Consider the following 45505-nt stretch of genomic DNA (forward strand, 5'->3'; position numbering starts at 1 on the left):
CACCCCGACGACTGGCGTGTACACGGGCGGCACCGGAACGGTCGCAACCCTGGCCAACGCGGGCACTGGCTCGGCGGCGGCGTCGGCCGCCTCGTTCCTGTCCCTCAGCGCAATCGGCATCAAGGGCTCGCAGACCAGCACCTACAGCCGCATGATCGCCTTCCGGTACCAGGGCGGCAACCCCGCCAGCCAGGCCATGATCTGGACGGCGCAGGACGGCAATCACGGCACCGGCTCCCAGCTGTCCCTGTACATCGACAGCAGCGGCAAGCTCAACGCCTACACCAACGGCGTGTCATCCAGCATCCTGCTGACCTCAACCGCCGCGGTGACGGACGGCAACTGGCACCTGGCGATCATCGCCTACCAGATCGGCGCGACCGGCACGTTCACTCTGTCCCTGGACGGCGTCACGATCGGCAGCCCCTCCGACAACACCGTCCGCCCGAGTGGCCTCGTCTCCGACAGCATCGGCACCTACGCCGACAGCGTCCTCGGCAACCCCACCCGGTGGAACTTCTCCGGGGACATCTCCTATGTCGTGGAGTGGCCCGTCGCGCTCACCGCCACCGACTGCACCAACATGTACGCGGCCTGGAAGTCCGCGTGCGCGGGCGAGTCCACCGACGCGAGGTACGCGCGGATCCTGCGCTACGCCGGCTACACCGGCACCACCAGCATCCAGGCGGGCCAGACCACGTCCATGGGCCCCGCGACCTTCGGCCAAGACGCCGTCACCGCACTCCAGGACGTCGTCACCACGGAAAACGGCGAGCACTACATCGACCGGGCCGGCATCCCGACCTTCAAGTCCCGAGCGGCCCGATACTCCGCCCGCACCCCGCTCTACACCCTCGGGGAGCGCGCCGACCTGGGCGAGTGGCCGTACGAGGACATCAAGCCGGTGCGGGACAGCTCCCACCTCGGCAACAAAGTCACCGTCACCGGCCCGGGCAGCCAAGTCTTCTACGCCCAGGACAACGCCTCGATCACGGCCTACGTGCCCAGGCCGATGGGCCGCCCGGTCAACACTTCCAGCGCGGCCGAAGCGCAGGACGCCGCAAACTACCTGCTGTCCCGCTACAAGACACCGCTGACCCGGGTTGCGAATCTGGTGCTGCACCCGGGCGGCAACCCAGCCTTGTGGCCGGTGTGCCTGAGCTTGGAACTCGGCACACGGGTGCGGGTGATGCGCCGGCCCCCGGCACCCTACCCGCCTGTGCAGCTCGAGGCGTTCGTCGAGAACATCTCGTGGAACCTGACCACGACAGCCGACGCCACCGTCACTCTGCAGTGCTCGCCGGCGGACCCGCTGACCTACGGCGTGTGGGCGGCCTGGCACACGACGCTCGCCGTCAGCTACAGCAGTGGCATTACCACGATCAGCCTCAACGCCGGGCAGGACAACACCAACCCCCTGGTGGCGCAGCTCGCGGCCGGGCAGCAGCTCGTCATCGGGCAGGGCACCCCGGCGGCGGAGACGGTCACGGTGCAGGCCGTGGGCGCCACCAGCCCGGGCTGGACCACCGGCGCCATCACCCTGGCCTCGGCCCTCACTCAGCCGCATGTGGCCGGTGAAGTCGTGTGTGAGCCGCTGCCCGCCGGCGTCACCGATCCCACGGCGTTCGACTACTCGGCCTGGGATCAGGTCGTCTACGCGTACTAGGAGGCGGCGTGTCCCGCATCGTTCCGGTCTCGGTCATCGAGAACCCGGGCCAGTACATCACCGGCGCCTGGCAGACCGCCCAGGTCAAGGCGCTGACCGACTTCATCACTGCCGTGCCGGTGTTCTACGGCTACCAGACCAGCACGCAGGTGGCGACGAGCGGCAGCTACATCTCCATCACCCTCGACACCGAGGTCTTCGACAGCGACAACGGGCACTCCACGACGGTCAACCCGTCCCGTTACACGCCGCAGGTGCCGGGCATCTACATGGCGATCGGCACGTCGGCGTGGCAGTCCGGCGGCGTTGGGTATCGGCGTACCCGCGTGACCCTCAACGGGGTCACCATCAAGGGTGGCGGTACCGGCTTCGATACGAGCCAGTCCGTCATTCAGGGCGGCATGGCCATCGGCATCGCCGCCTGCAACGGCACCACGGACTATTTCGAGGTGCAGGCCGCCCAGTCCACCGGCGGCAACCTCAACACGGCGAGCAGCGGCGAATTCACGCCCAGCCTTGTCGTGCTCTGGCTTCGGTCTTGACTCCCTTCGTATTCACCGAGAGAGGCATCGTGAGCGACACCACCGAGATGGTGCAGTACCAGATCAGCGGATCAGCCGGGAACGCGTCGAACTCCGACGGCATCAGCATCACCCTGACCAGTCAGGCCGGCGCCACCGACGCTGTCGCTCTGGCTGTCGCCGAGGCCATCAGGGGCATCGTGTGGGCGCCCGGGGTGACCTGCTCAGTGGCCATCTTCAAGTCCGTCATGTCCACGACCTCGTGGAGCGGCGATCTGACCTCGAACCCGCCCACCTTCGTCTGACCTCCTTTCCCTTTTCCGCCCCGCGCCGTCCCGGCCGGGGCTTTCGTATGCCCCGGAGGGCCTTGTGCACGTCCAGCTCCTCAACGAAACCAGCCCGCTCAGCGGCCGTCGCCTCGGTCGCCACATCGAGCACGACCCGCGGTCGCTGGCGTACGCGCATGGCGTGCTGCCGAAGTCTGCGATCAAGTCGGTGTCGTGGACGCGCCGGATACCGATCCTCAACCAGGGCAACATCGGCTCCTGCACGGGCAACGCCGAGACCGGCGCCCTCGGCACCGACTCCGTCGGCCGCACCGCTGCGGCCACGGTGACCGTGAAGGCCGACAGCAAGGGCGTCTTCACGGCCGGGATCCGCACGCTGGACGAGACGTTCGCCCTGGACGTGTACACCCTGAACACCCTGCTGGACAGCATCAAGGGCAACATGCCCGGCGACGACACCGGCTCGACGTCCCTGGCGTGCGGGAAGTCCGGGCAGGCGCTGGGCCTGTTCTCCGGGTACACGCACGCCTACTCGTACGACGCGCTGCTGTCCGCGCTCCAGTCGGGCCCGGTCCTGATCGGGATCCCCTGGTACAACTCGATGTTCGAGCCGCAGGCGGACGGTCGGATCGTGGTGGACGTCTCGTCGGGGCTGGCCGGCGGCCACGAGATGGTGGTCCGCGAGTACGACCTGGCGAACGACGAGGTGTGGCCGGACAACTCGTGGGACACCACGTGGGGGTTGCAGGGGCGCGGCTATTTCGCGGGCGCGGACCTGCGGACGCTGTTGGCGAACGGCGGGGATGTGCTGGTGCCCGCGTTCACGGCGAGCCCCGCGCCCGCGCCGACTCCGACGCCGGTGCCGGCCGGGGTGACGGGCGCGCAGGTGGCCGCGGCGGTGCGGGGCGCCCTGACGGGGCTGGGGGTGTAATGAGCGTCAAGGACGCTGCCACGCCACCGAGCCAGTGGTGCGACTGGTGGGTAGAGGTTCACGACCTCGCGCCGACGATCGCCTACGGCTGGCCTGGGCCGGACCTGACGGCGGAGCCTGACGACCCCAACCCGTGGTTCTGGCACTGGTGCTCGCAGCAGGGACGGTGGATGGCGCAGGCCGCGCCCGAGCACACGCTCGTCTCCCGTGAGCCGTTGCACATGGAGCCGTCCTTGCTGTGGCCGTGCTGCGGCACGCATGGATTCGTCCGAGGCGGAAGGTGGATCTCGGTATGACCGGCTCTCAGGGCCAGGACTGGGCGTCGTACCAGGACTGGTCACCGTCCACCGCCGGGCTGGCCTTCGTGCTGATCAAGGCGACGGAGGGCGGCGGGTACGTGAACCCGCGGTACACCTCGCAGCTCGCCGCGGCCCGGGCCGGCAACGTCGTGCCGGGGCATTACCACTTCGCGCGGCCCGGCGGGATGCAGGCGCAGGCGGACTTCTTCCTGCGGAAGATCAGCCTGAAGCCGGGTGACGTGTTGGCCCTGGACTGGGAGGACACCGGGGTCAGCAGCGCGGACAAGGACGCGTGGATCAAGTACGTGCAGGCCAAGGCCCCGGCCCATCAGGTGCTTCTGTACTGCAACCGGGACTTCTGGCTGAACCGCGACCACTCCTCGTTCGCCGGGGATGGCCTGTGGATCGCCGACCCGGACGCCCCGGCCGGCCACCCGCGGATCCAGCACGCGTGGGTGCTGCACCAGTACAGCGAGGCCGGCGGCATCGACCGCGACTACAGCCCTCTCTCCGCCGCGGACTTCGCGGCGTGGACGCACGCCAAGGAGAACGACATGGCCATCACCGACGCCGACGTGCAGAAACTCACCGCCGCGCTCGTCCCCGCAGTGCGTGACGCGATCCTGAACTACCTGGAGGACGACCCGACCACCAGTGACAACAGCACGAAGCGCCTCGCGGCGATCCTCTGGGACATGGGAAAGAACGCGGCGCAGGCCAACTCGTGGGCGCAGAAGGTCTCGGGCCAGGTCGCCCAGGCCGCGGCCCCGGTACTGGCGGATGCGCAGGTCGGGCAGATCGCCGCCGCGCTCGCCTCGAACACCGCGTTCATCAACGGCATCGCCGACCGCGTGACCACCGACCTGGCCGCGCGCCTCCAGAACTGATCCCACCCTCCACCTCGGGGCCGCGTGTGCTCCGATCGGCAGAAACGGTACTGCTATGACCCTGTACGACACCCTGGCCAGCCTGTGGCGCACGGTGGTGCCGCTGATCGTCGGCACCGTCGTCGCGCTGTTGTCGCACGCCGGGATCGGCGTGGACTCGTCCGCCCTGACTCTCTGGCTCGGCACGGCTTTCTCCGCCGGGTACTACACCCTGTTCCGCATCCTCGAGGCCCACGTCTCCCCGGCGTGGGGGTGGCTGCTCGGCCTGGCCCGTCCGCCGGCCTACCCGTCGACCGCGACCGCCCCGCGCGCCGTCCGGTCCGAGCCGAGGGCCTGACGTGCGGGCCGCGGTGCGCCGCGCTGCCCAGCGGGTCGGCCACCGCGGCGCGCTCCTCGTCCTCCTCGGCACTATCGCCCTGCTGTACGGCGCCAGCCTCATCACCACTCCACCGGTGCCGCACCCCATCGGGCTTCGCCTGCTGCTCGGCTTGATGCCGCTGAAGGGCTGGGGCTACACGCTGGCCGCGGCCGGCGGGATCGCCGTGCTGTGCGCCCCGCTGCGGCAGGGCCGGGACTGGCCCGGCTTCACCGTGCTGGTGCTGGTCTGGCTCCCGTGGTCGCTCAGCTTCCTCACGAGCTGGTGGCCGCAGGGCGAGAACCCGCGCGGCTGGGTCTCGGCGCTGATCTTCGCCGCGCTCGCTGGTGTCCCGGCGGCGTGCGCTGGCTGGGAGGAGCCGGGCGAACCACCCCGAAGGGGATCTCCATGAGTCAGTGGACGACGGTTGTTGTCGCTGTCATCACCTCGGCTGGCACGCTGGGCGTCGCCCGCACGGCCCGCCGTACACCCCGCCAGGAACGGCGGGACGACTTCGCCGCCGTCACCAAGCGCATGGACCGCGAGTTCGAGCGCCTCGATGGCCGGGTGACCCGGCAGGAGGCCACGATCCGCGGCCAGGCCGCAGCAATCGTTCATTTGCAGGGCTGGGTCCGGGCGCTGGTGCTGTTCGTCCGGGACTCCGGTATGGAGCCACCGGCGCAGCCGCCGGTTCCGGAGGAGGCTCTGCCGTATCTGCAGGACATCGGCCTGTGAGTGCCGGGTGCGTGAGTGCCCCCGTCTGGCCCCTCTGGGGGTTGGGCGGGGGCACTTCGTGTGTCCGGTGTCGTTCGGCGTGCCCGGTGGGGGTGTCCTACCGAAAGCGGCGGAAAATAACAGGTGCAGGCGGCCCGTGATCAGCCCGGGCCCACTCCGCTGAACCTGCAGGCCAGAACAGTCACCTGCCGAACCTGACCGGGCGTCTGTTCAGGTGGCCGCGCTCTGGCGGTTGACGAGTGCGGGGTTCATGCCGCCGTCGTCGTACCAGCGGGCGAGTTCAGCGGACCGCTCGGCTCGCCGGGCCCGCCGGGCCGCCGCCTTGCGGGCCCGCACGTCGCCCTTGCTGGTGAGGTGCCACCGGCCCCAGGGCTTGCATGCCCGGGACGGGCAGCGGTAGGGCCACAGCGTTACGCCGAGCCGTTGCTCACGGAAGGGCTTGTACCAGGTGGCCGTCTCGACGTCGGGGTAACTGATCTTGCGGCAGGGCGTTAAGCCGCCAGGTATGCCGCTGCCGTCGCTCATCGTCCTCGCCTCTCGATGGTTCTGCTGGTGCCCAGTCTGCTGGTGCCCAGCATGCCGTCCGCGCGGTCGCGGGCAGCGGCCGTGGTGGGTCGTCAGGCGTGACCGGCTCACTCATCGCTGAGGATCTGCATGGGCAGGTTGAGGGAGCGGGTGGGCGGCGGGTAGTCGGCGTCCGCGCCGCCGGTGAGGAGTGCGAGGGTCCAGGTGGTGACGGTGTGCTCGAAGTCCTGCCGGGTGCGGTGGTAGTCGTCAGCGGCCGCAGTGATGTACCGGATCATGGCGGTGCTGTAGCGGGTGGCCTGGGTGGTGCAGGTGAGTCCGTCGCCGAGGAGGGTGTCGAGCGCCAAGTACCAGGTGTTCAGGTAGCGGGCGTACTCGCGGAGCATGATGCGGGTGGCGTCCTGGCCGAACTCCGTCTCGTGGTCTCGGACCGAGGCCACGTCGAAGCAGTCGAAGCAGTCGCGGATGCCGCTGCCGGCGACCGCGGCTTCGTAGGCGTGGATGGCGGCCAGTTCGCCGGTCGTGAGCGGGGCCGTCTCGAACTCGCAGGTGTCGATGTCCAGCACGGCCGTCCTCATTCCATTCCGGGGTAGCACAGGCCGTGGTCTTGGCCGGGCTGGATTTCCTGGCCGCACCAGCAGATGCGCTTGCCGTCCAGTTCTCGCTGCTCTGCTTTCATCTGGTCGTAGAAGGCGAGGATGCGCGTCTGGGCCTCTGGGCTGAGGGGGCCGGGAGGCTCCCGCCGGTTCTGGTCGTTCACGTCGGTGTCCTCACTTTTCGATGGTGTGGTCGGCCTGGGAGATGGTGTCACCGACATACAGGAGGGCCTGCGTGAGGGCAATGGTGGCCGTGGCCTGGACGAGAGCGGCGTGCGCGGTGATGACGTCGGGCCGGACGTCTCCGGTGGGCATTTCCCGCATCTGTTGACCGGCGCGTTCAAGGGCCTTCTGAGCGAGGTCGCGGTAGGTGCGGCTCACGGTCGGAGTCCTCACTTCTCACCGTGGTAGCGGTTGACGTGGTTGTTGATGCTCTCGCGGGCGCCGCGGTAGCCGCAGCCGCGCGGGCACTCCTGCCACAGTCCCTTGTCGACGGCGGTCTTGGTCACCGAGCCTTCGGCGTCGCGGTCGGCAACGGGCCGGTAGCCGTGGGCGTGGAGCATCTGGGCGACGGAGGCGTCGTGGTGGATGGCGAGGAAGGCGGCTTCGGCGGTCTTGTCGTGGCCGGCGGCGAAGTACCGGCCGTAGCCGATGGTCTGGCCGCACCCGCAGTAGCAGCGGCCGGTGGGCTGGGCGGTGGTGTCTGGCATGCCATCACTCTAGCTATCCAAGGTGAGTCAAGCAATCCAAAGATTTCTAGGGTTTGAGTCCGACGGGCAGCACGAAGCCCCCGGCCGTCGCCGGGGGCTTCTGGGGAACGCGACGGGATTTGAACCCGCGGCCTCTCCTTCAGTGGGCGCGCCCACGGGCGGCCCGGGCGCCGAGCGCTCTGCCAAGCTGAGCTACGCCGTTCCCTGGGGGCAGGGTACTCGGGCCGGCCCAACGCCGCCGGATGGTGTGGGTCAGTGGCCTGTCCTATGTTCCGCCGTGAGGTCGGTGCGGCGGCCGCGTCCGGGGCGGGTTTCGGCGGCCGCGCGCACTTCGGCGGCGTCGTAGCGGGCCTCTACCCGGCCGGAGGTGCCGGGCTCGTGCCGGACGGCCTTGACTCCCCAACGGGACAGGGTGCCGCGGGCGCTGCCCGGTTGGATGCCGAGGTATGCGGCGACTTCGACGGCCGACCACAACTCGTGGTCAGTCACGGAACAGCGCCCGTTCCAGTGCCTCATTGTGGGCGGCGCGGCGTTCTGCGGCCTGCTGTTCGAGGATTTCCGGGTGCGCCTGGTCGAATGCCGCCAGGGCTGTCTCGGCGGCTTCCTCTCGCGCTTCGTCCCGCTCGGCTTGTCCGCTCAGGTAGTAGCTGTCCAGTCCGTCTTCGCTGTCCGCGGCGGCGTTCTGGGCGGCCGTCATCGTGTCGCGGATGTTCTCCAGGTTGCTGGCGAGGGCCGCGCGCTGCCCGGCGAGTCCGAGGGGTTCGACGGTGGTCTGTGCGATGGCGGCGTTGATCTGCGCGACGTGCTCGGGGGTCAGGAGTGCGGTCCCGATGTGGTGCGTGCAGTCTGCTCCCTTGTCGCCGAGGCTCTTGCGGAGGAAGTCGTTGATGGGCTGGATGGCGTCGGTGGCCATCCCGAGCTGGTAGTTGCCGCGCATGGCGAAGATGGAGACGTGGCTGTCGGAGCGGTGGATGCGGATCTCCACGGGGCCGCTTTCCAGGTCGAGGGTGATGTTCATCTGGGGTTCCTCCGTAGCTGTTGCCAACACCCCAACTATGCATCACGTGATGCATAGTTGTCAATCGAGGCGGACCCGCCCGCATCGGCCCGGCCAGCCCGGGATCACCGGCCACCGGAGGATCGCTCTGAGGGAAGCGCATAACTCAGACCTATGCGTGGACACGCTCAGCGGGCGGCCGACGGTGCGGGCTTGGCGGTTCGTCAGGTGTGACCGACGGTAGCCTTCTGTAATTTCCCCCATAGCAGCCTGATTCCGACATTGCAGTCACGTGCTGCACGCGGAGCGGCTTCGGGTGGCCCCGGCGCCCCGCTGCTTAGGATCGTTCCTGGGGAAGATTCGAACGAGTCGAACGCCGGCTGCGTGTCGGGGTGTCACCCGGGATAACTTTCTCATATCCTGGGTGATACACCGGGCGTGAGAAAGGGTCAGGACCATGGGCCGGGAGATCGCCGTCCGTACACCGGAGCGGGCCGAACTCGAAGCGCGGTGGGCACAGCGCCACGGCATCGAGATGGCCGGGCGCCTGGCCGACGCGGAGGACTTCGCCGACGCCGTCGCCGAGGCGATCGTCCCGGAGAACACCGACGACACCTACAGCAAGGGCTGGCGGGTGTGGGAACGGTTCTGCGCCGCGCAGGACTTCCCCGTCACCGAGGGCTCCCGCGGCGCCCTGGTCGCGTTCGTCGCGTGGATGCTCCGCGAGGGACGGCAGACGCCCGGGCCCGGCGGCGTGCTCGGGTACGCCCCGTCCTCGGCCGGCTCCCATCTGACCGCCGCGGTGGTCGGCCTGCGCGAGCGCGGTCACGAGGTGTCCAAGGATGCGGCCGCCGAGGCCCGCAAGGCCCTCGACGGTCTGACGGTCAAGCTCCTCAAGGCCAAGGAGCGCCGCGGCCGCGGCAAGGCCCCGGCCGGCACCATCGAGGGCCTGCGGACCATCGCCGCCGCGTGCGACGACACCCTGACCGGGCGGCGTGACCTCGCGCTGGTGCTGCTGTCCTTCCACGTCGCCGGCCGTGCCTCCGAACCGGCCGGGCTGCTCGCCGGCGACATCACCGTCCATCCGCAGGGCCTGCGGGTGGACATCCTGACCGGGAAGACCAAGCAGTCGGTGCGCAATCCGGCCGTCCCGTACGCCAAGGATCCGGCGCTGTGCCCGGTGCTGGCCTGGCAGCAGTGGCGGGCAGCGCTGCACGCCGCCCGGCCTGACCTGAACTCGCCCTCGGATCCGGCGTTCCACGCCATCGACCGGTGGGGGCGCGTCGGCGGAGTGATGTCCCCGGACGCGGTCACCGCGGCGGTCGCCCGGATCTCGGTGCGCTCCGGGGTACCGCTGCGCTGGACCGGACACTCCCTGCGCTCTGGCCTGGCCACTGAGAGCCGCAAGGCCGGCCGGGACGCGGTCGCCATCGCCCGACAGGGCGGATGGGCCCCCAACAGCCGCCCGATGCTGGGGTACATGCGGACCGTGGACGACTGGGAGGACAACGCCTCCGCCGGCCTGGCGTGACACGCGATACCGTGGCAACGTGCCCACGGACTACCGAGACCCCCTCGTCACGTGCGACAGCTGCGGAGCGACCGCGCAGCGGCCCGACCGGAACAGCGGGGTGTACGAGCAGGGGCTGCACGCGCTGTTCGAGCTGGGCTGGCGCAGCCGGGCCGATCCGGACGAGCGCCCGTTGCGGGGCGCTCCGCACGGTCACCTGTGGTCGTGCCCCGACTGCCCGTCCGTGGCCGTGGCCTAGGACGCCTCGATCGGCGGCGCCGCGGCGGCGGCGGTGATGGCCGCGGCCGCGATGCACAGTCCGGTTGCCATGGCGTGGAGACTACCGACTCGGCAGAGGTGCTCACGCCTGGGGCCCGGGCCCCGGTGTCTCCTTCTGATCTTCTGCTGGCCCCGCCGCGGGTTCGGCGCCCTTTTGCCGGCGGGCCTGCCGAGTGCCTCCGGTTCCCCGGGTCTGGGCTACCTCGAGCGCGGCCCAGTCGGGTTCGTCGCCGGTGCCGGCGTCGTCCCGCAGTTTGGTCACGAGCAGCCCTGCGGTGCGGGCCCGGGTGGCCTGTCCGGTGTCGTAGGTCAGGATCCGTACGCGGCGCCCGGCGAGGGCTTGGATGGCCAGGGCGCGGTCGATGATCTCGTCGTCGGCTATGGGCAGGCGGGTGTGGCCGGGTGGGTCGAAGACGATTTCGGTAGTGATGGCTCCCCTGATGTTCCCGGCACGGGTGCTGCGGTCCGGTGGTTGGAGGGTTCCGGCCCCTGTGTCGTTGAGGAGGTTGTCCAGGACGCCGAGGGTGTAGCCGGAGCGCCAGCGGGCGCGCTGCTTGCCCTCCTTGAGGCGGTCCAGTTCATCGACCACGACGATGGGCAGGAGCAGGTGCACGCCGTCGAACGGGACGGTCCTGAGCAGTTCGGGGTAGTCGACCTGGTCGAACTTGACGGGGTGCTGGACGTAGAAGCTGGTGTCGGCGATGACGAAGGCCTGCTGGCCGTCCCAGCGATCGATCTGGTTCTGCAGGTCCATGAAGGCGGCGGCGAAGGCGAGTTCTCGTTCGGCGAGTTCCTGATCCACGAGGCCGTTGACGAGGCGCTGCTGATCGGCGCCGGCGAGGTGGCCGACGCCGTCGAGGAGGGCGGCGTGGCGGCGGGTGAAGATGAGGTGGTCCAGGTCGGCGTCGCTGATCTGGTCGCGCAGGCGGCGGGCGGAGTCGGTGGCCCATTCCAGGTAGTGCAGCAGGCGCTGGTAGGAGTTGAAGGGGCCGGCGCCGCGGGCGTTCATGGCTGTGGTGTGCACGTCGCGGAGGGCGTCGAGGATGTTGTTGCGGTGTGCGCCGGGTCTGGGGGTGATGAGCATGGGCTGATCCTGCCAGGGGTGGGCGTGGGACGCTGTGCGCATGGCGGAGATGGTGGAGCGGTCGCGGCGGGTGGCGTCGGTGCGGGTGCTCGAGCGGCGTGTGGATGCGCTGGCGGCGGCCGGGGAGGTGTCGGCGTCGCGGGCCCGGCAGCTCCGAATGGTCGTGGGCATGTGGGATCTGGCGTTGGGCGCCTGGCCGAAGGGTGCGCCGCGGCCGGGGCGGGCGGTGGCGTCGCTGTTCGAGGAGTCGGCGCTGCGGGCGTTCTGGGGGCTGGCGGTGGCCGGGCGCCTGCGGTCGCGCGGGGACGGGACGGTGCGGCCGTTGGCGGCGCCGACGCGGCGGGTGGTGCGGGACTGCCTGGGGATCCTCGCGGATGTGGTGGTGCCGGGCCGGGACGTGTGGTTGCCGGAGGTCCAGCAGCCGCGGCCGAAGGCGACCGTGCCGCCGGGGCAGTTGGCGGTGTTGTACCGGCGGCTGGTGGATATGGCGTCGGATGCGCCGGTGGAAGGCGGTGGGATGTCGCTGTCGCCGGAGGATCGGGTGCGGCTGCTGGCGATGATGGCGGTGGTGCTGGACACGGGCGCCCGGTCGGGGGAGCTGGAGTCGATGCGGCTGCCGGACCTGGCGGCCGGCGAGAGCCGGTTGCTGGTGCGGCGGGTACCGCAGAACGGCGACCATCTGGCGTACGAGGAGGTGTGCGAGCTGCGGGAGGGGACGGGGGTGGCGGTGCGGCGGTGGCTGCGGGTGCGCCGTCGGCTGGTGGCGCCGCTGGAGGGGGCGGCGCCGGATGCGTTGTGGGTGTCGCTGCGCCCGAATCAGTGGCAGCCGGAGCCGGGGTTCCCCCTCAAGGCGCAGGGGATTCAGAAGGCGTACGGGCGGGGGGCGGTGGCGTTGAACGGCCTGATGGCGGGCCGGAGCGGGTGGGTGCCGTTGCCGACGACGTTGGAGCAGGTGCGGCGGGCGGTCGCGCTGCCGGACGGCCCGGGTGCGGCCGCGCCGGCACCGCCGGTGGGCGCGTAGGGACCGGGGCCGGCCGGGGGCTGGGTTTTGCCGTGGGGATGATCTACAATCACCTCCATGTGAGGGGCGTGCCCGGGTCGGGGTCGCCTCTTTTTTGATGCCCGGCGCCTGGGGTGGCGTGGGTCCGGGCGGCCGGGTGCGGTCGGCGTAGATATTTGCACCGTTCGGGGGATTCCCGTGGGGGGCGGGCGGGTCTAGCGTGGCTGTCCTCCCCATCCCCCTTGGGGAGTTGGCACCAGACCCCCACCGGGTGCCGTCGCGGCCCGCTGCGCTGTCGCCCCCCGTTCGCGCGCGGGCCGCAGGCGCGCCCGGGCGCGAACGGCGGCCGGCCGTACGGAGCGGTCCGGCGATGCGGTGGTTCAGGTGCCGGGGATGTGGTCCTGATCGATGTGGTGGCCGTCAGTGCGGCGCAGGATGCGGTCGCCGTGCTTGGCGCGGCAGCCCGGGCCGCGACCCCACGACCGGGAGGTGTGGTCGATGAGGGGCCTATGGCAGTCGGCGCACTCGACCCGTAGCCGCGCGGCCGCCGGGCTGGTGGCCGGGTGGTCCAGTGGCGGTTCGGGCAGGGGGAGTTGGGGCTGGTCCTGCATGAATCTGGTGTACCACCACCTCGCGGTGGGCGCCTTTCGCCGGCGGGAATTCGGGTGCTGGTGGGTTCGGGAGGTTGTTGGGTACGCTGGCCGCGTCGTATGCGGCGTGTGTTCGTGGGTGCAGGCTCTGTCCGGGGTTGGTCCGGGTGGGGCCTTTCGTGTTTTCGGGGGCCCACCCACACCGTAAATGCTTGTGCGTGTATTCATTTACCGGGTATGGTGGTGGCACACCGGGACCGCCCCGGGCGCGCGAACCCTGAGAGCGCGTGTATGCACCGAAGGAGGACACTGGGCGTGCCCACCCTCTCCACCCACGGGCGTCCGCCCGGCCGCCGGGACGGACCCCGGCCGCCGAAAGGACGCACCCGAGTGCCCCTGCCCACCAAGCACGCCGCCCTGCTCGCGCTCCTTCCCGATGTCGCCGAGGTTCCGGACGTCCTCACGCAGGCGGGCCGGCCGGACCTGGCCGGGCCGATCGGCAAGGTCATCGCGTACGCCGAGGAGCAGGCCAAGCGCAACGCCCGCCAGAACGAGGTGCGCCACGGCCGCACACCGGCCCAGGCCCTGCGGGTCAGCCTGGCCTTCGCCGAGCACGTCCGCGCCCACGCCCTCGAGGACGTCGAGGGCGACGAGGACAAGGCGGGCAAGAGGATCAGCGCGATCGTCCGGGACAGCCTCGCCGACTTCGTGGCCGGCGACTGGACCCCACCCGCGCCGCAGCGGGTCCGGCGCGGAACGGGCACCACGAAGACCACCATCGCGGTGCGCGTCCCGGCGGACCTGTGGCAGCAGGCCGGTGACCTTGGGAAGGACGAGGGCCAGATCGCCGCCCGCGGCTTCCGGATCACCGCCGAGCGGGTCGCCATCCTCGCCCTGGAGCAGACCTACGGCCTGCCCGCCGAGGAGCAGAGCAGCACCACCGCGTAACCCGTGTGCCGGCGCGGGGACTGGACGGCGCCACCAGCCCCCGCACTACCGGCCGCGCACCACAACACCCATACGCAGGAGATCACTGTGGCGTCACCCGCCCAGGCCCCCGCAGACGCGGGCGGCCCCCTTCAGCACACCCATTTTCAGGACAACCCCGGCGGCTACACCCGCGATGAGCAGCGCGCCATCCTCGCCGCCGTGTGCGCGCCGTTCCCGGACGAGGAGATCTCCACCCGCCCGGGGATCGACTGCCGGGCCTGCGAGGAGTCCCCGGCCGGGGTATGCCCGAACCACCACAAGGTGGCCTGCACCGGATGCGGGCAGACCGTCACCGTCGCCCACACCGACCTGGACTTCGTCGGCCACGCCGAGGCCACCGCCCGCATCCTGGCCCACGACCCGTTCTGGGGCTGGGAGCCGGTCGCTCTCAACCGCGACGGCCTGCCCCGAATCGATGACTACGGGGGCATGTGGATCCGCCTGACCATCGCCGGGGTGACCCGGCTCGGGTACGGCGACGCCGGCGGCAAGGAGCGCGGCGCCCAGGCGACCAAGGTGGTCATCGGCGACGCCATCCGGAATGCCGGGATGCGGTTCGGGATGGCCCTGGACTTGTGGAAGTCCTCGGCGCGGCGCGGCCGCCCTGACGCGGTCCGGACTGCGGTGGGCGTGCCCGAGCGGGTCGTGAACTGGTCCAAGACCCAGTGGGACGACGCCGCTCGGCTCGCCGGCCTCCTGGGCCGCGCCGCGCGGGAGGGTTTCGCCGACGTGGTGCTGCCCGGCCCGAACGGTGCCGAGCCTTTCGGCCGGCTGCTGGAGACCCGGATCGCCGCCCTGCGCGAGCGCACCGGCAACGACACCGGCGAACGCGGCACCACGCCGCCCGGCCAGCTGCACCCTGGGGCCGCGGGCGAGGAGAACCAGGACACGGGGGCTCCCGCGCCTGGGGAGGCCCCGGATGAGAAGCCGTACCAGGACGAGCCGCGCCAGGAGGACTTCGGCGACGGCACCCCCGACGCCCCCGACGAGACGGACAGCAGCGGCGACGCGGACGGCCCGTACGACAGCGACGACGTCCCGGACGGGGAGAGCGAGGCCCTGGACCGGATGGTGCGGCGCGTCTTCCTCCACTGGACGAAGCCGCACCTGCTGGAACAGGACCTCACCCAGGTCCGCCGCCTCGGACTGCTGGACCACAACGTCGAGGGCCCGCAGGAGTGGGGCGGCCAGTGGATGCGCTTCGAGTTCCTCTTCGACCGCCGCTTCCGCGAGCTGGACTTCGTCCCCTCCACCGACACGGACGACACCGGAAGGAGCGCCGCCTGATGACAGGCCGCAACGCACGCCGACCGCAGGCCGACATGCTCGACGGAATGCCCGACGTCACCGCCGCTCAGCCCCCGAAGGCCAGCGAAGAGGCATGGAAGGCCCGCACCCTCGACGAGGCCATCGACTGGACCTACGACCTGCTCGACCGAGCCATCGTCCAGTTCTCCACCGGCAACGCCACCACCACCATCACCAAGGGCAAGCGCGCCGGACAGGTCATCGACTACGGGCCCCGCGAGCTGGCCGGGATCTTCGGCCTGTACTCCGGCGGCAACGACTCCGTCGTCACCATCCACATCCTGCGCAAGTACATGCAGGAACGGGCCCTGTTCCGCCCCCACTTCGGCGGGATCGTCCACGTCAACACCGGCACGGCGGTGGAAGAGACCACTCAGCACGTGCGGGAAGCGGTACCCGCATGGGGCATGCCCCTTCACGAGTTGACCCCGCGCGTCACCTACCTCGACCTGGTCCTCGGCAACGTCCGGTCCACCCGCGGCCCGAACATCGGGCGGTCGGTGTGGGTCGGCTTCCCCGGGCCGGCATCGGCCACGCAAAGCGCAGACGGGCGCAAGCAGTCCACCCCGCACAACGTGATGTACATGCGACTGAAGGACCAGCCGCTGCAGGAGTTCCGGCGGCAGCGTGTCGGCCGGGACGGGGTACGCCGCAAGGTCATGTACATCGGCGGGATGCGCTGGGACGAGTCCGACAAGCGGTTCCGCACCGCCGAGGAGATCGACGTCGACGGCGGCATCGTGTGGGTGTCCCCGCTCGTGCACTGGACCAACGCGCACATGCGCGAGTACCGGTCCCGGTACCGCTGCACCAAGAACCACAAGCATCAGCCGCACCGCATGTGCGGCGACGAGGCCCTGCCGTGGAACGAGGTCACCGAACACCTGCACATGTCCGGAGACTGCGCCTGCGGCGCCTACGCCAAGCCCAACGAGAAGGACGAACGCAGCTTCTTCTACCCCAGCAACGGCAAGATGATCGACCACTGGGAGGGCGCCGTCCGCGCCGCCGGCATCGCCGCCAACCGCTGGGGCCAGGCACCCCCCAAGGACTTCGTACAGACCCCCGCCGGAAATCCGGCCAAGCCTGTCATGGAGCGGCTGTGCGTCGGCTGCGCCCCCATGGAAGGCCAGCTCGACGTCACCGACGGCTGGCTCAGCAACGGACTGATCACCGCAGCCCAGCACGCCATCCTCACCGGCACCGCCGACCAGGACGGTGACGCGGCATGACGGTCCGCGCCATCGACCCGCCCGGCTGCGGCTGCACCGACTGCCTCCTGGAAGAAACCGGCGACTCCGTACCCCTCGACCGGGCAACTGCCGAACAGGTCGCCGCTCTTCTCGAAGGGCGCCTGCTGGATCACACCGGCTCCGACACCACCATCACGGTCACGATCGCCGCCCGCAGTGACGACCTGCACTGGGACCTGACGGGACTCCTCACCCAGATCCCGCCGGCGCCGCGAGGGCACAGCGGGAGCCCGTGACCATCGTCGCCGAGACTCCGGGCCCGGCCCTGGTCCTCGGCTTCGGGAGTCGCGCCTTCACGGACACCGCCCTGATCGGCGCGGTGCTGCTGGAGACGTGGCACGACGCCCTCCAGGCCGGCTACTGCGGGATCACGGTCATGGAGGGCGGGGTCGACGGTGCGGACGCGGCGTGCGCAGCGTGGGCGTTCCGGCACCGCCACCACGGCGTCGGGCACCTTCTGGTCGAGGCGGACTGGGAGGGGCCGTGCGCGCCGTCCTGCCCGGCCGGACACCGGCGGCGGCGAGCGGGCGGCACCGAGTTCTGCCCGGCCGCCGGCGGGCGCCGCAACCAGCAGATGGTCGACCGTCGCCCGCTGCTCGCCCTCGCGTTCATCGTGCCGTGCACCCAGCCCGGCTGTCGCCGCCCGCGGCCGCACGACTCCCACGGCACCGCCGACTGCCTACGCCGCCTGACCGCGGCCCACATCCCCGTACGGAGGTTCCCCTGATGTTCTCAACGCTGCCCTGGTGGGCGTGGCTGGCGATCGGTTGGCCGGCCGCCGGCCTGCTGTTCGGCCTGTGGCTCGGCCCCCGCATCCGCCGCCACACCACCTGACCCCGCCCACCCCGAGAACCTGAGAGGCGGTGAACCGCCGTGCTCTACCTCTATCCGATCGTCTGCGCGGCGCTGGCCGCCGCGTGGGCTGCCGCCTCCTGGCGGTGCATCACCTACCGGCGCACTCTCCTGCGGGAGCGCGCCGAGGCGCGTCTGGCCGAAGCCTGCTGGGCCCGGGACGTGACCGCGCTGGAGGACCAGGCCCGGGCCGTACGGGTGCGCGCCGGCCGGGAGGCGGCGGTGCTCGCCCAGGCGGCCGCCGTGGTCGTGGATGCCGCCCTGGCCACCGCGGGGCACGGAGGGCACCGATCCGATCCGCCTCTGGGAGGCACCGATGGCTGACCCCCGCTCAACCACCCTCCCGGACGCGGCGCCCCCGATGGTGGCGGACCAGGCAGCGGACCGGATCCTCGCTGCGCGGGCCCGGGCCTCCGCCGACCACCTCGCCGCCCTCATCGCCGCCGGCATGCTCGCCCACGTCGCCCGGCCGGACCGCCTCCCGGAGCTGCTGTGGCCCCACATCCCGGCCGAGCACGTGCGGGCGGTGTGGGATGCGGCGTTGGCTGTCGGGTATCACGCCGGGCGCCTCGCGGGCCGACCCGCCTGGGAGCGGCGCGACCTGGACGAGGCCCACGCCGCGCTGGCCGCCGCGGCGTACGACACCATGGCCGCCCTCCTCCCCACGGCCGGTGCCCACTCCGCCGCCGCGCGGGGCGCCGGGCATCCGGCGGACCACGACACCGACCGGGCCCGCCCGTGACCGCCCCGCAGCCGGCACGCCGCCGGTACCGGAGTGACGGACGCGGCCGGGTCGCCCTCTTCGACACCGCTGCCCGCGAGCTCTACCTGAAGACCCGCGCCGACGGCGCCACTCAGGCCGAGGCAGCCGCTGCGGCGGGGGTGGCCGTACGGACCGTCCGCGACGCCTACACCCGCGTCCCTGGATTCCGCGACGCCGAGAAGCAGGCCGCGGTCGCCGGTCGGTACGCCCGCCTCCCGCACGGCGAGTCCCGCTACACCCACCTCGGCTGCCGCTGCCCCATCTGCACGGTGGCCGCCGACACCGCCCGCGTCGAACGCCGGCGCCGCGCGAAAACCCCCACCGCAACCGCCCGCAAGGAGGCACCCGTTGTACCCCTCCCGCCACCACCCGACCCCGACCAGCCCCCACCCCATCGGGCACCTGACCAGGCAACTCCCGGAAGTCCGGAAGTCTTTCCGCTCGCCAGAGCCTCGTAGTCGACCCCGCAGGGGTGCCACCGCCTGCACCTGTTATTTTCCGCCGCTTTCGGTAGGACACCCTCAGTGGACGCGGACTTGTGTGATGAGCTGCGTATTTGGCGACCGGTCAGACGATCGACACGGCCGTGCAGAGAACGGGCGCTTCGGGAGGTCACGCGCTAGGCTGTCGCCCAAGGCAGGAGCCGCGCTCCCCACAGAGGGGAACTGGTGGCCCGCCGCACAAGTCCAGAAAATGGTTCGGCCCCGCTCCCTGGTGCTCGCAACACCAGGTACAGCCGCGGGGCCGGTGCCGACACACACTCAAGCCCGAGGTGTCGACGTGTTGAAGAGTACCCGGTCCCCCTGGGGGCCACCCGCCAAGACCGGCCATTCCAGCGTGAAGATCACACCGCTGACGGGGTCGGCCGAAACCCTGGCTGAGCCGAGCGACCAGTGACCGCGGCGCGCGAGGGCTACCTCGCGCCCGGTGACCCGGACCACGGCTGGGAGTTCCGCGCCGAAGACTTCGTGTACGCCCGCCTCGCCGAAGAACTCGCCGCCGCCAAGGCGATGCCCGCTGGTTCGGCCCGCGAGGCCGCCGTGATCAGCGTGGAGTCCCTGCGCCTGGCCGTCACGCTGCACGCCTGCTACGTCGACCACCAAGGTCGTTCCTGGGCGCGTTGCTACACCTGCCACCCGGAGCACGGCTTCCCCTGCACCACCAGCGGTACTTCACCCGCATGTGGCGCAGCCACCCTGACTACGAGGCGGCCTGGAACGAGGAGCTCGACCAGGCCACCGGACCGAGTTGGTGGCAGCAGGGGCATGCTGCGGGTCGCCGAACGGGGCGGCTTCCGCAACGACTTCCTCGCCGGAGAAGCCGGCCAGGACAAGGCTCCACCACGTGAAGGAGACCGTTTGACGTAGGGCCCGTAGGGCGGGAGGTCCGTAGCCCCCTTGGCGGGGGGCTTCCTCTACCGCCTGGCCGCTGGTGTTGGCGCACCGTGCGCGGCCTTCATGCCACTGCCCAGATCGCATCTCTGGGCTAAGGCGCTCCGTACGGATCCGGTTTGGCGACCGGCCCCGCGAGGAGCGCGACTTCGGTTCTCCCCGAACCACGAGCACCCAGCACGGGGGCTCTTTGTGTCTCCAGCAAGTCGAACGAGACGAGGTACATGGTGCAGTACGGCACCCTCTTTTGTCAGCCCGACGCTTTCGCGTCGGACGATTTGCCCCCTTTCTCCCCCTCGTTGGGAGGCCCCTTCACCCCTGGTATCGAACGCTCGTGCGAGTACAGTGGGGGGCCGGTCCCGCTCGTGACGGGGGCGGCCCAGGAGGTCGAGCACACCTCGTCGCGGCGCAGCGGGCCGCGCCGGTGGCTCCGCGCGGTGGTGTGGCTCATCGCAGCGGGACTGCACCCCCGTGCCGGGGCCACCACCCTGCGGGTAGCCGAGGACCTGGCCGGCCGCATGGACTACGACTCCGGACAGGTGCGGTACTGCCTCGATGAGACCGCCGCTCGGCTCGGGGTGGATCGGGCCACCGTCAAGCGGCACGTGAAGATCCTGCGCGAACTCGGGGCGCTGGCGTGGGCGCAGCACGGGACCCGCACGAACATCCGCCGCGTGCTGGGCCTTCCCGGGTACGCCGGCACCGCGACGGTGTACGCCGCGGTGATCCCGCCCGTGTACGACCGGGCGATGGGTCACCGGGTCATCGGGTCCGGGTACGGAGCGCGGATCGTGGTGGACCTGCGGAAGCCCGGACCTGTGGATAACTCCAGCGCAGGGCCTGCTGGCGCACCCTGTGCGCCCCCTTCCCTCAACGTGGTTAAGGGAGGAGAGCAGAAGGTTGAGGTAGTGGGTGGTTGTAAAGACACCTCGTGCGAGCGCGCGAGCCGCACAACCGAATCCACTCCCCCCACCACCTCGAAGCGTGCGGCCGGTGGCCGGGGAGAAAAGCGCAGCGAGAGGGGTGGGGGTGCCCGCCGCTCCCCGGCGCAGGTGGCGCGGGACTGCCGAATCGCCGCGCAGGTGCGGCCGCTGGTGAACTGGACGCAGGCCGAGGGCATCCGGCGCCTGGCGTATGCGCTGCGGCCGCTGATCGACCAGGGCCTCGATGCCCAGGGCATCGCCGCCGAACTCGGGGCCTGGTGGCTGACCTGGCGCCCACAGCAGCCCGCCGCGTACATCCGGGTCCGGCTCGCCGAGCAGGCCGCCAGGGACGCGGAGACGGCCGCCGCTGTGGAGCCCAGCGCGAACGCGGAGTGGCGGGCCTGGACCCAGCGGCAGGCGGCCCTTGCGGCACTCACGGGCGCCGACGTACGCACCGACGTCACCCGCCGTACCGCACGGCAGGACGCCTGGCACGACCCGCAGATCGTCGTCGACCACATCGAGGACTACGGCGAGGACGACGCCCTGGACCTGTACGGGCCCCGCCTGGTGTCCATGGCCACCCGCCTGAATGCCTCCGGCGCCCGGTTCACCGCCCGCTGGTAACCCCCGGCCCGACCCGCGTCCCGCCACCTACGCCCAGCCGCCGCCCGGCGCCTGCGGCGCCGCCCCGACCCACTGCTCAGTCGTCTCCCGGAAGGAACACCCCCGGCATGCCCCCGACCGAATCCGAACCCACGGGCGTCGACCTCGCCCGGCAGATGCTCGCCGCCGCCCGCGCCCGGGCCCGCCAGACCGGCGCCGGCCCCGCACACAAGCCGCGGCGCCGCGTCTCCCGCACCCGTGCGATCGACACCGCCCGCGACCCGCAGTCCCTCGGGAACGTCCTGGACCGGCTCGCCGAAACCTACGGCTGGAACAAGCCCTCCGACGGCGCCCGCGTCATCGTCCGCTGGTTCGAGCTCGCCCCCGAAGCAGCCGGCCTCGCCGCCCCGGAGCGGTACGACGCCGAGACCCGCACCCTGTTCTTGCGGCCCGTCTCCCCCGCGGCCGCCACCCAACTCCGCCTCACCGCCCCCCGGCTGGCTGCCACGCTCAACGAGCGCACCGGCACCGACACCGTCGCCACCGTGCGGGTCCTGCCGCCCGGCCGGCCACGCACCACCGAACCCGACCACCCCGGCGGCGAGCCGGTCCCGGAGCGGCCCACCGCGGCGCCGGGCCAGCCCGGCGGCCCGCCCATCCGCACCCGCGATGACGCCTCCCCCGGCCTACAAGCCGCCCAGCACTTGCTCGCGGAACTCCGCGAGGCCAACTCCCACCCCGAAAGGAAGCGGCCCGAACTGCCGCCGCCCGTGCTACGCGAGCCCGAATCCGCCTTCACCGAGGCCCTGGCGTTCACCCAGGAACTTGCCGAGCAGGCCGACCGCCTCGAGGACCCGCACGCCCGGGCACTCGCCCGCGCCCGGGCCGAGAAGGCCGGCCGCGCCCCCGCCGTGCCGCGCGCCTTCGACCGCACCGCCTGACCCGGCGCCCAGCACAACCGGGCGCACGGCAGCGCCCCGAACACCCAGCCAGCCGACCCACCGACCACCACACGAACGGACCCGCACATGCCCCAGCCCGACCCCACCGCCTGCTGCCCGGACGCCTACTACTGCCCCACCGCAGGGAAGACCGAGTGCCCCCGCCATCCAGGCTTCACCCTGTACTGCCCACACCCCAACGGGCACATCCCCATGGACCGGGCCGCCTGGCACAAGGCGCAGGAACGCTTGGAGCAACGCTGGCTGTGGGACCTGCACCGGCAGGTACTCACCAGTTGGCTGTGGGACCTGCATCAGCAGTCTCGTGCTCCCGTGGCCTGATGCAGTTGCGGGGTCGGCTCGGGCGCCGGACGATTCGCCACGCCAGGGCCAGTGCCATACGCCACGCTAGCCACAGTGCTATACGAGCCACTAGCCACCCCACTAGGGGCCGTGACCTATAGCACGCTAGGTGCCGTGCACGCCGCCACCACCACCGACGACGGCCCCGGCACCGCGCTGGGCGGGTGAATCGACACCCCGTCAACCGGCCACCGGCAGGTCCCCGCCGCGCCGCGCCGGGCGCTGTGTAGCCTCGGTGCCCAGCACCAGCACCAGCCCGCACAGGGAGGCCCCCCGATGCCCACACAGACCGTCCCGCTCGAACTCGTGGACCTGGCTGAGGTGAGACGCGCCGCCACCCGCCGCCGTGATGCGGTCGAGGGCGACGCCCTCGACCGCAAGGTCATCGTGATCGTCAACGGCAAGGGCGGCGTCGGCAAGAGCAGTCTGTCCGCAGCCATCGCCGTCGCCATCGCCAAGATCGGCAAGCGGGTGCTGCTGGTGGAGATGGATGAGCAGGGCAACAACGGCGAAGACCTGGGCTTCACCGGGAAACCGCTCGACGACGGGGGACAGGCCCAGGCCGCCGCGGTCCTCGAAGGCAAGCCCCTGGCGCCCACCGGCCATGCCCGCCCCAACTTGTTCGTCGTCCCCGGCGGCGACCACCTGGAGGACGTGGTGGAGGAGCTGTACGTCCAGCGCCGCCACGCCAAGGAAACCGGCGACACCACATGGATGAGCATGTACGCCGCCGCCCTCGACACCGTCCGGGACGACTACGACCTGATCATCCTCGATGTCGCCCCCGGCTCCGAAGTCCTCCAACTCCAGGCGCTCGTGGCCGGCGACACCGTGCTCATCCCGAGCAAGTCCGACCCCTCCAGCCGCAAGGGCCTGCGCACCGTCGCCCGCCGCTTCGTCACGGCGTCCGACCACAACGAACTGCTGGAACTCCTCGGCGTGGTCCTCTTCGCCACCAACAGCAGCGCCACCAAGGTCCAGCGCAACATCAAGGACAGCCTGGAGGCCGACCTCAAGGGCGCCGCCCCCGTCTTCGAGCAGACCATCCGGCACGTCGAGGCCGCCGCCGTCCACGCGCGCAAGGTCGGCAAGGTCCCCCAGGAACTCCGCTCCGACACCAGCCTGGACCCGGGCCTGCGCGAATCGATGAAGAAGCTCGCCGGCGACTACCAGTCCATGACCATAGAGCTTCTGCAGGCCCTCACCGCCCTCAACGAGCCCGCGGACGACGAAGCAGAAGAGGAGGGTGAAGAGGCGTGAGCGACACCGCGGAGACCACGTACACCGACGGCTTGCCCGACGACGACGCCCTGGTGGCGAACGCCTTCTCCCGCACCCAGCGCCGCGGCAGAGGACGGAAGGAGAAGCAGGAGCAGGCACCGGAGCCGCCGCCCGCGGCCGCGCCCGAGCCGGACGCCGGTGAAACGCCCGCACCCGAGGACGTTCGGGGCACCGCTGCTGAGCCCCTGGTTCAGGCGGCAGAACCCGACCAGGCCGGTCCGGAGGCCGAAGCGGCCGGGGTCGCCGTGCCTGAGCAGCGCGAGCAGGAGACCACCACGCCCGAGGCACCCAAGGCCGTACGGGCCGAGGTGGCCGTACGACCGGCCGCCCCACAGCCGGAGCCCACGTCGGCCCCGGGACTGGTCCACGCTGTGGCCCGGCCGCTCCCCGCGCCCCCTGCCGCCGCGGTGGGGGAAGGCCGGACCACCCAGGTCACCATCAACGTGTCCTCGTCCGTACGCGACCGGTTCGCCGCCTACCAGCTCGCGCAGAAGATCGAACGCGGCGTCGAGCCCACCAACGCCGTCGTCGTCAAACGCGCCGTCCTCCACGCCCACCGCAACGACCTGTGGGGGCAGATGAGGGAGCACGTCCGGCACCGGCAGGCCCCGGCGTTCGAGGAGGACGACGACCCCGACGGCCTGTTCGGGGACGTGCCGACGGCCGGGCAGGCCGTCCGGGGCCGGGCCCGGGACACGGTGCAGCAGTCGTTCCGGCCGTCCCTGGCCGAACTCGCGCGCTACGACCAGCTCGCGGCCGAGTACGGCTTCGACAACCGCAGCGAGTTCCTGGATGTCGCCCTGGAGTTCTACCTGCCGCAGGCCGAGGCCAAGCGGCGCCGCTGATACGCCCGGTTGCCCGGTGCCCGCCCCTTCGGCCCTCGGGGGCGGGCACTGCTGTTACTGGTGGATACGCCAGATCACAGAGTTACTACATGATGTAAAACAAGGTCGCCCGATCGGGTGATGATGCGGAATCAGTCTTCCGTCTTGGCGTCAACGCGGGGCACCGTGGCCCCTGTTCCGGGATCGGGTCCCTTCGGGAACCCTCCGGGACCGCCGGGGCGCGGGGCCTGGCATGCGGGTCGCAGCCCCGCCTCTACCGGGCACCGCCGCCCTGCGCGCATCGAGGACTCGCCACCGCCCTGTCTGTCCGTTCTCTACCTGGCCCGGGAGGTTGCGCGGTACGCTGACCGCGTCGTGCGGGCCGCGCGCCCACCCGAAGGCTCGCGCCACCGTGGAGCACGGCCGCCGCTCGGCGCCCCCGAGTCCCGGCCGGAGGATCACCCGCACGCTTGTGCGAGGCGGCGGATGATACCCCGCCCCACCCGCCGCAGATGGCCCAAACACCCCGCCAGGCATCGTCACGTTGACGCCAATTCTCATGTACGCACATGCCACCACCCGCGGGAAGGTGTCACAGTGGCCTGCACAGGGGTACGGGCCGCCCGGCACCCGCGCCCCGTGAAGGCCCTCCCCTTCCGAGCCGGGTGGAGACGCCATGTCCGCTGCGGCAGGATCACCTCTCGCGCCCCCGGGGCGCCCCCATCTCCGGTCCGTCCCGGCCGGCGACCACCAACCCGACGACGAGGAGCGCGTGCCCATGGCCCAGCCCGGCGCCGCCCTCCCCGACCCGGCCCTGGTCACCCTCGCCCTGCGGATCCAGGGCATGTTCATCAACCGCGGCCTGTCTCTCGCCGACCCCGAGACCGCAGAGGCATACGTCACCTCCGTGGACGCGCTTCGCCTCATCCTCGACGGGGCCCGCGCCACCGGCCTACTCGGCGACGAGCAGCACGCAACGCTCACTGGCATGTTCGACGCGGCCGGGACCGTCCCCGGCGTTCTGTGACGCACCGTCACCCGTGGTGCTCGCCCGGGACCCAGCCCAGGCGACACCACCCCACCGGCCGCGCACCGCGCGCCCCACGACCACGCACAGGTCACCGCTTCCCCCTCGTCTGGTGACCGTACGAAATTCCCGTACCGGAACACGCCAGGACGTGTCTGATCCGGTCAACGCATGCCATCATGGGGCGTCCGGAGGAGACCCGGAGTGACCGTCTCCGGCCCGAGTGCGCCCGCGTGCCCCTGAGTTGGACCCTGCGCCCCCGCGGCTGGGGCATGGGGATGGGGGACCATCATGGGGATCAGCGAGGACACCATCGGCAGCACCGCTGCGTACGCCGCGCGGAACGTCGCCGACCTGGCAGCAGCCCAAGGGGCGCTGCGGGGGCGCCCGACGGACCCCTCCGGCCGGACCCGTCCCACGGCCGGCGCCCCGATCGACCTCGGCATCCTCGACCACATGATTGCCGCCCGCGACGAACTCGTCGAGCACACCCGGGCCCACACCGACGTGACGGCACCGGTCCCGCGCGAGCACGCCGCCGTGTACGCCTGGTACGAGCAGCACACCCCGCACCTCGATGACGCGGCCCGCCGCGCGGGCGAGGCCATCGTCTACCGGCAAGCACTGGAAGCCGCCGTTCTCGCCCGCAACGCCGGGGCGCTGAGCCCCGAGCGCTGCCCCTCCTGCCGCTGCTTCTCTCTGCAATGGGTGCCCGACCTGAATGCGGCGGTGTGCAGGAACACCGTGTACGACAGCGACAAGCGCGGCCGGCCGCGCCGGTGGACCCTCGCGCAGATCGCCGAGAACGCGGTGCAGAATCGTACGGTTCGGGCTGCAACCTGACGCCCTGTCCGTGAGTCTAGGATTCGAGACGCAATAGCTTCACGTCTCGTTCACGAAACGATCACAACTGAACAGCCTTACTTCCACGGCCTGGTGAAGCTGCGACGCCTAGGCCAGCCGATGGGAGACCCTCAGTGGCCGCTCTTCACTTCAATCCTCCGGTCAGCGATTTGATCTCCCTCAAGGAGGGTGTCGCCCTCCTGGCGGACACCGGACACCCGGTGACGTACAAGCAGCTCGCGCACCAGCTCAGGGGTGTGCAGCGTGAACGGCGCGGTCTGACCGACTACTACCGCGCCTCCGACGTCTTCGTCGCCCACCGCGACCTCGTCGATCGGACGCTCAACTAGCCGGCCGCCCGGCCGCCCAGCCCCGACCCGGTTCCCCCCACCCGGGCGGGGCTTTCTGCTGTCCAAGACAGCCGAACTAAATGCTTGTGCGTGTATTCATTTACGGGGTAGTCTCGTAGAGCACACCCCGACCGCACCCACATCCGCGGCGGTTGAGCATCCCCGGAGGCACCCATGGCCGTACTCACGCACGCCTACGCGCCCACCACCGACACCGTCCCGACCGCCCTGGCCACCACGGCGGCCCCCACCGCGCGGACCGTACGGGCCGACGCCATCGACCCCGCCGACCTGGGCCCGGAACAGGCCGCCCTGGCCAGCGACGCGCTGTGGGAGCTCGGAATCGAGGACGGCCTGGTCGTCAACGGTGGCGGCAACCCGTACGTCGACCTGCGCCGCGCCCGCTCCGCCGCCGCGGCCGCCGTGATCGGCCTCCACCTCGGCCCGGCAGACGAACTCGCCCAGTGCGGCCCCTGCCGCCGCATCACCGCCGACCGCAACGTCCACGAGGCCGACGACGGCGTCCTGCGCTGCACCCTCCCCGACCCGGACGGCGCCACCTGCCACGACAAGTGGCTCGACAGTCTCTGACCCACCCCGCCAGCGCCGCCCGGCCACCGGTCGACCCCCGAGGTCCCGGGGCCGGGCGGGCACCCCACCCGACCACGCGCCACCACCCGCAGGGGCCGCCCGATGCGCACCACCGAAGACATCCTCACCACCACCGCCGACACCCTCGCCTACACCGGCCTGTGGACCGGCGACCACTTCGCCCACGGCACCGCCCTCACCGTCACCGCCGCCATCTACCACGCCGCCACCGGCCACGTCCCCGACGCGCTGCACGCCGACGACGACGCCGCCCTCGCCCTCATCACCGCCAACCCCCAGACCATGTACGCCATTCAGGCCCTGTCCGACTGCCTCGACACCGAGCCGCCCACCGACGGCGACACCGGCCGGCCCGACCACATCGAGCACATCGAGCGGTACGCCGCCGAACCTGCCCTCGGCGCCGACGCCCCGCCCACCACCAGCGAGGTCATCGGCCGCATCCTCCGCGCCGCCCACACCCACGACCACCCGAAGGGACAGGCCGCATGAGCACCAAGTCCGCACGCAGACGCCGGAACGCTGCCGCCCGCGCCGCAGGAGGCCGCACGCAGAAGACCGCCCGGCCCCGCCTCGGTCTCGTCAAGCTGACCAAGCCCCTGCCCGTGCGCACCCGGACCGTGTGCGAGGACGCCGACCGGCGCATCGCCCACGCCGCCATCGCGGCCACCGAACGCGGCATCCCCGCGTCGGTCGCCGGCTGGCACACCGAGGGTGCCGGCGAGGTCGTCCAGCGCACCGACTACGCCACCGTCCTGCGCCACAGCGGCACCGTCGGTGACCCGTTCACCGCGCTGATCCTCTGCGCCCAGGGCGCCGAGCACGCCTTCCTCATCCGCGGCGCCAGCGACCTGGACGGCGCCCGCCGCTCCACCGCCACCTGCACCACAGCGCACGCCGACCTCCACGGACTCGACCAGCCCATCCCGTCAACCGCGATGGCGTTCTACGGCCGCTGGATCCGCGTCCACACCCTGCAGCAGGCGAAGGGAGCCTGACCGGCATGACCACCACGTCCACCACCATCGAGTGGACCCGCAACGACGACGGCACCCCCGGCCGCACCTGGAATCCTGTCTCCGGCTGCACGAAGATCTCCGACGGGTGCACAAACTGCTACGCCGAGACGATCGCCGAACGATTCCGCGGCAGCGCCGCCTTCCCCCACGGCTTCGACATCCGCGTCATGCCAGACCGGATGAACGACCCGCTGAAGTGGCGCAAGGCCACCCGCGTCTTCGTCAACTCCATGTCCGACCTGTTCCACTCCGAGGTCGACCAGGCGTGGATCGCCGAGATCTTCGGTGTGATGGCCGCCGCCCGCCGCCACACTTTCCAGCTCCTGACCAAGCGGCACGCCCGCATGCGCATCCTGCTCACCGACAAGGAGTTCATCGCGCAGGTCCGCTCCCGCGCCCTCGGCAAGGGACTCCCCGAGGGCGACTGGGCGTGGCCGCTGCCGAACTTGTGGCTGGGCGTCAGCGTGGAGAACCAGCAGTGGGCCGACATCCGCATCCCCGAATTGCTTCGCACTCCGGCCGCGGTGAAGTTCCTGTCGTGCGAGCCGCTGCTCGGCCCGGTCGACCTGACCCGCATTCCGTTCCGTGGGGACGTCCAGTACGTCGTGGACGCGCTCCGCGGCCGGTACGGGCTGCGGGAGCCGAAGGAGCTGTTCTGCTTCGGCATGGCTAGCCTCACCCCGATCTCTTGGGTGATTTGCGGCGGCGAGTCCGGCCGCAAGGCCCGCCCCATGCACCCCGACTGGGCCCGCTCGCTGCGCGACCAGTGCGCGAAGGCCCGCGTCCCCTACTTTTTCAAACAGCATGGGGAGTGGGAGCCCCTCGGCCCGCTGTACGGCGAGCTGGAGGAGACCGACGACGGCCATCTGGAAGCCATCGGGCTGGAGGTGGTCGAAGGCAAGCGGGTGATCCAGCTCGAATCGGATGGCTACATCGCCGAGGGACACCAGCCCGCCGACCCGCGGACCTGGTTGATGGCCCGCGTCGGCAAGGGCCGCGCCGGTCGCCTCCTGGACGGCACCGAGCACAGCGCCTTCCCGGCGGTGACCCGATGAGCGGGCGCCGCGGCCACAGCGACAAGACGAAGAACATCAAGGAGTTCCGCCTGGTCATCACCTGGCCCGGACGGAAGCCGCAGGTCTTCACCACCCGGGACCGCAAGAGGCTCCGCTCGGTGCTGACCCAGAACCTCGACCAGGGCGCCCGCATCGAGATGCAGGAGCACGCCGGCTTCGGCGTGTTCACCACGACCAAGCGGTACGAGCCGCAGCGCGGGAGGGCGAAGGCATGACGCTGAAGCTCAAGACGGTGGTCGGGCTCGACCCGTCGCTGACCGGTACGGGTATCGCGTCGTCGCTGGGCTGGTGCGAGGTGATCGGGTACACGCCGCGCCCCAACCCGCTGACCGGGAAGCGGGAGGACCACATCACCAAGCTGCCGCACCGAGAGCGCATGGCCGCGATGCGGGACGTCCGCAACCGGGTCGTGACGACGATCGGCTGCCCGGACCTGGTGGTGATGGAACTCCCCGCCCCGTCCCGCTCCGGCGGCGGCGCCCACGAGCGGGCGTGGCTGTGGTGGGAGCTGTACTACACCCTCACCGGCGGGTACGTCCCGGTCGCGCTGATGCCCAACAACGGGCGCGCCCTGTACGCCACCGGCAAGGGCAACGCGTCGAAGACCGCCGTCGTGGACGCCGTCGCCCGCCGGTGGCCGCAGTGGACGACCGAGGGCAACGACAACGCCGCCGACGCCGTCGTGTTGATGGCCGCCGGGAAGGACTGGCTGAAGCAGTCCGTCGGCTCCGTCCCGCAGACCCACCGCAAGGCGCTGGAGAAGACGATCTGGCCCGAGTTCCTGGACGCCGAGGAGGGAGAGGCGGCGTGACCCTCATCGAGCTGTTGCCCGTGCAGGGCTGGGAGAAGCACGCATCGTGCCGCCGCGTTGATCCGGAGCTGTTCTTCTCGACCAAGTTGGCCGATCAGGAACTGGCGAAGATGGTCTGCCGGGGCTGCCCGGTACAGCCGGACTGCCTGGAGTGGGCGCTGGAGACCGGCCAGGACCACGGGATCCTCGGCGGCCTGGACGAGAGCGAGCGGCGAGCGCGGCACGGCCGGTGGAAGCGGCCGCCCGAGGGCGCCAAGCACACCACCCGTGCGCAGCAGATCGCAGCCGACCCCGACCGGCTCCTCGCTTTCCTCGCCCAGGGCCTGACGCCGGCCCAGATCGCCCGCGAGTACAACACCAATGCCGGCTCGATCAACGAGGCCACGGCCATCGTGAAGCGCCAGGCCCCCGCCGTGTACGCCGCGGCCACCACCGGATCGGAGACCACGTCGTGAGCACCCTGACCACCGCGCGGGACCGCGGTGACCTGGCCGAGGCCATGCTGCCCGTCGCCGCCCACCTCGCGTGCATCGTCCACGGCGACGGCGGCCCCCAGGACATCCGGGAACAGCTCGCCGCCCTTGATGCTGCGCAGAAGGACGCGCTGATCGTGGTCCTGGCCGGCCTGACGGACCCGGACCAGTCGATTGCCGCCACCTTGGGGTGGTTGGACTTCGAGGAGCACGGCTGGCCAGCCACCCCGGTGCCGGACGACCGCACCACGCTGCGGCAGTTCGCCGACCAGCACGCCGGCGACACCGAAGAGGGCGATGCCAGCCTGGTGGACGAGGTCGCCGTGAAGGCGTACCTGGCCGGCCGTCGCGTGGCCGTCACCCGCGCGGAGCGCCTGGAGGCCATCACCCGCGGCCTGGGCGCCGGGATGACCCTGACCGACTTCGACGCACTGCACGGTCTCGGCAAGTCGACCACCCAGCACTTCGTGGACCGGGAGCGCAAGCGTGCCGCCAAGCGGGGCGAGCAGTTCCCGGAGTTGAAGAGTGCCAGCGCGCCCCGGTCGTTCACGGCGGAGGAAGTGCTGGACATGCGGCAGCGGGTGGCGGCCGGTGCGACCGACCTGGACGTCGCCGTCGTGTACGGGGTGCGACGGCAGGTGGTGCAGCGGATCGTCTCCGGTGGTTCGCATGCCGAGGTCGGCGGCCCGATCCGGTCCAGGCAGAAGGGCGGCCAGCGGCCCGGCTCCCGGGAGTTCGTGAACAGCCGGCTCGTGGGGGAGGCGCTGGCCGAGGCGAGTTGACCGACCAGAACCCGCTAAACGATTGCGCGTGTATTCATTTATCGGGTAGTGTGGGCCCCACACCACACGAACCACCCCCGGGGGAACCGATGAAGGCCACCGCGCGCCAGACCAGCCTCAAGACCACCACCGACCTGGTCCGCGCGATGGACAACCGGCGCCCCGTCACCATCACCTACACCAAGCAGGACGGCACCGAGACCGTTCGGACCGTTGAGACGTTCGAGATCAGGACCACCAAGCAGGGCGCCGTCATCCTGCGCGCCATGGACCGCCAGAGCGGCGAGGCCCGCACCTTCACGGTCTCCTCGATCCGCGCCTACACGGTCCACAGCGGCACCTACCAGGTGGAACTCCCCGACACCGAGACCCCCGCCCGGCCCGCGCCGCGCACCGTCGCCGCCCTCGTTGCGTTCGAGATCGCCCGCGACGAGCGCCCCGCGACCACCGCCGCCCACTTCGCGCCCGCCGCCTGACCCGCCAGGAGCCCAGCATGCCGACCATCACCCCGGCGGAGACGCCCGCGGCCCGCCAGACCCGCCACGCCCTCACCGCCCTGGCCACCGCCAGCACCGACCGCAGGCGCCGCATCGCCGAGTACGCCGAGACCTACCTCTCCCAGGTCGACCGCCGCGTCCTCCCGGTCGCCTACAGCCTGCCCATCGCGGACGACCGCACCAACCGCGCCGACGCCTACCGCATGCGCGGCGGCGATCAGTTCGCCCGGATGCTCGGCATCGCTTGCCACCCGGCCGACCCGAACCTGCCCGACACCGCGCGCGCCGTTCTCGCCGACGTCAACGCCCCCGTCGACCGCCTCGTGCACGCGGCGCTGGCCACCGGCGCCCCCGGCGCGGTCGCCCTCCTCCACTGCCTCGGCGCCTCCTGACCGGGGAAGGACCACCCACCATGACCGAACAGCGGTTCACCGGCACCCCCGCCCAGGTCCACGCCTTCCTCTTGGAGCACTTCACCGAGGGCGCTGTACTTGCCTACCAGCAGGAGATCGGCGCCGTAGCCATCACCGAGGCCGTGGACGACGTACAGACCGTCCGCGCGCAGGCCGACAACGAGGGCCTCTACAACGGCGACTGGCGCGAGGGCTGGGACGACTTCTTCGACCGCATCAACCCGGAGCCGAACTGCCCGTCGCCGACCACCCTGTTCGCGCCGCCCGCCTGACCGCCGAAACCCCCAGGACGGGGCCGCCGCCGGCCGCCGGGTCGCAGCCCGGCGGCGGACCTCCCCGTACAGCAGATCCGATCCCGGAGGACTCCGTGACCACCACAACGGCCCAGCCCGGCACCACCTCCGGGCTCCCCACCGCCAAGGGCTTCCTCCCCGTAGGCAGCCCCGCGCACGTGTGCATCGGCTACAACCGCGCCTGCAAGGTCGTGCGGATCGTCGTCCCGGCCCGCGCCGAGGGCCTGACGGACGCCATCACCGACGACGAGATGGACGCCATCGCCGACACGCAGAACGTCCGCCGCCCCGGCGGCACCGACACCCGCGAAGCCGTCCGCGCCGCACTCCTCCCGCCGTACGCCGCCGACGCCACCGACCAGCAGATCGCCGAGGCCGTCGAGGACGGCGCCCAGCGAGGCCGGCCCTTCCAGTACCGCACCCTGACCGGCCGCACCGTCCTGTGGGTCCCCATCCCCCTCGACGGCACCGAGACCGACATGCCCACCCCGACTGCCGAGACCGCCTGAAAGGCCAGCCGCCCATGCCCGATACCACCTGCGCCGAGGCCCGCGCCGCCGCCCTGTGCGAGGCCGGGTGGGAGCTATGCTCCCCCCAGTGGCTCGCCGCCCACCCCGGCGAGTGCGGCACCGCGCCGCGCGTTCCCGGAGACGGGGACACCTCCCACTGGCACCCGACGGTCACCCGCGCCGAGGTGCTGACCGAGTCCGCCGACGCGGTGAACGAGCTGTACGCGCCCGGAGAGGGAGCAAAGCTCCAGCAGTTGCGGTCGGTCCTGAAACTGCGCCGCATGGCCGCCGGGCAGGTGCAGGCCGCGCCGGACTTCTTCCAGCCCGGCCACACCTACCGCCTCGGCCACCGGCACACGTTCCGCTGCACCAGCTCCGACCTGAACCCGGGCACTGGTGAGCGGCATGCGATCGGCTGGGCCTACGACACACAGACCAGCCGATGGCGGGTCACCGACCTGACCAGCGCCAACTGGCGCGGCGACTGGACCGAGGTCACCGAGGACGGTGGCCGGTGACTACCACCACGGCCGCACCGTACGCCTGCCGCTGGTGCGGGATCGGGGAGCGCGAACACATGCAGCGCTCGAAGCCACCCGTGGGATGGCACCCCTGGCAGGCGCCCACCCAGGAGCAGATCAAGACCCGCATGCTCCTGCGCCGTGCCGCCCGCCTCGCCGAGCGGGCCGCGCGCAGGCAGGCCCTCTTCCACGCCACCGGCTTCTGGACTGGCAGCTCCCTCAGCCCGGAAGACGAGGGCGAGTTCATTTGCCGGGACTGCGGCAGCCCCGCTTGTGCGCGTCTTGCCCGCGTTCAGCGCCACCTCGACCGCATCCGCTGGCCCCAATCCTGGCGCGAACCGTTCCTCTTCTGAAAGGCACCCGCCCACCCATGTCCACCACGCCCCGCCCCGACTTCGCCCGCTACGCCGTACGCCACGGCGACGGCCGCTGGCTCTACCACCTGCCCAAGACCGACCCGAACACCACGCTCGCCGTCCTCGCCGACGGCCTGGCCATGACCCAGGTCGGCGACACCACCTGGTGGGCCACCGACCATGAGGTCACCCGGATCACCGTCTCCACCCGGACCTACCCGAAGCCCGTCCGGTACGTCCTTCACGACCCGGACACCGCGTCCGTGAAGTACCCGTCCGAGCTCACCGTGGCGGAGTGGGAGCAGCGCCGCGAGGCCAACAACGGCATCGTCCCCGACAGCCTGTGGGACATGTACAAGTCCGTCACCGCCGAGCAGCCCCCCACCGAGACCCACATCGACGGGCCCTTCACCGTCCTCGACGGCAGTGAGCCCCCGGCCACCGGCGCCCGCACCTGGCACGTCAACCTGATCGACTCGATCACTCAGCGCCCCGAGTACGCCCACCTGTTCCCCGGGTACCTCGACGGACTCGACGAGTACATCCACAAGCTCATCGACAAGATGCCGCGGGTCCGCTTCAACTTCAACGGCTACCAGGGGCGCTCCGGCCTTCACGTCACCCTCGACGTGCCGTTCGAGCAGCCCGTCACGAAGTGGCAGGCCAACATCAGCGCGAGCACCGGGAAGAAGCTCAAGAGCGGCCGTACCGTCCCGGTCACCGCGCGCCGCGAACTCGTCCTCCCTGTCCCGCGCAGGGTCACCGGCAGCAACTACGCCGAGGCCATCGCCGAGTGGGACCGGCAGGTCGCCTTCTGGACCGGCCTGGTCACCGAGGCGAACGTCGCCGCCTGCAACCACTGTGGCGGCACCGGCCACGTCCCCACCGGCGCCGAGCAGTACACCGTCGGCCGCCTCCTGGACGGCACCGAGCAACCGGCATGACCAGCCCCAACGGCCTCGAGGGCCCGGCACCCACCACCGGTGCCGGGCCCGACCGCGTCCTCATCGACGCCACGCAGGCCCGCGCCCAACTCCAGGCCCTCGCCGTCGACGGATACCCCGTCACCTGGCTCGCCGCCCGCATCGGATGCGCCGCATCCGGCCTCGGCCAGATCCGCTCCGGCCAACGCGCCCACACCCACCGCAGCATCGCCGCCCGCATCCACGACCTCCACCACCAGTACGCCGGCACCCCCGCCACCGACCACAGCGTCCCCGACCACGACTCGTCCATCACCCGCACCATCGCCGGCCGCGAACACTGGACCACCATCACCCCCACCACCAGCACGCCACCGCCCGCCCGTATCGAGGACCGCTTCCTGGCCCGCACCACCCCCACCGCCGATGGGCACCTGCTGTGGAACGGGCTCCCCGACCTGTACTGGGAAGGCCAGCGGCACAAGCCCGGCCGGGTCGCGTTCCGGATCCGCACCGGACGCGACCCCGTCGGCCACGTCACGGCCGACTGCGGGCACCCCGGATGCGTCCACCCAGGCCATGTCGAGGACGCTGCAGGCCGTAAGCGCCTCCGTGAACAGCTCCGCGCCATCGGCGGCCTGCGGGCCGCTACGGGGCGCATGACCGCCCAGACCGCCCCAGGGGCTCGGGAAACCGCAGGTCGCACCCATACCAATCAGTAACAACAGGGCTCGGCCCGAGAGGAAAACTCGTGACCACCCCGCCACCCCACCCCGTCGACCCCAGCAACGTGATCCAGATCCACCCCTCCTACGTCGGCCACCAACCCGCCGCCTCCGTACCGGTCTGCGGTACCCGCGACCTCACCTTGCCCGGCGGCCCGCCGTGCGGTGAGCCGGCCATCGTCCACATCCGCTGGCAGGGCGACGTTCAGCACCCCAAAGCCACCCTCGCCTGCCCCGCCCACGCCGAACAAGCCCTCGCCCGCCTCGCCTACTGGGCACACCACCCCGCCACCGCAGCCTGCACCAGCGCCAAACCCACCTGGCACGACACCCACTGCACCCAGGAAGGCACCCAATGACCACCACACCCGACACCACCGCCGACGAGGAGCCGTGGGCCGCGATGCGCGACGCCTCCTGGTACGCGCGCCCGAACGTCCACACCGCCAAGGTGATCCACGTCTCCGGTCGCCCCGCCCGTGAAGGCATCCTGTCCCGCTGCGGCCGATCCGTTCTCAACCGCGACCTCACCTGGACGCTGGAAGACGCCCCCGAACACGCACGCTGCCGCTCGAACGGCTGCCGCCAGGCGTGGCCCGCCGCCACCGCCCCGGCCGGCGGGGGCGACCCGCGATGACCGCCTTCGTCCGCGCCTTCCTGCAATGCGACTCCTGCCACGAGCACTGGGACACCGCCACCGTCCCGTCCGCCCGGACCATCACCGAAGCCCGCGAGGAGGCCCGCCGCGCCGGATGGACGCGCCGCAAGGGCCGCGACCTGTGCCCGTACTGCGCCAGCGAGGAGGAGCCCCCGCGATGACCGACCCCACCACCTCGGGCAACCCGGCACACCCGGACACCGGGAACGCTTGCCTCGGCGACCTCACGGGCCAGCACCTCGGCTGGGAAATCCACATCACCGACCTGACCATGACCAACGCCGTGCGCGCCGTCTGGGTGCTCGGCATCGCTGAAAAGGAGATCGGCGGCGAACGCCTGATCGAGATCAGAGACGCGCTCGCCCGGCCCGGCGCCATCACCCTGTTCCGCTACCCGCCGGACACGCCATGCAAGGCCACCCGCAAATTCCCGCAGCCCCGCCGACGCAGGAGGACCACATCGTGACCGAGCCCACGCCCGCCCCGGCCCCGGTGGACGAGGCGCTCACGCAGCGCGTCGCCGAGGCCCTGCTGACCGTCCAACTCCGCCTAGGCCCCAATGCCCTGACCATGGCGCAGCGCGGGGAGCCGATCCGGCTGTCCCTCGGCGAGGCAGACACCGCTGCCGCCGCCGTGCTGGCCGAGCTCGCATCCGAACTCGCGTCCGTCCGGATGTACAGCGCGCTGTCCGCCGCCAACGCCCGCTACCGGCTGGAGATCGACCGCCTCACCGGGCTGCTCGGCCAGTACGCCGACCGGGCCATCGCCAACGGACAGCGCGCCGAGCAGGCCGAGGATCTGCTGCGCATCGCGCACGAGACGTCCAACGCGTCCGAAGCCGCCCGTGCAGCAGCCGTACAGCGCGCCGAGGAAGCCGAAGCGCAACTCAGCCTGATCGACGCCATGCGGCAAGCCAACCCCGAAGCGGCAGGCGCGGGCATCCAACGCGCCGAGCAAGCCGAGACTGCGCCCGCCGGGATCCCCCTCATCTGCTCCGACGAACGCCACCAGGCCAAGGTGGCCGCACTCGAAGCCGAGGTACAGCGTCTAGCCGAACTCGTCGAGGCGCAGCGCGCCGTCATCGAGCGGCAGGCCCGGGAAGCCCTCCCCGCCACCGAACCGGGCCAGCGCCGCCCCCGCAAGAACCCGCCCGCCACCAAGGAGGCATGACGATGCCCGCCGCACCCAACCCGCTCACCGTCATCACCCGCGTCCTGGAGGACTGCCGGACCCTCATCCCCGCCGTCCAGGCCGAGCACGTCCTCGCCGCCATCCAGTGCCTGTACGTGCCCCCGCCGCCCGGCAGTGACCGCGACAAGCTCCCCGACCAAGTCCTCGCGCTCATCACCCTGCCGCCGTACCTGTCGACCGCCTGCCAGACCGCCCAAGCCCTGGAAGCCGTCACGCCCCCGCCAGGGCGTGACCTGAGCGACTGGACGTGGGCAATGCACACCACGTGTCGGCTCACCCGCAAGCAGGACATGGCGCCCTGCCGGTGTGCCTGCCACGGTACGGGCCGTCCGATAGCACCCGCCGTCGGCGACGCCTCCGACCACACTCAGTCAGGGGAGTAAGGCTTCGTCGTCCTCGTCGTCCTTGTCGTCTTCGCTGGCGGAGCCGTTCTTGCGCGGCAGCAGTATGGACTCGGCAGCCCGCCATACCTGGACGGTGTCGGTATCGAGGCATGCGGCGATGTCGCGGACCGTCAGGTCCGGGTCTGCCCAGAGCTGTGTCAGGAGGCCAGTGTCGATCTCGGGAAGGTCGTCGCGCGTGCGGCTTTGGTAGCCCCCGCGCCAGCGGGGTGCTTTCCCCCTGGGGTAGAGGGTGGCGTACCAGCGGGCTGCCCATGCCGGATCGCTGCGGCGGACGGCTTCGTACACCTCCAGTGGGACGCCGAGTGAGGCGGCGGCTTTGGCCGGGTCTCCTGTGGAGCGCAGGGCGCGCAGGAAGCTTTCCTTCTCCTCGGTGGCCAGGGCCGGCTGGGCAGGGCCGGCGCCGGTGGCCAACGCGGCGACGGCGGCAGCAGCGGAGGCGAATAGCGGGTCTTGCCGCCAGGTAGCCAGTCGCTGAGCGGGGACGGCTGCGGCGATGGCGGCGGCGTCCGGGTTTCCACCTTCGATCAGCAGGGCGGCCAGGTAACTGGCCTGCTGGGCGCGGGCCCGCAGGGGCAGCGTGTAGCGGCCGCGCAGGGCGAGGAGTTGGGCGAGTTCGGGGTCGCGTTGAGCGCGCTGGGTGATCTGGCCCATGCGTACGCCTGCGACCGATGCCGCTTCTTCCGGGGTCTGTCCGGCTTGGAGAGCTCGTTTGACGGTGGCGAGTTGCTCTCCGCGCAGTCCGCGGTAGCGGTTGGTCTCCTCGTTGTGCGCGCGTCGGCAGGCCGGCCCGCGACAGCCGGCGCGCCAGGCGGTGGGCTTGCCGCATTTGGTCGCGCCGCGACAGGCGGAGTCAGTCACGGGTTGGTCTTGCGGGTTCATCGCGGGGGACAACGATCGTGGGGCCGGGAGGGTGTGTCTTGCGGGGCGGAAGGCTTACAGGGGTCGTTTTTCGTGTGGGCTTGACCCCTGCCGAATTAATGTGGCACACTAATTCATGTCAGCAGGAACCAGCCCGGAAGGGGACCACGATGGACACCAAGACCGCCGCCACCGAAGCCAAGGTCACCATCGCCACCATCCGCTCCTGGGCCCGCAACGGCGTCATCACCGCCACCAAGCAGGCCGGCCGCTGGGTCATCGACGCCGGCTCCCTCGCCCACCGCCTCGCCATCGCCGCCCTCAAGGCCGCCCGCCGCACGCCGAAGGCGATCGCCCTGACCGTGGAGAACCTGACCGCGATCGGCGGCCGGCTGTGGGAGAAGAACGGGATGCGCCGCGTCTACATCAACGACTGGACCCGCTACCTGCCGCTGGAGATCGAGCAGTACAAGACCGGCAACATCTCCTGGGCCGCCTGGAACGGCGAGGAGATCGCCAACCGGCAGGCGCTCCTGCTCCTCGGCTCCCTCGACAAGGTCTGGTTCGACACCGCTGACGGCAAGCTCCACGCCCGTCTCGGCTCCAGCGAGTCCCGCGTCGCCACCCGCAGCGAGGTCTTCGCCACCGTCAACGCCGGCATCCGCGCGGCCGTCGCCGCCCTCTGACACCGCACCACCCGCACCGCCCCGATGTCACCCTCAACCGGAAACGGACACCACGCCATGGCCACCACCACCGCCGTCACCATCCGCGAGTGCACCGACCCCATCGAGCTGTACCGGCACTACGACGGCCAGTCCGAGCCCCAGCCGGCGTACATCGCCCTGGACCTGGAGGACGCCCGGATGTGGGCCACGTACAACGCGGAGATCGGCAACGCCGTCCCGTTCGACGTGTTCCACGGCATCGAGCGCCGCTACGGCATCCCGCTGCTGACAGCGCAGGCCGCGAACCGGGTGATGGAGGAGTTGCGGCCGCTGGCGGAGCGGATCCTCGCTGACTCCACCGTGGACTGGGACGGCAACAACAACGTCGCCACCCTCGGGGCGGACGCGCAGGCCGCCGAGAACGAGATCGCCGAGAGGCTCGGCAACGTCTTCAACCCGGGCCCGGTCGACGCCTACTTCGACACCGACGACGTCATCGCCGTGTGGGACATCGACGGCGCCGTCAACGGCGACGAGGCCGAGGAGTACGGCATCACCGCGGCGACCACCGACGAGCGCCTGGACGAGATCGCCGCCGACATCCTGTCCAACCTCGCCTCGTGCGGAGAGGGCTCCACCGTGGTGTGCGAGGGCCTGGACGCCCACCTGCGGGGCCTGCGCGACGAGATGCTGCGGCAGGACAAGGAGGTGTACTGGTCGGTGATGCGCGGGCCCTCCCCGGACGCGTACGCCGTGCAGCCCGAGCCGGCCGGGATCGCCATCCCCGAGACCGTGCTGGAGTGGGCGACCGGCCACGGCCTGAGCATGGACGACCCGGACGTGTACCTGGTCGTCGCCCCGCAGGAGGGCGCGACGGACATGGACGGCGAGATCGACTGCATGGAGGGCGAGCTGACCGACACCGAGGCGGTCGCCATGCGCACCGCCCTGGACGCGAAGGACGCGGACGAGGACCACTGACCTCACCGGCCCGTCGCCCCGCATAACGTCCACGTCGCGGCCCCCAGCACCGGTAATGCCGGGGGTCGCGACGGCCGTCACCCTACCGAACAGGAGCCCCTTCCCATGCCCGCTGGACGCCCCGCCACCACCGGCGAATCCCCCATCGCCCGCTTCCGCGCACGCGGCCCCCTCGCCGACCGCCTGGAGGCCCGCCGCGCCTACCCGGACGTCCGCAACGAACCCGTCTACGGCGGCCCCGTACCGAAGGACGGCGAGCTGCCCCAGATCGGCACGGTCGCCGCCCGGGACCTGGCCGTCTTCTACGACCTGCTGAACACCGAACTCGCCGCGGCCGCCGCCGAGCTCCACCGCAGCCAGGTGGTGATGATCCTGGACGCCGTGTGGTCGCTGCTGCCCACCGCCCACTGGATCACGAACGCCTCGGAACTCCTCGCCGCCGAGGTAGAGGACGCCTACGGCGACGACGAGGACGGCCCCGACTGGCACCGCAGCAACCTCGCCTCCACCATCCGCTCCTGGCCCCGCCTGCGCGCGTACGCCGTGCTGGAGGCGTGCCTGGCCGTCCGGGACGCTCACGCCGGCGACGACCTCGACACCGCCCTGGCCAAGGCCGGCCTCCTCCCCAAGGGCGCGCAGCGGTGAGCAAGGTAACCACTGCCAGGACTTCCGCGCCCAGCGGGTGCGCCGAGGGCGGCTCCTACTGCGGTACCCCCACCGGCTGGCGCCGCGGCGGACGTTGCGTCCGCTGCCGCATAGCCCACAACGCCGAGGCCGGACGATACCGGGGGCTCACGGAGGACGAGCGCACCACCTTCCTGGCCGCACTCAACGCCGGACGGACCGCAGATGCCGCCGCCGCCCACGCCGGTGTGTCGCTGAAGAAGCTGGCAGCGGCATCAATTCTCGACGGCGAGTTGCGTGCCGCCTTGGACGGCATGCCCCCGGAGGTGCAGAAGGCCGCACGGATGGGCGAATACCTCGCGGCCCTGACGCGCACGGGCGGATCCGCCCAACTCGCCCTGACCATCACCGGACTCACTTCCAACCGCCTTGCTGACTACCGCCAGCAGGAGCCGGGCTTCGCCGCCGCCGAGGAAGCCGTGATGGCGTGGCTGCGTGCGACCAAGGCCGCCGCGGTACGCAAACTCTCCGAAACCCGTTTGGATGAGGCGGCCAGCGTGTTGGAAGGAGGGGGATCAGTGACGGAAGCAGCAGAGGCCATCCACACCAGCGCCACGGCACTGCGATACGCGGCGCGCCGACACCCCCGTCTGGCTGCGGCGCTCCCGCCCAAAACCAACGCTGGCCCCAAGAGTTCGCTGACGCCGGACCGGGAGAAGGTCATACGGGAACTGTGGGGGGATCTGTCCATTCCGATGGCCACCATCGGCAAGCGCCTCGGCGTCGCCGGACACACGATCTCCCGATGGGGGAAAGAACTGGGACTTCCCCCACGGCGCGCCACCGCTCTCGCCGGGCACCGTCTCCCACTTCCCCGCAACGAGGAATGACCGCCGACGATGACTGCCCCCACCATCACCGCGCCCCAGCTCCCCGCGATCCGCGCCGAACTCGCCGAGTGGCTCACCGACACCGGCCCGAACGGCGGCCCCGTCGCCTGGTCCGAGGGCTTCGACGGACAGACCGCCGTCCAGGAGCGGGCCAACGCCGGACGGTGGGCCGCCTCGCTGCGCGCCGCCGAACTGTTCTTCGTCGCCACCGACATGACCCGCCTCGCCGTCGCCGCCGGCGAGGCCCTCCCCGCCTACCGGCTCCACCCCGAGGAACTCCCCGCCCAGCACGGCCTGCTGATGTGGGAAGAACCCGTCAACCAGGGCCTGCGCGGCGGTGAGGCCACCACCGCCCCGGTCATTGCCGTCACCTGGGCCGTGCGCACCGGCGGGGTCGCGGTGCGCACCTGGGTCCACCGCGAGGACTGGCTGACGTACATGGCCGAAGGCGACGCCCGGGCCGGGATCCGCGACCTGACCCCCGACGAAGTCCGCGCCGTCCGCCAGCGGTACCCGCAGCCCATCACCGCCATGGCCGAGACCTGGCTGCCGTTCGGGAAACTGCCCGGCTGGCTGTTCTCCGCCCCGCCGCCGGGCCTGTCCCTGTACGAGCAGGAGGACCGGGCCCGCACCCTGGGCTGGCTTCAGCAGGTCGAACGGGCCCTCGTCGTCACCTGGCTGCTCATGGGCCAGACCCTGGCCACCGCCCGCGACATCGAGCCCCCACGGTCCGCGGTCAAGTTCATCCGCCGTATCGACCCGGGCATGCTCGCCGCCACCCGGTACGTCCAGTTACGCCACCGCGGGTTCGGCCCCGAAGCACAGGCGGACGCCGGCGGCCCGGGCCGCACGTACCAGCACCGGTGGCTGGTCCGAGGCCACTGGCGCAACCACTGGTATCCCTCCCGGCAGGACCACCGGCCGATCTGGATCAACACCCACGTCAAAGGCCCCAACGGGGCGCCCCTGCTCGACCCGGACAAGCTCGTCAACATCCTGCGCCGGTAACCACCCGGCGAGACTTCCGAGTGGCCCCCTCCATGCGAGGGGGCCGCTCTATATGCGTATGCCGATACCGGGCATTCGACCCAAATTCCTCTACGATGCCGAAGGTGAAAACTCAGGTCCAGGTGCGTCTCCTGCAAGCCCTCCACCAAAGGGGCGTACCGCCAACGGAGATCGCCAGCCGGTTCGGTCTCCCGCTTCCCGTGCTACGCGGCGTCCTCGGCTTGCAGCCCGGGAGAATCCTGACAGCACCACCCATGCCCACGATGTCGCTGCCGCCGTGCGCCGTTCCAAGGTGTTACGCGATGAAGGCCCGCGCACATCACCTGTGCGAGCGCCACTACTTCCAGTGGTACCGGACCGGGCGAATCGGGCCGGCCGAGCAGACTTACGGGCGCCGGGGGTGCGCTCAGCCAGGATGCCTGCGCCCCCACGAGGCGAAAGGCTGGTGCAAGCAGCACTACAACGTCTACGTCTACGCCCCGCATCGCCAGCACTGAGCCAGGTCCGCGGGGCGCCGACTCTCGCACCTGGGGCCGTAGGGTCGGTGGCATGACCGGCCCGTTCCGCCCCGCCGATTGGGAGCCTGACCCGCCTGTGGTGCGCGCCTCCCACGGCGCCCCGAAGAGTGACGATCAGCCGTGGTGGCGCCTGCAGCCCGGCGAGCGCGCCCCGGACGGGACGATGAAGCGGCGGTCCGTGGTCCATGGCGGTACGTGTATCGACTGGCCGGCCGGACGGCATCCGCCGGGCTGGACCCATCACACTCGGGCTGAGGTGCGTCGGCTGCTGTCCCGGCCGGAGGAAGTCGTCCCGTGCGAGAGGTGCCGGCCGTGGATCACCGTGTACCCGCGCGGCTCGTACCGGCCCTCTGGGGACAGTGAAGGGCCCCGGCCTCAGCACACCTGAAGGCCGGGGCCCCAGCCCGCGGTATGACCACCCGGGCAGGTCCCACACGGTACCGCCCGGGCCGAGCACCGTCACGGGCCCGTCAGCGTTGGGCCGGTATGGGCAGGGCGCGCAGGTAGAGGCGGGCCCGGTTGTGGCAGGTGACCGTCAGGCCGCCGTCGCGACGCTGCACGGCCCGCAGCTCGGCGGAGCGGCCCGCGGTCAGCACGTGCGCCATGAAGGCGTCCGCGTCCGCCAGCCCATACGGACCGCTGACCGCCGGGGCCTGAACGCCGGGGGCCGGATCACCCTCCACCGGCTGCTCCGGCTCGCTGTACCGGTCGCCCGGGGCGGACTCCGCGGTGATCTGCCACCGGAACTCCCCGCCCGCGGTCAGCTTCACGGCGACACCGTACGGGTACCGGGTCTCACCCGTCTCCGCGAGGGGGGCGGCCTGCGCCACCGCCGGGTGCGCGCCGAGCTGCTCGAGCACGAACGCCTGGAATCGGTCGGGTCTCAAGATGGTGGCTCCGTTCAGTCGGTGGTGGTCGTGGTGGCGTTGGGGGTCCGGCCGGCCAGCCACTGCTGGTAGTACAGCTCACCGGCTTCATCGGCTGTGCCTCCGGCCACTGAGTGGCCGAGGGCGATCCCGAGCGCTCCCCGGAGCCCGATCAGTTCGCCGGTCACCTGCTCTCGGGCGTGCGCGGGGACCAGGTCGTTGTCGAGGCGGCTGCGGCGCCGGTCGTACTCGCGGGCCAGAGCCTCCCGGATCCGCACCAACTCCGGGTCCGGGCTGTCGGCCGCGAGGCGCTCGTTGATGGCGTCCCGCAGCGCGGGCAGTACGTCCGCGCGCAGGCCGACATCCGCGGACCACACCTGCGTGTCCCAGTACGAGATGTCCGGGAGGTGCAGCAGCACGTGGTCCGGGATGCCCGGGTCGGGGCTGATGGTGGGTTTCTCGGTCACGGCTGGGCCTATTCCTGCTCGATCAGGTGGCGCGGGTAGATGTTGAGGATGGTGATGCAGTCCCGGCAGCAGTCACCCTCCCCGGTGGCGGGCCCCCGGGCGACGGCGCGGCCGCACAGCGCCACGCCGTTCCCCCACTCCTCGGTGCCGGGATCCCAGATGAGGACGGTCAGATGCCGGTCGACCCGCTCAGTGGCGGGGTCGAGGGGCGCGACCGGGACGACGTACTTGCGGCCGGGAACGTAGTCGTCGAGGACGGCCGGCTTGCCGGTCAACTCGTGCCCTCGGTGGCGCTGGTGTCGAGGTCGGTGCCGCCGATGATGAGCCGCAGGCGGGCCCGGGGCGGCACCGGGTCCCGGCCGGGGATCGGCCAGTCGTCCGCGCGGATCCCGTACACGGGCGGCTTCCACAACGGGCCGCGGCGGGCCCGGTAGACGGTCTCCCAGTCCGCTTCGAAGTACGACGGCAACAGCCCACCGGCATTCGGGATCGGCTCCGGGGAGCGCCCGTTCTGCTCCCGCACCTGCTCCCGCAAACGGGTGAGATGGTCCTGGTGGCGGGGGCAGAAGTAGTGGAGCTTGTGCCAGCCCGTGTCAGGCAGCTTCTCCACCACGTACTCGGACGCCGTGTCGCCGCAGATGCCCTTGGTGTTCCGAAAGTCTTCCTCGTCCCGCC

Annotated in this window: 69 protein-coding genes and 1 tRNA gene (1 of these 70 running past the window's edge); 55 read left to right on the top strand and 15 right to left on the bottom strand. The window is 71.4% G+C overall.

Annotated features, from left to right (window positions below; translation table 11 throughout):
- The 8 genes from ITX44_RS36650 to ITX44_RS36685 all read left to right on the top strand — a co-directional run.
- Positions 1-1666: the 3' portion of a hypothetical protein gene (locus ITX44_RS36650; RefSeq protein ID WP_205363593.1), read on the top strand. 1721 nt of this gene lie to the left of the window's left edge; only the last 1666 of its 3387 coding nucleotides appear in the window; its start codon lies off the left edge, out of view; it ends in the stop codon at positions 1664-1666.
- 8 nt (positions 1667-1674) lie between these two features.
- Positions 1675-2208 (top strand): hypothetical protein, encoded by a 534-nt coding sequence (locus ITX44_RS36655; protein WP_205363595.1) that lies wholly within the window; start codon positions 1675-1677, stop codon positions 2206-2208.
- A 29-nt stretch (positions 2209-2237) separates the two neighbouring features.
- Entirely contained in the window at positions 2238-2492 is a 255-nt protein-coding gene (locus ITX44_RS36660; protein ID WP_205363597.1) for a hypothetical protein, read from the top strand.
- 64 nt (positions 2493-2556) lie between these two features.
- The gene (locus ITX44_RS36665) at positions 2557-3405 is read left to right on the top strand and encodes a C1 family peptidase (RefSeq protein ID WP_205363598.1); all 849 of its coding nucleotides are present in this window, start codon (positions 2557-2559) and stop codon (positions 3403-3405) included.
- A gap of 292 nt (positions 3406-3697) precedes the next feature.
- Positions 3698-4591: a glycoside hydrolase family 25 protein gene (locus ITX44_RS36670; RefSeq protein ID WP_205363600.1), complete on the top strand. Its 894-nt coding sequence runs from the start codon at positions 3698-3700 to the stop codon at positions 4589-4591.
- A gap of 55 nt (positions 4592-4646) precedes the next feature.
- On the top strand, positions 4647-4928 hold the full coding sequence (locus ITX44_RS36675; RefSeq protein WP_205363602.1) for a hypothetical protein: 282 nt from the start codon (positions 4647-4649) through the stop codon (positions 4926-4928).
- Between the two features lies 1 nt (position 4929).
- Positions 4930-5358: a hypothetical protein gene (locus ITX44_RS36680; protein ID WP_205363604.1), complete on the top strand. Its 429-nt coding sequence runs from the start codon at positions 4930-4932 to the stop codon at positions 5356-5358.
- Positions 5355-5681 carry a hypothetical protein gene (locus tag ITX44_RS36685; RefSeq protein WP_205363606.1) on the top strand — a complete coding sequence of 109 codons (327 nt, stop codon included), beginning with the start codon at positions 5355-5357 and terminating at the stop codon, positions 5679-5681. Before ITX44_RS36680 ends, ITX44_RS36685 begins: the two co-directional genes overlap by 4 nt.
- A 210-nt stretch (positions 5682-5891) precedes the next feature.
- Here ITX44_RS36685 and ITX44_RS36690 read toward each other — a convergent pair whose 3' ends face one another.
- The 8 genes from ITX44_RS36690 to ITX44_RS36725 all read right to left on the bottom strand — a co-directional run bounded on the left by ITX44_RS36690 (position 5892) and on the right by ITX44_RS36725 (position 8530).
- Positions 5892-6206 carry a hypothetical protein gene (locus tag ITX44_RS36690; protein ID WP_205363608.1) on the bottom strand — a complete coding sequence of 105 codons (315 nt, stop codon included), beginning with the start codon at positions 6204-6206 and terminating at the stop codon, positions 5892-5894.
- 107 nt (positions 6207-6313) lie between these two features.
- On the bottom strand, positions 6314-6784 hold the full coding sequence (locus tag ITX44_RS36695; RefSeq protein WP_205363610.1) for a hypothetical protein: 471 nt from the start codon (positions 6782-6784) through the stop codon (positions 6314-6316).
- Positions 6781-6966: a hypothetical protein gene (locus tag ITX44_RS36700; RefSeq protein ID WP_205363611.1), complete on the bottom strand. Its 186-nt coding sequence runs from the start codon at positions 6964-6966 to the stop codon at positions 6781-6783. Before ITX44_RS36700 ends, ITX44_RS36695 begins: the two co-directional genes overlap by 4 nt.
- Positions 6967-6976: 10 nt before the next feature.
- Positions 6977-7183 carry a hypothetical protein gene (locus ITX44_RS36705; protein WP_205363613.1) on the bottom strand — a complete coding sequence of 69 codons (207 nt, stop codon included), beginning with the start codon at positions 7181-7183 and terminating at the stop codon, positions 6977-6979.
- Between the two features lie 11 nt (positions 7184-7194).
- Positions 7195-7512, bottom strand: a complete 318-nt coding sequence (locus ITX44_RS36710) for a hypothetical protein (protein WP_205363739.1) — start codon at positions 7510-7512, stop codon at positions 7195-7197.
- A gap of 101 nt (positions 7513-7613) precedes the next feature.
- Positions 7614-7715, bottom strand: a tRNA-Gln gene (locus tag ITX44_RS36715).
- 49 nt (positions 7716-7764) lie between these two features.
- Positions 7765-8001 carry a hypothetical protein gene (locus tag ITX44_RS36720; protein ID WP_307795654.1) on the bottom strand — a complete coding sequence of 79 codons (237 nt, stop codon included), beginning with the start codon at positions 7999-8001 and terminating at the stop codon, positions 7765-7767.
- Positions 7994-8530 (bottom strand): hypothetical protein, encoded by a 537-nt coding sequence (locus tag ITX44_RS36725; RefSeq protein ID WP_205363617.1) that lies wholly within the window; start codon positions 8528-8530, stop codon positions 7994-7996. Before ITX44_RS36725 ends, ITX44_RS36720 begins: the two co-directional genes overlap by 8 nt.
- A 436-nt stretch (positions 8531-8966) precedes the next feature.
- On the opposite strand from ITX44_RS36725, the gene ITX44_RS36730 reads away from it, so the two are divergent.
- On the top strand, positions 8967-10040 hold the full coding sequence (locus ITX44_RS36730; protein WP_236062330.1) for a tyrosine-type recombinase/integrase: 1074 nt from the start codon (positions 8967-8969) through the stop codon (positions 10038-10040).
- A gap of 19 nt (positions 10041-10059) precedes the next feature.
- Positions 10060-10278, top strand: coding sequence for a hypothetical protein (locus ITX44_RS36735; RefSeq protein ID WP_205363619.1), 219 nt, complete (start codon positions 10060-10062; stop codon positions 10276-10278).
- Positions 10279-10380: 102 nt separating this feature from the next.
- Here ITX44_RS36735 and ITX44_RS36740 read toward each other — a convergent pair whose 3' ends face one another.
- On the bottom strand, positions 10381-11424 hold the full coding sequence (locus ITX44_RS36740) for a PIN domain-containing protein (protein WP_236062331.1): 1044 nt from the start codon (positions 11422-11424) through the stop codon (positions 10381-10383).
- On the opposite strand from ITX44_RS36740, the gene ITX44_RS36745 reads away from it, so the two are divergent.
- Positions 11423-12403: a hypothetical protein gene (locus ITX44_RS36745; RefSeq protein WP_205363621.1), complete on the top strand. Its 981-nt coding sequence runs from the start codon at positions 11423-11425 to the stop codon at positions 12401-12403. The genes ITX44_RS36740 and ITX44_RS36745 overlap by 2 nt on opposite strands.
- A 359-nt stretch (positions 12404-12762) precedes the next feature.
- Here the strand turns inward: ITX44_RS36745 and ITX44_RS36750 are convergent, their stop codons facing one another.
- Positions 12763-12993, bottom strand: coding sequence for a DUF6011 domain-containing protein (locus ITX44_RS36750; RefSeq protein WP_205363623.1), 231 nt, complete (start codon positions 12991-12993; stop codon positions 12763-12765).
- Between the two features lie 369 nt (positions 12994-13362).
- Here ITX44_RS36750 and ITX44_RS36755 point away from each other — a divergent pair, with 369 nt between their 5' ends.
- The 39 genes from ITX44_RS36755 to ITX44_RS36945 all read left to right on the top strand — a co-directional run bounded on the left by ITX44_RS36755 (position 13363) and on the right by ITX44_RS36945 (position 37929).
- Positions 13363-13920, top strand: a complete 558-nt coding sequence (locus ITX44_RS36755; RefSeq protein ID WP_205363625.1) for a hypothetical protein — start codon at positions 13363-13365, stop codon at positions 13918-13920.
- An 87-nt stretch (positions 13921-14007) separates the two neighbouring features.
- Complete coding sequence (locus ITX44_RS36760) at positions 14008-15249, top strand: hypothetical protein (RefSeq protein ID WP_205363628.1); 1242 nt, start codon at positions 14008-14010, stop codon at positions 15247-15249.
- Positions 15249-16502, top strand: coding sequence for a phosphoadenosine phosphosulfate reductase domain-containing protein (locus ITX44_RS36765; protein ID WP_205363637.1), 1254 nt, complete (start codon positions 15249-15251; stop codon positions 16500-16502). The genes ITX44_RS36760 and ITX44_RS36765 overlap by 1 nt, the downstream gene beginning before the upstream one ends.
- The gene (locus ITX44_RS36770) at positions 16499-16759 is read left to right on the top strand and encodes a hypothetical protein (RefSeq protein ID WP_205363639.1); all 261 of its coding nucleotides are present in this window, start codon (positions 16499-16501) and stop codon (positions 16757-16759) included. The genes ITX44_RS36765 and ITX44_RS36770 overlap by 4 nt, the downstream gene beginning before the upstream one ends.
- Complete coding sequence (locus tag ITX44_RS36775; RefSeq protein ID WP_205363645.1) at positions 16756-17250, top strand: SLOG family protein; 495 nt, start codon at positions 16756-16758, stop codon at positions 17248-17250. The genes ITX44_RS36770 and ITX44_RS36775 overlap by 4 nt, the downstream gene beginning before the upstream one ends.
- 146 nt (positions 17251-17396) lie before the next feature.
- Positions 17397-17699 (top strand): hypothetical protein, encoded by a 303-nt coding sequence (locus ITX44_RS36780; RefSeq protein WP_205363646.1) that lies wholly within the window; start codon positions 17397-17399, stop codon positions 17697-17699.
- On the top strand, positions 17692-18117 hold the full coding sequence (locus tag ITX44_RS36785; protein ID WP_205363647.1) for a hypothetical protein: 426 nt from the start codon (positions 17692-17694) through the stop codon (positions 18115-18117). The genes ITX44_RS36780 and ITX44_RS36785 overlap by 8 nt, the downstream gene beginning before the upstream one ends.
- Entirely contained in the window at positions 18114-18596 is a 483-nt protein-coding gene (locus ITX44_RS36790) for a hypothetical protein (protein ID WP_205363648.1), read from the top strand. Before ITX44_RS36785 ends, ITX44_RS36790 begins: the two co-directional genes overlap by 4 nt.
- A 435-nt stretch (positions 18597-19031) precedes the next feature.
- On the top strand, positions 19032-19505 hold the full coding sequence (locus tag ITX44_RS36795; protein ID WP_205363649.1) for a hypothetical protein: 474 nt from the start codon (positions 19032-19034) through the stop codon (positions 19503-19505).
- A gap of 389 nt (positions 19506-19894) precedes the next feature.
- Entirely contained in the window at positions 19895-21079 is a 1185-nt protein-coding gene (locus tag ITX44_RS36800; RefSeq protein ID WP_205363650.1) for a cell wall protein, read from the top strand.
- A gap of 107 nt (positions 21080-21186) precedes the next feature.
- Positions 21187-21999, top strand: coding sequence for a DciA family protein (locus ITX44_RS36805; protein ID WP_205363656.1), 813 nt, complete (start codon positions 21187-21189; stop codon positions 21997-21999).
- Between the two features lie 87 nt (positions 22000-22086).
- Positions 22087-22341 carry a hypothetical protein gene (locus tag ITX44_RS36810; RefSeq protein ID WP_205363657.1) on the top strand — a complete coding sequence of 85 codons (255 nt, stop codon included), beginning with the start codon at positions 22087-22089 and terminating at the stop codon, positions 22339-22341.
- Positions 22342-22638: 297 nt separating this feature from the next.
- The gene (locus ITX44_RS36815) at positions 22639-23622 is read left to right on the top strand and encodes a ParA family protein (protein ID WP_205363659.1); all 984 of its coding nucleotides are present in this window, start codon (positions 22639-22641) and stop codon (positions 23620-23622) included.
- Positions 23619-24488, top strand: coding sequence for a hypothetical protein (locus ITX44_RS36820; protein WP_205363661.1), 870 nt, complete (start codon positions 23619-23621; stop codon positions 24486-24488). The genes ITX44_RS36815 and ITX44_RS36820 overlap by 4 nt, the downstream gene beginning before the upstream one ends.
- Positions 24489-25245: 757 nt before the next feature.
- Positions 25246-25494: a hypothetical protein gene (locus ITX44_RS36825; protein WP_205363663.1), complete on the top strand. Its 249-nt coding sequence runs from the start codon at positions 25246-25248 to the stop codon at positions 25492-25494.
- A gap of 291 nt (positions 25495-25785) precedes the next feature.
- Positions 25786-26337, top strand: coding sequence for a hypothetical protein (locus ITX44_RS36830; protein WP_205363665.1), 552 nt, complete (start codon positions 25786-25788; stop codon positions 26335-26337).
- A 134-nt stretch (positions 26338-26471) separates the two neighbouring features.
- Positions 26472-26687, top strand: coding sequence for a hypothetical protein (locus ITX44_RS36835; RefSeq protein WP_205363666.1), 216 nt, complete (start codon positions 26472-26474; stop codon positions 26685-26687).
- A gap of 174 nt (positions 26688-26861) precedes the next feature.
- Complete coding sequence (locus ITX44_RS36840; protein ID WP_205363667.1) at positions 26862-27278, top strand: hypothetical protein; 417 nt, start codon at positions 26862-26864, stop codon at positions 27276-27278.
- A 102-nt stretch (positions 27279-27380) separates the two neighbouring features.
- On the top strand, positions 27381-27791 hold the full coding sequence (locus ITX44_RS36845; protein ID WP_205363668.1) for a hypothetical protein: 411 nt from the start codon (positions 27381-27383) through the stop codon (positions 27789-27791).
- A complete protein-coding gene (locus ITX44_RS36850; protein WP_205363669.1) occupies positions 27788-28297 on the top strand; it encodes a hypothetical protein in 510 nt (169 codons plus the stop codon). Before ITX44_RS36845 ends, ITX44_RS36850 begins: the two co-directional genes overlap by 4 nt.
- 5 nt (positions 28298-28302) lie before the next feature.
- Positions 28303-29373 (top strand): DUF5131 family protein, encoded by a 1071-nt coding sequence (locus ITX44_RS36855; protein WP_205363671.1) that lies wholly within the window; start codon positions 28303-28305, stop codon positions 29371-29373.
- Complete coding sequence (locus ITX44_RS36860) at positions 29370-29609, top strand: hypothetical protein (protein ID WP_205363673.1); 240 nt, start codon at positions 29370-29372, stop codon at positions 29607-29609. Before ITX44_RS36855 ends, ITX44_RS36860 begins: the two co-directional genes overlap by 4 nt.
- Positions 29606-30205, top strand: a complete 600-nt coding sequence (locus tag ITX44_RS36865; RefSeq protein ID WP_205363674.1) for a hypothetical protein — start codon at positions 29606-29608, stop codon at positions 30203-30205. Before ITX44_RS36860 ends, ITX44_RS36865 begins: the two co-directional genes overlap by 4 nt.
- Positions 30202-30660, top strand: a complete 459-nt coding sequence (locus ITX44_RS43150) for a WhiB family transcriptional regulator (protein WP_372441085.1) — start codon at positions 30202-30204, stop codon at positions 30658-30660. Before ITX44_RS36865 ends, ITX44_RS43150 begins: the two co-directional genes overlap by 4 nt.
- Positions 30657-31460: a hypothetical protein gene (locus ITX44_RS36875; protein ID WP_205363676.1), complete on the top strand. Its 804-nt coding sequence runs from the start codon at positions 30657-30659 to the stop codon at positions 31458-31460. Before ITX44_RS43150 ends, ITX44_RS36875 begins: the two co-directional genes overlap by 4 nt.
- Positions 31461-31549: 89 nt before the next feature.
- Complete coding sequence (locus ITX44_RS36880) at positions 31550-31936, top strand: WYL domain-containing protein (RefSeq protein WP_205363683.1); 387 nt, start codon at positions 31550-31552, stop codon at positions 31934-31936.
- Between the two features lie 17 nt (positions 31937-31953).
- The gene (locus ITX44_RS36885) at positions 31954-32349 is read left to right on the top strand and encodes a hypothetical protein (RefSeq protein ID WP_205363685.1); all 396 of its coding nucleotides are present in this window, start codon (positions 31954-31956) and stop codon (positions 32347-32349) included.
- A 20-nt stretch (positions 32350-32369) separates the two neighbouring features.
- Positions 32370-32642, top strand: a complete 273-nt coding sequence (locus ITX44_RS36890) for a hypothetical protein (RefSeq protein ID WP_205363687.1) — start codon at positions 32370-32372, stop codon at positions 32640-32642.
- A 95-nt stretch (positions 32643-32737) separates the two neighbouring features.
- On the top strand, positions 32738-33172 hold the full coding sequence (locus ITX44_RS36895) for a hypothetical protein (RefSeq protein ID WP_205363689.1): 435 nt from the start codon (positions 32738-32740) through the stop codon (positions 33170-33172).
- A gap of 14 nt (positions 33173-33186) precedes the next feature.
- Positions 33187-33690, top strand: coding sequence for a hypothetical protein (locus tag ITX44_RS36900; RefSeq protein ID WP_205363691.1), 504 nt, complete (start codon positions 33187-33189; stop codon positions 33688-33690).
- Positions 33687-34046, top strand: coding sequence for a hypothetical protein (locus ITX44_RS36905; RefSeq protein WP_205363693.1), 360 nt, complete (start codon positions 33687-33689; stop codon positions 34044-34046). Before ITX44_RS36900 ends, ITX44_RS36905 begins: the two co-directional genes overlap by 4 nt.
- A gap of 17 nt (positions 34047-34063) precedes the next feature.
- On the top strand, positions 34064-34993 hold the full coding sequence (locus ITX44_RS36910; protein ID WP_205363695.1) for a hypothetical protein: 930 nt from the start codon (positions 34064-34066) through the stop codon (positions 34991-34993).
- Positions 34990-35694 (top strand): hypothetical protein, encoded by a 705-nt coding sequence (locus tag ITX44_RS36915; protein WP_205363697.1) that lies wholly within the window; start codon positions 34990-34992, stop codon positions 35692-35694. The genes ITX44_RS36910 and ITX44_RS36915 overlap by 4 nt, the downstream gene beginning before the upstream one ends.
- A gap of 29 nt (positions 35695-35723) precedes the next feature.
- On the top strand, positions 35724-36056 hold the full coding sequence (locus ITX44_RS36920) for a hypothetical protein (RefSeq protein WP_205363698.1): 333 nt from the start codon (positions 35724-35726) through the stop codon (positions 36054-36056).
- Positions 36053-36334: a hypothetical protein gene (locus tag ITX44_RS36925; protein ID WP_205363699.1), complete on the top strand. Its 282-nt coding sequence runs from the start codon at positions 36053-36055 to the stop codon at positions 36332-36334. Before ITX44_RS36920 ends, ITX44_RS36925 begins: the two co-directional genes overlap by 4 nt.
- Complete coding sequence (locus ITX44_RS36930) at positions 36331-36516, top strand: hypothetical protein (RefSeq protein ID WP_205363700.1); 186 nt, start codon at positions 36331-36333, stop codon at positions 36514-36516. Before ITX44_RS36925 ends, ITX44_RS36930 begins: the two co-directional genes overlap by 4 nt.
- Positions 36513-36821 carry a hypothetical protein gene (locus ITX44_RS36935; RefSeq protein WP_205363701.1) on the top strand — a complete coding sequence of 103 codons (309 nt, stop codon included), beginning with the start codon at positions 36513-36515 and terminating at the stop codon, positions 36819-36821. Before ITX44_RS36930 ends, ITX44_RS36935 begins: the two co-directional genes overlap by 4 nt.
- On the top strand, positions 36818-37525 hold the full coding sequence (locus ITX44_RS36940; RefSeq protein WP_205363702.1) for a hypothetical protein: 708 nt from the start codon (positions 36818-36820) through the stop codon (positions 37523-37525). Before ITX44_RS36935 ends, ITX44_RS36940 begins: the two co-directional genes overlap by 4 nt.
- A 2-nt stretch (positions 37526-37527) precedes the next feature.
- On the top strand, positions 37528-37929 hold the full coding sequence (locus tag ITX44_RS36945) for a hypothetical protein (RefSeq protein WP_205363703.1): 402 nt from the start codon (positions 37528-37530) through the stop codon (positions 37927-37929).
- Here the strand turns inward: ITX44_RS36945 and ITX44_RS36950 are convergent.
- Complete coding sequence (locus tag ITX44_RS36950) at positions 37918-38808, bottom strand: hypothetical protein (RefSeq protein ID WP_205363705.1); 891 nt, start codon at positions 38806-38808, stop codon at positions 37918-37920. The genes ITX44_RS36945 and ITX44_RS36950 overlap by 12 nt on opposite strands.
- A gap of 170 nt (positions 38809-38978) precedes the next feature.
- Between ITX44_RS36950 and ITX44_RS36955 the strand changes: the two genes are divergently transcribed.
- From ITX44_RS36955 to ITX44_RS36975, 5 genes are all read left to right on the top strand, one after another.
- Positions 38979-39494, top strand: a complete 516-nt coding sequence (locus ITX44_RS36955) for a hypothetical protein (protein ID WP_205363707.1) — start codon at positions 38979-38981, stop codon at positions 39492-39494.
- Positions 39495-39551: 57 nt separating this feature from the next.
- Positions 39552-40457: a hypothetical protein gene (locus tag ITX44_RS36960; protein WP_205363708.1), complete on the top strand. Its 906-nt coding sequence runs from the start codon at positions 39552-39554 to the stop codon at positions 40455-40457.
- Between the two features lie 105 nt (positions 40458-40562).
- Positions 40563-41102: a hypothetical protein gene (locus ITX44_RS36965; RefSeq protein ID WP_205363709.1), complete on the top strand. Its 540-nt coding sequence runs from the start codon at positions 40563-40565 to the stop codon at positions 41100-41102.
- Positions 41099-41971, top strand: coding sequence for a COG3415 family protein (locus ITX44_RS36970; protein WP_205363710.1), 873 nt, complete (start codon positions 41099-41101; stop codon positions 41969-41971). Before ITX44_RS36965 ends, ITX44_RS36970 begins: the two co-directional genes overlap by 4 nt.
- A 9-nt stretch (positions 41972-41980) precedes the next feature.
- Positions 41981-42979: a hypothetical protein gene (locus ITX44_RS36975; protein WP_205363711.1), complete on the top strand. Its 999-nt coding sequence runs from the start codon at positions 41981-41983 to the stop codon at positions 42977-42979.
- A gap of 988 nt (positions 42980-43967) precedes the next feature.
- Here the strand turns inward: ITX44_RS36975 and ITX44_RS36980 are convergent.
- The 4 genes from ITX44_RS36980 to ITX44_RS36995 all read right to left on the bottom strand — a co-directional run.
- Positions 43968-44384: a hypothetical protein gene (locus ITX44_RS36980; protein ID WP_205363712.1), complete on the bottom strand. Its 417-nt coding sequence runs from the start codon at positions 44382-44384 to the stop codon at positions 43968-43970.
- A 14-nt stretch (positions 44385-44398) separates the two neighbouring features.
- Positions 44399-44830, bottom strand: a complete 432-nt coding sequence (locus ITX44_RS36985) for a hypothetical protein (protein ID WP_205363713.1) — start codon at positions 44828-44830, stop codon at positions 44399-44401.
- 8 nt (positions 44831-44838) lie between these two features.
- Positions 44839-45105 (bottom strand): hypothetical protein, encoded by a 267-nt coding sequence (locus ITX44_RS36990; RefSeq protein WP_205363715.1) that lies wholly within the window; start codon positions 45103-45105, stop codon positions 44839-44841.
- Positions 45102-45505 (bottom strand): hypothetical protein (locus ITX44_RS36995; RefSeq protein ID WP_205363717.1); only part of this gene is annotated, 404 nt, incomplete at its 5' end. The genes ITX44_RS36990 and ITX44_RS36995, both read right to left, overlap by 4 nt.

The sequence above is a fragment of the Actinacidiphila acididurans genome, from assembly GCF_016918855.1.
Lineage (GTDB): Bacteria > Actinomycetota > Actinomycetes > Streptomycetales > Streptomycetaceae > Actinacidiphila > Actinacidiphila acididurans.

Coding starts and splice junctions, on each gene's coding strand:
- ITX44_RS36670 (WP_205363600.1), top strand. CDS start 3,698: ATGACCGGCTCTCAGGGCCAGGACTGGGCGTCGTACCAGGACTGGTCA.
- ITX44_RS36675 (WP_205363602.1), top strand. CDS start 4,647: ATGACCCTGTACGACACCCTGGCCAGCCTGTGGCGCACGGTGGTGCCG.
- ITX44_RS36685 (WP_205363606.1), top strand. CDS start 5,355: ATGAGTCAGTGGACGACGGTTGTTGTCGCTGTCATCACCTCGGCTGGC.
- ITX44_RS36690 (WP_205363608.1), bottom strand. CDS start 6,206: ATGAGCGACGGCAGCGGCATACCTGGCGGCTTAACGCCCTGCCGCAAG.
- ITX44_RS36695 (WP_205363610.1), bottom strand. CDS start 6,784: ATGAGGACGGCCGTGCTGGACATCGACACCTGCGAGTTCGAGACGGCC.
- ITX44_RS36710 (WP_205363739.1), bottom strand. CDS start 7,512: ATGCCAGACACCACCGCCCAGCCCACCGGCCGCTGCTACTGCGGGTGC.
- ITX44_RS36725 (WP_205363617.1), bottom strand. CDS start 8,530: ATGAACATCACCCTCGACCTGGAAAGCGGCCCCGTGGAGATCCGCATC.
- ITX44_RS36730 (WP_236062330.1), top strand. CDS start 8,967: ATGGGCCGGGAGATCGCCGTCCGTACACCGGAGCGGGCCGAACTCGAA.
- ITX44_RS36745 (WP_205363621.1), top strand. CDS start 11,423: ATGGCGGAGATGGTGGAGCGGTCGCGGCGGGTGGCGTCGGTGCGGGTG.
- ITX44_RS36740 (WP_236062331.1), bottom strand. CDS start 11,424: ATGCGCACAGCGTCCCACGCCCACCCCTGGCAGGATCAGCCCATGCTC.
- ITX44_RS36750 (WP_205363623.1), bottom strand. CDS start 12,993: ATGCAGGACCAGCCCCAACTCCCCCTGCCCGAACCGCCACTGGACCAC.
- ITX44_RS36765 (WP_205363637.1), top strand. CDS start 15,249: ATGACAGGCCGCAACGCACGCCGACCGCAGGCCGACATGCTCGACGGA.
- ITX44_RS36770 (WP_205363639.1), top strand. CDS start 16,499: ATGACGGTCCGCGCCATCGACCCGCCCGGCTGCGGCTGCACCGACTGC.
- ITX44_RS36785 (WP_205363647.1), top strand. CDS start 17,692: ATGGCTGACCCCCGCTCAACCACCCTCCCGGACGCGGCGCCCCCGATG.
- ITX44_RS36805 (WP_205363656.1), top strand. CDS start 21,187: ATGCCCCCGACCGAATCCGAACCCACGGGCGTCGACCTCGCCCGGCAG.
- ITX44_RS36810 (WP_205363657.1), top strand. CDS start 22,087: ATGCCCCAGCCCGACCCCACCGCCTGCTGCCCGGACGCCTACTACTGC.
- ITX44_RS36815 (WP_205363659.1), top strand. CDS start 22,639: ATGCCCACACAGACCGTCCCGCTCGAACTCGTGGACCTGGCTGAGGTG.
- ITX44_RS36825 (WP_205363663.1), top strand. CDS start 25,246: ATGGCCCAGCCCGGCGCCGCCCTCCCCGACCCGGCCCTGGTCACCCTC.
- ITX44_RS36830 (WP_205363665.1), top strand. CDS start 25,786: ATGGGGATCAGCGAGGACACCATCGGCAGCACCGCTGCGTACGCCGCG.
- ITX44_RS36840 (WP_205363667.1), top strand. CDS start 26,862: ATGGCCGTACTCACGCACGCCTACGCGCCCACCACCGACACCGTCCCG.
- ITX44_RS36845 (WP_205363668.1), top strand. CDS start 27,381: ATGCGCACCACCGAAGACATCCTCACCACCACCGCCGACACCCTCGCC.
- ITX44_RS36850 (WP_205363669.1), top strand. CDS start 27,788: ATGAGCACCAAGTCCGCACGCAGACGCCGGAACGCTGCCGCCCGCGCC.
- ITX44_RS36855 (WP_205363671.1), top strand. CDS start 28,303: ATGACCACCACGTCCACCACCATCGAGTGGACCCGCAACGACGACGGC.
- ITX44_RS36860 (WP_205363673.1), top strand. CDS start 29,370: ATGAGCGGGCGCCGCGGCCACAGCGACAAGACGAAGAACATCAAGGAG.
- ITX44_RS36865 (WP_205363674.1), top strand. CDS start 29,606: ATGACGCTGAAGCTCAAGACGGTGGTCGGGCTCGACCCGTCGCTGACC.
- ITX44_RS36880 (WP_205363683.1), top strand. CDS start 31,550: ATGAAGGCCACCGCGCGCCAGACCAGCCTCAAGACCACCACCGACCTG.
- ITX44_RS36885 (WP_205363685.1), top strand. CDS start 31,954: ATGCCGACCATCACCCCGGCGGAGACGCCCGCGGCCCGCCAGACCCGC.
- ITX44_RS36890 (WP_205363687.1), top strand. CDS start 32,370: ATGACCGAACAGCGGTTCACCGGCACCCCCGCCCAGGTCCACGCCTTC.
- ITX44_RS36900 (WP_205363691.1), top strand. CDS start 33,187: ATGCCCGATACCACCTGCGCCGAGGCCCGCGCCGCCGCCCTGTGCGAG.
- ITX44_RS36910 (WP_205363695.1), top strand. CDS start 34,064: ATGTCCACCACGCCCCGCCCCGACTTCGCCCGCTACGCCGTACGCCAC.
- ITX44_RS36915 (WP_205363697.1), top strand. CDS start 34,990: ATGACCAGCCCCAACGGCCTCGAGGGCCCGGCACCCACCACCGGTGCC.
- ITX44_RS36925 (WP_205363699.1), top strand. CDS start 36,053: ATGACCACCACACCCGACACCACCGCCGACGAGGAGCCGTGGGCCGCG.
- ITX44_RS36930 (WP_205363700.1), top strand. CDS start 36,331: ATGACCGCCTTCGTCCGCGCCTTCCTGCAATGCGACTCCTGCCACGAG.
- ITX44_RS36935 (WP_205363701.1), top strand. CDS start 36,513: ATGACCGACCCCACCACCTCGGGCAACCCGGCACACCCGGACACCGGG.
- ITX44_RS36945 (WP_205363703.1), top strand. CDS start 37,528: ATGCCCGCCGCACCCAACCCGCTCACCGTCATCACCCGCGTCCTGGAG.
- ITX44_RS36955 (WP_205363707.1), top strand. CDS start 38,979: ATGGACACCAAGACCGCCGCCACCGAAGCCAAGGTCACCATCGCCACC.
- ITX44_RS36960 (WP_205363708.1), top strand. CDS start 39,552: ATGGCCACCACCACCGCCGTCACCATCCGCGAGTGCACCGACCCCATC.
- ITX44_RS36965 (WP_205363709.1), top strand. CDS start 40,563: ATGCCCGCTGGACGCCCCGCCACCACCGGCGAATCCCCCATCGCCCGC.
- ITX44_RS36975 (WP_205363711.1), top strand. CDS start 41,981: ATGACTGCCCCCACCATCACCGCGCCCCAGCTCCCCGCGATCCGCGCC.